Source organism: Aminobacter sp. DSM 101952, from assembly GCF_001424795.1.
In the GTDB taxonomy this organism is placed as follows: domain Bacteria; phylum Pseudomonadota; class Alphaproteobacteria; order Rhizobiales; family Rhizobiaceae; genus Aminobacter; species Aminobacter aganoensis.
This window is the reverse complement of sequence record NZ_LMCL01000030.1, coordinates 341208-396453: the sequence shown is the minus strand read 5'-3', so window position 1 is coordinate 396453 and position 55246 is coordinate 341208. Positions and strand designations below refer to the sequence as shown.

Below are 55246 nucleotides of genomic sequence, written 5' to 3'. Positions count from 1 at the left end.
GAGGACGACCAGCAGGGCCGCGCCGAAGGCGAACATCAGCCTTTGCGCCACCGCGGCAACGTCGCCGCGCTTCCAGGCAAGCAACGGCCCGAACGGAACGAGCGCCAGAAGCGGCAGCATCAGCGGTCCGAAGGTGAGGTTGAAGAACGGCTCGCCGACCGAGATCTTCTCGCCGAACAGCGCCTCGACCACCAGCGGGTAGAGCGTGCCGATCAGCACTGTGGCGGTGGCGGTGGTCAGGAACAGGTTGTTGAGCACCAGCGCGCCTTCGCGCGAGATGGGATGGAAGATGCCGCCCGCGGTCAACGACGAGGCGCGCAGCGCAAACAGCGCCAGCGAACCGCCGATGAAGACGGTCAGGATGCCCAGGATGAAGACGCCACGGCTCGGATCGCTGGCAAAGGCATGGACCGAGGTCAGCACGCCAGAACGCACCAGGAAGGTGCCGAGCAGCGACAGCGAGAAGGTCAGGATGGCGAGCAGCAGGGTCCAGATCTTCAGCGCCGAACGCTTTTCCATGACGATGGCCGAATGCAGCAGCGCGGTGCCGGCAAGCCAGGGCATGAAGGACGCGTTCTCGACCGGATCCCAGAACCAGAAGCCGCCCCAGCCGAGTTCGTAGTAGGCCCAGTAGGAACCCATTGAGATACCGCCGGTGAGGAACACCCAGGCGGCGAGCGTCCACGGACGCACCCAGCGCGCCCATGCGGCGTCGATGCGGCCCTCGATCAGTGCCGCGACGGCAAAGGAGAAGCAGACCGAAAAACCGACATAGCCGAGATAGAGCAGCGGCGGATGCACGGCGAGGCCGATGTCCTGAAGGATCGGGTTGAGGTCCTTGCCTTCGATCGGTGCCGGAACCAGGCGCGCGAAGGGGTTGGAGGTGATCAGGATGAAGAGCAGGAAGGCGGTGCCGATCCAGCCCTGGACGGCCAGCACATTGGCCTTCAGCGTGGCCGGGAGGTTGCCGCCAAAGGCCGCGACCAGGGCGCCGAAGAAGCTGAGGATCAGCACCCAAAGCAGCATCGAGCCTTCGTGATTGCCCCACGTGCCGGTGAACTTGTAGATCATCGGCTTGAGGGAGTGCGAATTCTCCCAGACATTGACCAGCGAAAAGTCGGACTGGACATAGGCGATGGTGAGCACCGTGAAGGACAGCCCGATCATCGCAAATCCGGTGACCGTCACCGGTCCGCCGACCGCCATCAGCCGGGCATCGCCCTTGTGTGCGCCGTAGAGCGGCACCAGCGACTGCACCAGCGACAAGACCAGCGCCAAAACCAGCGCGAAGTGACCCATTTCGACCATGTCAGCGCCGTCCGCGGTTCATTGCGTGGTTTCCTGCCAGACGCCCTTTTCCTTCAGGCTGTCGGCGACTTCCTTGGGCATGTAGTTTTCGTCGTGCTTGGCCAGCACGCTGTCGGCGACGAACACGCCGTCGGCACCGAACGTACCTTCGGTGATCACGCCCTGCCCTTCCCGAAACAGATCGGGCAGAATGCCAGTGTAGCGCACTTTGACCGTTTCCTCGGAATCGGTCACACCGAACGCGACCTCGGTGCCCTGGCCGCGCACGATGCTTCCGTTCTCGACGAGGCCGCCGAGACGAATGCGCTGCCCTGGTTCCAGGGTTGCCGCCTGCAGGTCGGCGGGCATGTAGAAATAGGATGCCTTCTGGCCAAGCGCATAGAAGGTCAGTGCTGTCGCCGCGCCGAGAAAGACCAGCGCACCAGCGATGACCGACAGGCGTTTCTGCTTGCGCGTCATGGGTTACTCCGTGACCTTCAATCCGAGCGAGCCAGCCAGTTCGGTGAGCTTGCGGCCGTCCTCGCTGTCGCGGCCGAGTGCGGTGTAGGCACGCCCCAGCGCGTCCTGGGCCAGGTCGGTCTTGCCGAGCACCTGATACGAACGCACCAGCCGCAGCCAGCCTTCCGGATCGCGCGGATTCTGGCGCAGTTTCTCGTCCAGCGTCGCCACCATGCCTTCGATCATCGCCGTGCGATCATCCGTCGACATGGAAGCGGCGGCATCAATGTCGCCCTGGTTCGGTCCGGGTGCTGCCGCCGTTGCGTCGGCGGGGGCGCCACGCGCCTCGGCCTGGGCAACGGCCTGTTCGGCGACCGAACGCCACGGCGAATCCGCCGGCACGCTTGCGGCCAGCTGACGCCAGGCAATGGCGGCCTCGGCAAACTTGCCTTCCTGCGCCAGGGCGACGCCGAGGAAATAATGTGCCTTTGGATTTGCCGGATCGAGCTTCAGCGCCGCCTCGAAGGCCACGCGCGCATCCGACGTGACGATGCCGTCCGACGCGCCGGCAATCGCCTCGCCAAGACCGGACTGGCGCGCCGCGGTGGAGCCTTCCAGGCGGATCGCGTTGCGATACGCGGTGACTGCGTCGTCGGCGCGGCCCATGCGCTGGTAGATGGGCGCCAGCACGTCCCATCCGCGGCCGTCGGAGGGGTTGGCGACCAGATGCGCCTCGGCCCGGGCGATCAACTCGTCGACTGAACTGTCGGCAGGTTTCTGCTCGAGACGCGCCTTCAAGGGCTGCGACGGGACATCGGGCGAACCTATCGAGGTGTAGATGCTCCAGCTCAGCACGGGAATCGCCAGCACGGCAACGACGCCGACCAGCCGCGGCGCGAACTGCGAAGCGCCCTTCATCTTTGCCCCGCCTTCCGCATCGAGCTTGATGATGCGGCGCGCGATTTCGGCGCGTGCCTGCTCGGCGTCGGCGGGCGCGATCAGCCCGCGCGCGGCATCCCTGTCGAGCTCGGCCAGCTGGTCGCGGTAGACTTCGAGGTCGTGGCTGGTGTCGGATTGGCCTTCGACCTGTCGCGTCAATGGCAACAGAACCGCAAGGCTCGCACCGAGTGTCAGAAGAGCGGCTATGACCCAGAACAGCATGGCACCTAAATAGCCAGCAGCCGCCGGGCTGCCAACATCCCCGTCCTGCGGCTTATTGACGGTCCGCGTCGTTGACAAAGCAACAACGCGTGAGAACTCAGGTCAGAGGCGTCCAGCTGCCATCCGCATTGCGGCAAGCGGTCCCGCGGGCGACCAGTGGCGTCCCTGTCGTGAACACGGTCTGCGAATACTGGCGGCAGTCCTGCGAGCCGACACGATATGGCTGTGCAGCGACGACCTCACCGGAACGACCGTCTCCCTTCCAGGCGACAGCTTGTCCGCCCTGACCATATTCCAGCGCGCGGTACTCGGCTTCAAGCGCCTTGCGCCGGTCGCTGCCGCTCAGCCCATTGCCGACCGTGCCGCCGATCAGGCCGCCATCCATCGCGTTGATGATGCGTGCCGCGACCTTGCCGTTGGAAGCACCGCTGTCGCCGCCGAGCGCCGGCACGATCCCACCGCCGCTGCTCAGGCCCGACGTCGTGCATCCAGAGACGGCAAGCAATCCCGCAACCAGTGCCACCCGAAGTCTCATGCTCATCACCGGTTCCGAATTTGCGTCCGCTTACAAGGGCTTGGCGCCGCGTTAGATTGCATCTTTGGCCGAAATGGGGCCGATTCGGCCAGCCATTTCTATTGCACGCCGCGCAACTCGATGACGGCCTTCAATCCGCCCATCGCCGATCGCTCCAATCGAAGCGTTCCGCCATACTCCTTGACCAGATCGGCGACGATGGCGAGGCCGAGGCCCGTGCCCGGTTTTGTTTCGTCGAGGCGCTTGCCGCGCTGCAGTGCTTCGCGCGCCTTGTCCTCCGGAATTCCCGGGCCGTCGTCCTCGATCCGGAGCAGGAAACGCGGCGGCTCCTCGCCGGCTGGCGGCACAGGCTCAACCGAAACCTTGACGGCACTGTGCGCCCATTTCATCGCGTTTTCGAGCAAATTGCCGACCACCTCCTCGAGATCCTCCCGTTCGCCGGCAAAGACCACTTCGGTTTCCGGCAGAGACAGGGTGATCCTGGTGCCGCGGGTCAGCTTTTCCATCACCCGTACCATGCGCTGCAACAGAGGCGTGACGGGGGTGCGGTAGACGACGCTCTCGCGCTGTGCCGCCACCCGCGCCCGCTGGAGGTAATGGTCGATCTGCTTTTGCATCGCCGTCGCATGGTCGGCGATGAGTTGCCCCTTGGTGCCGCCAAGCGCACGCCCCTCGTTGAGCATCACCGCAAGCGGCGTCTTCAGCGAGTGCGCCAGATTGCCGACCTGGGTGCGCGACCGCTCAACGATGCGGCGGTTGTTTTCGATCAGGGCATTGGTCTCGTTGGCGAGCGGCTGGATTTCGGCGGGAAAACGCCCGGTCAGGCGTTGCGCCGTGCCCTCGCGGACCATGGCGAGCGCGTTGCGGACCCGCGTCAGCGGCTGCAGGCCGAGAAGGATGGCAATGGCGTTGATAGCGATCATGCCCAGGCCGAACAGCGTCAGGTAGGTGAACAGGCGCCATTCGAAGCCGCTGATCTCGTCCTCGAGCTCGGTGCGGTTGCCCATGACGCGGAAGCGCGCGATGCGGTTTTGCGAATCCAGCACGAACTCGGTCTCGAAGACCTCGAGTTCCTCGCCGACGATGCCGTCGACCCGGTAGTGGCGTTGGAACTCGGCATCGAACGGCGCGTCATTGACGCTCGGCGACGCCACCGGCTCGGTCATCGACGACGAACGCAACTGCCCGACAAGCCCCTTGGAGACCGGCTCGACAGACCAGTACCAGCCCGATTCCGGCTCCGAGAACCTAAGGTCGCCGAGATCGGGACCTCCGGTCAGCGTGCCGCTGTCCGACACGCCGACGGAGCCGATGAGGTTAAAGAGGTGCGCCGACAGCAGGCTGTCGAAACCGCGCTCGCTGGTCTGGCGGTAGAGCGAACTGATGACCGTGAAGATCAGCGCAAAAGCCAGGATCGCCCACACGGTCGAAAACGCGATGACGCGGAATGCCAGCGAACGCGGGCCAAGGCCCAGCACGTAGCGCTTCCACCGCCCCAGTCGTTTGCGAAGCTGTTCCGCCTTACGCCTCCGGCTCGCGCATGCGGTAGCCCATGCCGCGGACGGTTTCGATCATGTCGATACCCATCTTCTTGCGGAGGCGACCGACGAAGACCTCGATCGTGTTGGAATCCCTGTCGAAATCCTGGTCGTAGAGATGCTCGACCAGTTCGGTGCGGGAGACCACCTCGCCCATGTGGTGCATGAGATAGGCGAGCAGGCGGAATTCGTGCGAGGTCAGCTTCAGCGGCACGCCATTGACGTCGGCCTTGGACGCCTTGGTGTCGAGCCTGACCGGCCCGCACGACAGTTCCGACGAGGCGTGGCCGGCGGCGCGGCGTATCAGCGCCCTCACCCGCGCCAGGACTTCCTCGATGTGGAACGGCTTGGTGACGTAGTCATCGGCACCGGCGTCGATGCCGGCAACCTTGTCGCTCCAGCGGTCGCGCGCCGTCAGCATCAGTACCGGCATCTTGCGGCCTTCACGGCGCCAGCGTTCGACGACGCTGATGCCGTCCATCTGCGGCAGGCCGATATCGAGCACGATCGCGTCGTAGGGCTCGGTATCGCCGAGAAAATGGCCCTCCTCGCCGTCAAAGGCCTTGTCGACGACATAGCCGGCGTCGGTCAGCGCCTCGGAGATCTGGCGGTTCAGGTCCTTGTCATCTTCGACGACGAGTATGCGCATGCGATTTTGCGACCAGTGGAACGATGGCAGAAGATATAGGCGATTCCGGGCGTGCGGGAAATCCGGGCTAGTTGGCCGGCACCACGACCTCGACGCGGCGTGGGCGCTGGCCATCCTTTGCAGGCACCAGCACCACGATCACGCAGACCGACTGTCCGCCCTGATTGGATTCGGACGCCCGTGCCAGGGTGCCGCCCTGCTGGTCGGCCACCTGCTGGCCGATCGAATAACAATCTGCGGCCGCCACCAGGATTTCCCCGCCTTCCGCCGTGCGCAGGGGCGCGGCGTTCGCCGACACGGCGAAAAGGCCGGCGGCGCAGAGCGCTGCAATCGTTGGCCGGAATATGGAGCGAAGCGTTTTCATGTCGTGGTTTCTAATACGCCAGTGCTGAACGTGGAATGAACGATGAATTCATGCAATCGACGCCATTGCAAGTCTGCTAGCCTTTGCCAATGCGTTGCTTGGCCGCCAGCCTGCCAAAGATCGCAACCAGTCCAGAAAGGGCGGTGATCGCCTGCAGGATGGTGTCGGTCAAGGCGGAGTTGTCGATGCCGTCGAGCGGCAAGCCGGCAAGCCCGGCTCCGCCCACCAGCATGGTCACCACCGAGGCCCAGATCGTTCGCGAGAGATACCAGGGTTTCAGGTTCAACATGTCTGCTCCTTTCAACTGCATGAGCGCCCGCCTCAGGCGAGCGAAAACCGTCCTGAGGTGGGCAGGCCCGGGCCGGCGGCAACGCTCAATTGGCGCACGGTAATGTCGAGCGCTGGCGGCGGGCTGCCGAAATCGGCGACGATATCCGCCGCTGCGTAGATCCAGGCCGCTGTCGACACGGTTGCCGACCGGCGCAGCCCGCCGCCCACAGCCGACACCTCGACGCGATATTCCTCCCGCTCCTCGCCGAGCGGAATGTCGCTGGCTTCCCAACTGTCGGCATCGATGCGTCCGCGCCTGGTCCACGTCAGCGAAAGATCGCCACCTTCGGCCCTCGCCCTGAGGTGAACGGGAGAAAGCGGCATCAGCGCGCGCTTGCCGCCTGTCTCCGTCGACGCAGCGAAACTGGCGCTGGAGAAATCCGCGCCAAGCGGGCCGACGCGCCAATTGAGTTGCAAGCCGGCTTCGCCGGCCAACAGACCCGCGGACACCACGCCTTCGTCGAGGACGACAAGGTCTGCGCCGAGCGCGGCGCCGGCGGATGCGGCATCGCCAGTCCCGAACTGCCCGCGCAACAATCCGCGCAATCGCCATATCTCGGGTGCAATTTCCTCCGCCGTCTCGAACTGCAGCACTTCCCATGCCCCGATGGCAGACCGCACAGCCACGAGGTTCGCGCCGTTGAGCAGTTGCAGCCGGCTGACACTCGCCAGTTCGCCTTCGTAAAGCTCGGCGGTCACGGTAGCCGCCCGATCGAGCCTGCCTTCCATCCCCGGCGCCAGCGCAGCGGTGAGCACGCCCATGTCGGCACGACGGCCGACCGAGCCGCGCAGCGCAAAACCGGTCTCCTCCGGCGATACGAACAGCGCCTGGCTTTTCCACGGCGTCTGCGTCACCGCTACACGAAATTGCAGATGCGGATTTGCCGTATTCCCATCCATCATCGGCAGGTCGAGGAACACGGCGTGAGGCTGTCCGGCAACCACCGGAGCGGTGGCTGCAACACCAGGATTCGATGACCGCCATGGCGTTGACACCGATCGCGCCATCTGCCGCGCGGCAACCTTGCGCACCAGCCCCTGTTCGATCTCGGTGACGAGGAATTCAGACGTGCTGCCGGAAGCTGGAAGCTTGATGATCGTGCCAGGCTCGACATCGGCCCGCGGCTCGGCAAGGGCGAAGCTGACAATCTCGCGCTCTTGCCAGGCCCTTCGCATCCAGTCATCGGCAAGCATGCGCGCCTGTCCTGCGTCCAGAACGCCGGGAAAAGACAGGAGATGCTGGCGGCTGCCCGTCGCAGCAAATCTCCTGCTCCTGACCGATGCCGATTGATAGTCGGCAACCGGGTCGCGGAATCCGAGTATCGCCTCCGCCGGCAGGTCGTGATCGGGGCTGCGTGCAATCTCGGTCACGGCGCTCTCGCCATCGAATGCCAAGTCAGTCAGCTCGATTGCGGTGGCGTTCGATGCCGTTGCGCGCCTGAATGCCAGTCCCTCCGGTCGCTGGCTGGCGGAAATGCCAAACATGTCGATAAGCGGTTCGAGCGCGCCCCGTGCCGAGGCCGGGTCGGCGATCACATAGCCGGTCACCGTTCCGTCGACGCCGTCCACATCGGCTGGAGGCAGTCCGTGATCGTGCAGGATGGCATTGACGAGATCGGCCACCGTCGGACTGCCGAATCGGCCGTTCAGCCAGTGGCCGCGATGCCAGCCGGCACCATCCGACCAGACCCGCGCCTGCAGCGGGAAGACCGGATAGGGACGCGCGTCCCACGCCCAGACATAGCTGCGCGCCACGTCGACCATGCGACCGCCATAGACCGGCGACAGCGGATTGTGCGCCCCTTCGAAGCCGGCGGCGGCCGGATCCCAATGCATGGCGTGTGCCTCGAGCAAGCGGCGCTGTGCAATATCCGACCGGCCGCCGTTGGAAAAATGGGGCGTTCCATTTTCGGACGATTTGACGTCCGGAAACATGTTGGGCTGGTTGGGGCCCTTGTCGATCGCTGGGCCTCCCAGTTCGGTGAACCAGATCGGCTTGCTGCGCGGCACCCAAGCCGTCGGGGTCGCCGCTTCCACGCCGCCGGGGCGATTGTGGTGCTGATTGCTCCACCAGCCGACCAGGTCCTTGTAGCGAAACACCCAAGGCTTGCCGTGGGCGCCATCGCTGATCGGCGTTCTCGATCGCGACAGCCTGGCCGCGAAGTCGGCATAATACCAGTCGAAGCCCTCGCCGCCGGCGATCATCGCACCCAGCGCCGCCGGATCGTAGGGCGAGGCAAATCCGTCTGGATTTCCGCCAGCATAGTCGGCGTCGCGCCAGTCCGACAGCGGCATGTAATTGTCGATGCCGACCGCGTCGATCGCCGGATGCGCCCAAAGCTGATCGAGATGGAAGTAGACGTCGCCACTGCCGTCGCCGGGCTGGTGGCCGTAATATTCGCTCCAGTCGGCGCCATAGGTGATACGGCACGCCGGTCCCAGCACCGCGCGAGCATCAGCAGCCAGGGTGCAAAGCTCCTCGACGAACGGAAACGCGTTGCCGCCATCGCGCAATGTCGTCAGGCCCCGCAACTCGGTGCCGATGAGGAACGCATCGACCCCACCCGCAACCGCTGCGAGGTGTGCGTAATGCAGGATGAAACGCCGGTAGCCCCAGTCGTTCGGGTTGCCCCAGTAGGCGATCGTGTCGGCGGCAGCGGCAAACTGGGTCCGCAGTGCGGCTCCCGCGAAGGCATCTACCTGGCTCCGCGCCGCCGCCGTGCGATCCACGGTGCCGGGGAGCAAAGGCGCCGGGGTGCAGGTGATGCGCCCGCGCCACGGATAGCTTGGCTGGCTGGCATGGCCATAAGGATCGGGCAGGATGTTGCCCTCGGCAATGTCCATCATCACGAACGGATAGAGCGTCACCTTCAGGCCGCGTGCCTTGATCTCGGCGATCGCCTCCCTGACGCTCTTGTCAGATGGCGTCCCGCCATAGGCCGGGCCGCCGTCGTGGCTCGACACCACCAAGGCTTGCGGACGGGTCACGCCGGAAACCAGCCAGTCCGACGACAGGCCGGATGGCGATGATTGCGTGACGCCGGGCCGGATCAGGCATTGCCCTGCCCGCAGATCGGTGCCGAACCAGGCGACGACAAGCGCCACGTTCTCCAAGTTTGGGCACAGCATCTGCAGTTCGTCGAGCGAAGCGGCAATGTCGGTGCCGGCGTAGAGCACGTGGCGATTGACCGCCTCGGTGTCGCCGGGCCGCCTCTGGCGCCGGACCAGGCTTGTCGACAGGCCATATTCGGTGGCCCCCGGTATCAGCGAGATCGCGCGGACTTGATTGCGCAATTGGCCGATCGGACGGATCACCTCGAACTGCATCTGGGGAATGCGGTTGCCGTATTCGCCGATGTCCAGGTTCTCGACCACGGCATAGGCCACGCCGCGATAGGCTGGCGCGTTGCCGGTGCCCTGCTTGGCCGCAATCAGCGGATCGACGACCTGGTTTTCAGCGCCAAGGTGGATGCGCAGTTCGATCGTGTTGCGGTCGATCTCGCGGCCGTCGGCCCAGACCCGGCGAACTCCGGCGATCTCGCCTTCGCAAAGCGCAAAGGCGGCATTGCCGTAATAGGCATACTCGGTAACCTTGGGGCCCATCTTGCCCTGGCGCCGCGTCGTACGCGTCTCCCGGAAGCGCGTCACCCAGATCAGCGTGCCTCCGACACGCGCCGTGCCGTAGATCCGCGGAAGCGAGGCGCCCTCTTCGGCTGTGAACGGCCGCGCTCCCGCAAGGCGCGGACCTTCGATGCGCCTCGTGCCGTCGATCAGCGCGCGGTCGACGACATAACCCGCCAGCGCGCCCGCGGCCGTGCCGATGGCGGTGCCGATCGGCCCGAGCATGCCGCCGAGAAATGCCCCGGCAGCCTGCAATAGAATGGTCGCCATCGGCGGTCTCCGCTAATCGGCTATGTCAGACATGGAAAGGCAAAGGCAGCGGCGATGCGGCGGCGCCACTGCGGCACCAGCCGTGTCAGCGTTACGCCGTGGTCCTGATAGGCATGCACGAAGTTATCCGGTTCGATCAGGATCGCCGCGTGCTTGGCTGGCAGATGCGGCCGCCACCGGAACACGATGAGATCGCCGGCAGCCATGGCCGAGATCGGCTTGTCCTCGAAATGCCGGCGCAACCCCTCGAGCAAGCGCTCCTGTTCGGTGGCTTCGGCCCAGTCGGGGGCATAAGGTCCCGGAGGCTCCAGTTCACGCCCGTAGATGTCACGCCACACGCCATGCACCAGTCCCAGGCAATCGCAGGCCACGCCTTTGCGGCTGCCCTGATGCCTGTAGGGCGTGCCGACCCATTCCAACGCCGCCGAAACGACAGACGCGGCAATACGGTCCCTGCCAGCATTCCCGCTCATGACACGACCGGCCCGCCATCGAAATTGCTGCCCTCCGTGACGTAGGCATAACCGGCATCATTGCCAGGCAGATGCGGAAACCCGCGGAAACTCAGCGCGTTGGAGAATTTCGCCTTGCAGGTCGCGAACGTCTTGTCGCAACCGGCGCGAACCGAGAAGCCATCTCCCGCCGACGCCGGGGAACCGGCATGCGACCCCATGACGAGCGTCACGCCCAAACCATCCCGACGATGGTCGACGATCCTTTCGCTGCGGCCGGCTCTGGTCCCGCTGGTCCAGGTCAACGTGCCGTGCCCGAACCATCCCGGCGCAAAACCATTCAATCCCGAAACGGTCAGCATGTCCGGCTCGGCAGCGGCCAAGACCGTCCCGCTGCCCGAAAACTGAGGCTGGTTCAGCGCCACGCCGCAGCGCTGGTCGCCTAGTTCGGCGTCGCATGAGCGGCTGACATAGCGCCCCCGCACCTGGTCGAGCGCGTGCGTGGCGCTCTCCAGTTCGGCAACGAAGCGCTGGTCGCTCCGGGTGATCTTACCCACGGTCGCCGTCCGCAGCAGTGCAAATTGCCCGGGGGCCATCCAGTTGACCAGGAACGTCTCGACGGTCGCGCTGTCGTACAGTCCGGCTGCGATGTCCTCGTCGCGGATCCGGTCCGAACTCAGTGCGCCCTCGACATCGACCGTGTCGACCGCAAGGCCGAGTGAGCTGCGCGCTTCGCTGGCGCTCAACCCGGATCCAGGCTCAAAGGTCGTGCCGTCGAATGCAAGCGGCCGATCGTGGTCGGTGTAACCGCTGACGACACCATCTTTCCTGGTAAGTCGCCAGCAATGGCAGACGCTGGTCACGGCTCGGCCGAGATGATCGGCCAGTTCCACGGGCATGGTCACAGGCGCACCTCCACCAGCGGGATCGACGGGATCTGCCCTGCCTTGAAAGCCGTCAGGCTCAGCGACAAACGCTCGACATCGAAGCGCACGGGCACATGGAATTCGAAACCTGCCGTGACGAGGGCGCCGGTGCCCGGGATGGATCCAGGCGAAAATACGACATCGCCGGTCGCGCCGTCGAACGAGAACACAGGCGAAAATCGTTCGATGCCCGCAACAGCGACACGAAGACTGGCCAGGACCGGTTTGGCGATAAGGCGCTTGTACGCATCGACGCCGGAACCGTAGGCTTTCACAAGGCCGAAGCGTGCCCTGGTTCCGTCCCCCGAACCAAGCAACTGGTCGAGCATGGTCGGCTGGTCTCCAGGCCGGCAAGACTTCATGTCGAAGGGATCGCGGAAACGAAATGCATGCAGCGATCCGCGCCGCGCCTCGAAAAACGACAGCACGTCGTGCAGATCGTCCAGCGACTTCACGCCGCTGCCGGCGTCATAGTGATGGCGCGACTGCGAAAGACGCAGGTTGCGCTTCTCCCGCCCCGAGGTCAGCGAAACGATCTCGTTGCGCCGCTCGGGTCCGCCCGTCGCGCCGAAAGACACGGCGAGCGGAAAGATCTCATCATGAAAACTGGCCAGTTCCGACACGATCCCTCCCTCAGAACGTTCTCGCGCCGCGCGAAACAGCCCGCGCCAGCATGCCTGTGATCTGTGCTTCGGATTTGCGGAACGATGCAGCGTCCTGCGCCGTGACGTTGAAGACGACGTTGACGGCGCCACCGCCGCCGGGTGCCGCGACGCCGAGGCTACCGTCAGCCCCCCGGCGCAGCGGCAGGATCGCCTCGGCACCAGCTTCGCCCATCAGTCCGATGTTCCTGCCGGCCGGAAAATAGGTCGGCGATGACACCACCCCGCCGGAGGCAAACGGCGTCACGCCGCCAGTCACCCCGCCTTTCGCGAAGGGAAGAACGTTTTGCAGGCCTTTCAACAAGTTCTCGAACAGAGACGCGCCCTGTGCCTGAAGCGGCTTCAGGCCGTGCCCCAACGCCATGCCAGCGAGATTCATTCCCAGGTTTCGCAGCACGTCCTCGAGTTCGCGGCCGCCGACGGTTGCCATCCTCAGCGCGCTGGTAAGATGGGCACCGAAACTGTCGGATAGCTTTTCCAGCGACTTCAACGTCTCCACGAACGAACTGTCGTCCGCCTCTATCCTGACCTCGACCTTCTCAGCCAACTTGGCTCTCCGTTTGATCCGGAAACCGGTTCATCAATTCAATCAGTTGCGCCTTGCCCGGCGCTCCGGTTCTGGCTGTCGCGATAGTGCTCATCGCCCGCTCCAGTTCGCGCGGCGTCATAGCCCAAAAATCTTTCGGCGATAGCCGCAGCAGGCCGAACCCCGTGGCCATCGCGCCGTCCCAGGGAAATTCGGCACCTGTGCCCGCTGCGGCGCCTAAGGGTTTCGACCATCCTCGGCTTTGGGCGCAGCACCGAAGGTCGTGGTCAGGAGGTCCGACACGATCGCGGCAAAGCCGGCGACGCCGCCTTCGGCCCGCATGCCGCCCACCTCGTCGTCGGAAAGCTGATGTCCGGCACCGCGCAAGCCGGCGCCGATGATACGGATCATGTCGGTGGCGGACAGCCTGCCGGAGGAAAAGCGCTGCACCAGCGCAGTCAAATCATCGGCGGCATAGCTCGCCTCGAGCTCGGCCAGGGCGCCCAGTGTCAGGCACAGCCGGTGGCTCTTGCCGTCCAGTTCGGCGGCAATCTCGCCGCGTCGCCTGTTCACCGTCATGGCGCCACCGTGAAGCCAACGACGCCGGCGGACTCCAGCGCTACCTCGAACGTCACCTCGCCGTCGTGGTTGCCGGTGTATTCCAGCGCGGTGATCTGGAACGGCCCGTCGACGACGCCGAAATCCGGCACGGTCAATTGCCACCTCACGATCTCACCGCCAAAGAAGCAGGTGCGGATCCTGGCATCGGACTGCTGATCCTTGAAGATGCCGGAGCCGCTCACCCCCGCCCGCTGCACGCCGCTCCCGGCCAGCAGTTCGCGCCAGCGCCCGGCCGACTCGGCATCGGTGATGTCGACCGTCTCGCTGTTGAAGGCGATGCGCTTTGAGCGCAGCCCTGCAACGGTGACGAAGCTGCCAAGACCGTTGGTGTCGATCTTGAGCAGAAGGTCCTTGCCCTTCTGTGCGACCATTCGTTGGTCTCCTGAAATGTCTTGAGAAAGATACTGGAGAGGCCGCGCGTCAGGCAGCCACCGGTTCGGTCACGGCGCGAAAGCGCAACAGGCCGTGCTGCACCGACAGCCGGTCGTCGAACCGGGCCTCGGAGAATTCGAGCCGCATGCTGACCAGATGCTGCGTGCCCAGATTGAGCGTCGCGTCGTCGAGCAGGCCACGCACCGCTTCCATGATGTCGAGCGCTTCGCGCTTGCCTTGCGACTTCGACCAGACATGGACCGAAAACAGCTGTTCGGTGCCGCTTTCGGTGTCGGTGCTCCAGTCGTAGACGCTCGTCCGCCCGAAGGTCAGGTAGGGAAATCCGACATTGGCGGGCGCCTGGTCGTGTATCTTCGGGCCGCCCAGGAGCGCCACCAGCGCGGCGTTGCCGCGGAGCGCCGCAAACACCGCCTTCTGCAACTCAGCGGCCGGGGCGGTCATCGTTTCGCTCCCTCTTGCTTATCGCTCGCGCCCGCAAGGACGGCACATCGGCCAGCCTTGCGGCAGGCATGGCGTCACGGTAGCCCTGTTCGGCGTTCTCCGCCAGTTCATGCGCCTTCCAGCGCAGCGCCCGCTTCAGCCCATCCAGCGTCAGCTTCATCGTCACCTTCATGCACCTTGCTCCCTTGTGCGGCAAACGAGGTAACGCTGTGTTTCGTCGGGGTCGTACACGGTCACGATGTCCAGCACGCGCGTGCCCCGGCGCAGGCGCATCCCGCTTTTCAAGCCGACCCGCCACCGCACCGTCACTCGATGCGTCGCCGTCTCCAGCGATTGGTCGGCGCCGAACAGGCTGTGCGCCGAAACCGGCTCGACCCGCGCAAACAGGGTCGCCAGTTCGACCCAGCTTTCCGCATGGCCGCCCATGCTATCCGGCGTCGTCATGCATTCTTCGAGTGCAAATTCGCTGCGCAACGCGCCGGGGTCGATGAAGCTCGCGCGCATCAGAGCCTCCGGGCCCGATAGCCGGACAGCAGCCGGTCATATCCACCGGGGTAGGACACAGGCTGTTCGTCGGGGCCGAAGCTGCTGCGGAACTCGTACCAGTGCGCCACGAGCAGGAGTATCGCCCGTTTGAGCAGATCGGGCACGTCGGTCCCCGCCTCGCCGAAACCGGTGCGAAAATCGATCTCGACGCCATTCATCGTGCGCAACCGCTGCGGTGCGCGCTCGAAGTGGATGCGCGCCGGCCGCGACAGCGTATCCAGTTGGTAGTCGCCGGGATTGACGACCGACGCCTCGCCCTCGCTGCCGAAGGTCGTCACCGAAATCACCTGGCGCACCGGGTGCCGCGTCAGCATCACGAAGTTGTCGGCCGGCCAGCGATCGAGCACCAGCCGCCAGGTCTGGTCGATCAGGGCCATACCCGTCGTACGCTCGACATCCTCGCGCGCGGCGCGGATCAGGCCGCTCATCAGCGCGTCCTCGCTGGTGTGCGACATGCGCAGATGTGACTTGGCGTCGACCAGCGTCACGGGCTCGACCGCCGGCGCGACGGTTCTGATCAGGGTCATTCATCACCTGTGTCTGGCATGGAAAGGGAGCGGCCCCGGAGCGGGGTGGGACACCGGGGCCGCAACGGCACTGAGCGGTCGACGGGAGGGATATCCCGGTCTGGCCGGCTTACGCGGTGCCGTATTTGAGCAGCTTGATCGCGCTGAAGTCCTGGACGCCGCCGCCGACGCGCTTGGTCGTGTAGAAAAGCACGTAGGGCTTGGCGGAATAGGGATCGCGCAGCACGCGCACGCCGGTGCGGTCGACGACCAGATAGCCGCGCCCGAAATCACCAAAGGCGATCGGCGTCGCGTTAGCCGCCGCATCCGGCATGTCTTCGGCCTCGACAAGCGGGAAGCCCATCAGCATGGCCCGCTGTCCGGGTGCCGAAGGCGGCTGCCAGAGATAGTTGCCGTCGGCATCCTTCAGCTTGCGGATCGATGCCTGGGTCTTGCGGTTCATCACCCAGCTGCCGTTCTGCCGGTACCCTGCCTTCAGCGTGTAGACGAGGTCGATCAGGATGTCCGAAGGGCTCGACGCGGGCAGCGCGCCCGATACGCCGGTCACCAGGTAGCCGATATCGCCCCAGGCCCAGCTCGCCTCGGCCACCTTGTTGTAGTCGAGGAAACCCTTGGGCCTGTTAACGCCGTTGCCATTGACGAATGCGGTGCCTTCCTGCTCGGCAAAGGCCGTCTCCACCTCGGAGGCGATCCACTGGTCGAGATCGACGACGCTGTCTTCGAGCAGCGACGCCGTGGCCGCCGGCATGGCGTAGAGCTCCATCGTTGGGAACTGCAGCTCGGTCAGGACAGGCGTCGCCGTCTGCGGCCGCGCAGCCGTCTCGGCAACCCAGCCGACGGCCGGTCCCGTGGTGGTGAACGGCTTTTTCAGCACGGCGGCCGAAACCTGCCTCACCGAGGCGATCGAACGCAGCGGCGACAATGTCGACAGCCGGCGGCCGATCTCGGTTTCCGTCTCGTTCGGCACCAGATAGCCGCCGTCCTGGCCGGAGCCATACGACATCGCCTTGGTGTCGAGGGCGCGCAGCTGGCGGTCGTCGCCGTTGCGCATGTAGGCATCGAATGCATCCTTGTGCTCGCTCGGCATCGACCGGCCATCGCGCCCAAGTGCCGGCCGCAGCCGCTTCAGCGACAGGCCGTCGAGTGTGCGCTTCTGTTCGTCGAGCGCACGCGAGATGCGATCGACCTTGTCGCTGGTCACCACGTCGGTGCCGAGCTTGCCTTCCAGCTGCGCCAGGCGCTCATCATTGCTGTCCTTGAAGGCTTCGAAAGTGGTCATGAACTCGCCGAAGGCATCCTTCAGGTCGAGGTTGTCGCCGGCAGCCGTCTTGATTTCGGGGGCGCGCGGCGCGTTGGTCTCGTTCATACGCTGCTTCCTTTTTGCTTGATCATGCGCGTGGCCTCGCGGATGCGTTCGGCGAGGCCGCTCTCAGGTCCCCATGCGGCGTCCCGCTTGCGCACGAGGCTGGCAAAACCCTCGGCGATGACCGCCCGGGCGTCGCTCCTGGTCAGCCCCGCATCCCGCGTGAGCCAGCCTTCGAATTGTCGAGTGGTGGGCAGCCGCCCCCTGCCCTTGACCGTGTCGATGCGCGCTTCGGGCAGCATCGGGAAGGTGACGATCGAGATCTCCCAAAGATCCGCCTCGAGGATATGGCGGACACCGCTCGCCTGTTCCTTTCGTGCCTTCACGGCGCGAAAACCGATCGACAGGCCGTCGAGCGCACCGCCGCGCAGCAGGTTGTGCACGTCGCGGGCCCGCGCCACATCCTTGGCCAGCCGGCCACGCACGAACAGACCGCGGCTGTCTTCCTTCAGCTCGGTCCAGGTGCCGATCGGCTGGTTGGGATCATGCTGAAACAGCATTCGGATGCCCGCCGCGCCGCGTGTCCGAAGCGATTTGGCGAAGGCGCCGCGCTCGACAACGTCCTTGCCGAGATCAACCCGCCCAAACAGGCTGGCATAGCCCGAGAAATTGCCGTCGACGGCGACTTCGTCGAGCACCAGGTCGACGAGCTTCCGCTCGCCGTGCCGCATTGCTGCCTCATGCACCATCAGCGCCGTTCCTCTTCCGTCGGTCGTCGAGCCACCGGCCGACGCGGTTGCCTTCAAAGGCGCGCATGACAAAGCCGAGCGCCCACCAAGCACACAGGCTTGCGGCTGCTGCTCCCATCATCGTCATCTCGGTCGGGCTGATCAGTTCTTCGATGCCCAGTTCGGCAGCGATCTTCAGGCCGACGGAGCCGCCGAACACCAGGCCGCAGACCACGCCCACGGCAAAGCGCGCGGCGGCCTCGCGCCGGCCTTGCGGCAGGATGTAGGCAAGCGAGATCGCCGAGCCGGCAATCGCGCCACCGCCCTTGGCCAGCCACAGCCAGCCTGGGTTGGACATGTCGGTCATCTCTCGGGTTCCAGGTTGAAGAATATTCAGCCGTGCGGCGGATAACCCACCGCCTCGCGCTTTTCGTCCTCGCTGAGGAAATCGGCGGCCCCGAGCCGGGTCCACAGGGCATCGCGCTCTCCGGCGAGCCCCTCGACCTGATCGGCGTCGTACCAAAGCCGCAGGCCGCTGCCGAAGGCCGGCGCCAGCCATGCCGACAGGTCCTTCGCCGTCCGTGCCACCAGCGGCAGCACCGTCAGGCGATAAAAGGCGCGGTTCGCCTCCTGGTAGTTCGCGTAGGTGTTGTCACCCGGGATGCCGAGCAGCATCGGCGGCACGCCGAAGGCGAGCGCGATGTCGCGGCTCGCCGAGTGCTTCGCCTCGATGAAATCCATGTCCTTCGGCGTCAGCCCCATCGCCTTCCAGTCGAGACCGCCCTCGAGCAGAAGCGGCCGGCCGGCGCGGGTCGCTCCGGAATAGCCCTCTTCCAGCTCGGCCTTCAGCCGGTCGAACTGGTCGTCGCTCAGGTTGCCGCCGTCCTTGGGCGCATAGACCAGCGCCCCGGATGGACGGGCCGAATTGTCGAGTAGCGCCTTGTTCCAGCGCCCGGCCGCGTTGTGCGTGTCGAGGGCGATCAGCGCCGCTTCGAGCGGCGGGAAGCCGTAATGATCGTCGAGCGGATGAAACAGCGTCAGATGTGCAGCGCCACCCTGGTCCGACAGGCCGAGCGCGATGCGTCGGCGTGCGCCACCTTCGCGATAGTCCAAGGCCGTCGGCCAACCGCTTGCGTCGCTTGCCACGGCGACCCGGTCGGGCCGCAGCAGATGCAGTTCGCGCGCACCGCCACCGGCCTCGACCATTTCGACATAGGCGTTTCCCGACAGCAGCAGGTGACCATAAAGCGCTTCCATGAAACTGCCGCCGGCCTGGCGCTCGTTCGGCCGCTCGAACAGGTCGAGCAAGGCGTGGTCGCCCAGTTCGGTGGCGCCCTCGTAGAGCAGCCAGGGTATTGCCGACGCCGTTTCCGAGATCAGGCGCACCGAACGATGCACGATCGGGTTGCGCATGAAACCTTCACGTGCCAGCCCGGCATAGTCGCGCCGTGTCCAGCGCGCCTCGCCCTGGGCATGGAGGGCGACAAACCCGGTGGGTGCGCCGCTCTTGCGTTCGGGCACGACGCTACCCTTCCCGGTCCGCCAGAACCAAGGCCAAGTCACAGCCATATCGTTTCCTGTTCAGAGAAAATCGCGGATTCGCGGTTCGGTCGACCAGTCCGGCATCAGTTCGCCGATCGCCCAGACCAGCGCATCGACGCGGTCGGGAGAGCGACCATTCGACAGCCCGTTCGGGCCGAAGTCGCACATTTCGTCTTCCAGGGCCGGAAAACGCCCGGCATGCAAGACCTTGCCTTGCGGATAGAGCGCCGCGATCGGTTCGGCGCGCAGCCATTTCGACCGCTTCGCCCGCACCGCCTTTACCGGTACCGCCGGATCGACGGTTCGGATCACCGCCGTCACCATCTCGCCGCCCTGGTTGGTCTCGGCGACGATGCAGTCAGCCTCCAGCCGATGAAACAGCCGTACTGCCGCGCCGGCCCAATCCTGCGGTTTCGCCGCCTGGACCGTGGCATCCGCCAGGACCACTGCCCGGCCGGCACCATCGAGCCCGACCGCGACGATGCCGCAGGCATCCGATGTCTTGCGCGAGCTCGCCGGCGGGTCGACCGCCACCACGATACGACGCAAGTCGGCGGCTTCCGCGACAAAGGCCACTTCGAGCATGTCGCGCGACCACAACGCGTCGGCGCGGTCCTCGATCAGTTCGCCATCCAGTTCCTGCCGTCCGAGCACACTGCCGCCATAGCGGCCGCGGATCGCGCCCAGAAAACCCGGCGCCAGGTTAGCGCTGTTGTCGTCCGACCGCATGCGAGTTACCGCAACACCAGGATCGGCGAGCAGACGCTTCAGCAGCGGTACGGGTCGCGGCGTCGTGGTGATGACCTGGCGCGGCCTGTCGCCGAGCCTCAGCCCGAACTGCAGCATGTCGAAACAGGCATCGGCATGTTTCCACTTCGCGAGCTCGTCGCACCATGCCGCCTCGAACTGAGGCCCACGCAGGCTGTCGGGATCTTCGGAAGAAAATATCTGCGCCACCGCGCCACTGTCCCAGACCAGCCTCTTGCGGCTCGGTTCGAAACGGGGCCTGTCATGGCGCGAAATCGTTGCGATGCCCGACGGCCCTTCGATCATCACCTCGCGCACGTCGGCAAGGGTTTCGCCGACCAGGGCTATCTGCGAATGCCGCCTCGATGCAAAGGGAGAAAAACCGCGCACCAGGCTGTTGACCCATTCCGCCCCGAGCCGGGTCTTGCCGGCGCCGCGTCCCCCCATCACCAGCCAGGTCGCCGGTTCGGCCTCGAGCAGGTATTGCTGGATCCGCGCCGACCTAAACCACTCCTTCGCGATCAACCTGCCTTGGCGCAGGGTCAGTCCCTGCTGCGCAAAGCACTCGCGCATAGTCTCTGGCAAGTTCGACGATGCGTTGGTCGATCCTTGCGAGCACGTCTGCCATTTCTGCATCTCTGTCCGTCTGGCTCACTTTCGCTGCCTCGCCTCCCCGCATCAATTCGGTAATCTTCTCGACCGTCCTGATGATCGAACCCACCATCTCCACCTGCGCCTTGTCGAAACCGTCCTCGTTCTCCAGGCGCAATGTCTCGACCTGAGCGACAAGTGAATCGGCCAGCCGTGCCAACCGCTCGGCGAAGTCGCCCGGGGCGGCAGCAATCCAGCCTTCCCGCGCCGACCGCCTTTCGATCGAAGCGACCGCATAGCCGCTTGCCACCGAGAGGAGTTCGACGTCCGCCGTCGCACCCTCATGGAGCGCGCGCAGCGCCCGCCATCGCTCGTCCGCTATCGCGACCAACGAAACCTCCAGCTTCATGATTGGGAAAACCGCCCGCCGTGTGCCCGTTTGGCTACACTTCTTTGACGATATCCGGACACTATCAAAGCACCGTCACGCTGTCAAGAATATATTCCTATCTCGATGCTTTTTCTCTTCCCAGGATGCTGTCCGTCACCCTCTTGTCGCGGCGTCGAAAATCGGGGACAAGTCAGTCATGGGCCGAGGGACGCGCGCCCTGAATTCGCCAGCAATCCCATTTTGATATAAGCTGCAGTCACGCGCCGGATCCGTCTCGAATGGAAAATCCCGTAGAACCACGCAAGAAAAGAGGCCGCCTGGCTGCCGGCCTGCTCGCCCTCGATGCCTGGCTCGACTCCTCGCTCTACGAACTGCGTTTCCGCGCGCAGCAATTCTGGGAAAACGCCACGATTTTCTTCCGCCGCTTCCGCGTCAAGGGCTGGCGCCGCGGCATCATCGAGGTCCTGAGCGAAGGGTTCACCATGGCCGCCGGCGGCTCGGTGGTGATGCTCGCGCTCGCCATGCCGGCCTTCCAGGAGACAACCGGCAACTGGCGCAACCAGGACGACTTCGCAGTCACCTTCCTCGACCGCTACGGCAACGAAATCGGCCAGCGCGGCATCATCCAGCGCGACTCGGTTCCCGTCGACGAAATGCCCGACCACGTCATCAAGGCCGTGCTGGCGACCGAAGATCGGCGCTTCTTCGACCATTACGGCATCGATTTCCTCGGCCTGATCCGCGCCATGTCGGAAAACGTGCGCGCCAACTCGGTCGTCCAGGGCGGATCGAGCCTCACCCAGCAGCTCGCCAAGAACCTGTTCCTCACCAACGAGCGCACGGTCGAGCGCAAGGTCAAGGAAGCGTTCCTGTCGCTCTGGCTCGAATCGAACCTGTCGAAGAAAGAGATCCTGCAGCTCTACCTCGACCGCGCCTATATGGGCGGCGGCACGTTCGGCATCGCGGCCGCAGCCGATTTCTATTTCGACAAGCAGGTCAAGGACCTCAACCTCGCCGAGGCGGCGATGCTGGCCGGCCTGTTCAAGGCCCCGACCAAATACGCCCCGCACATCAACCTTCCGGCCGCCCGCGCCCGTGCCAACGTCGTTCTCAGCAACCTCGTGCAGGCAGGGTTCATGACCGAGGGCCAGGTGCTGTCGGCGCGGCTGCGTCCCGCAGACATCGTCGACCGCGGCGACCGCAAGAGCCCCGACTATTTCCTCGACTGGGCCTTCGACGAGGTCAAGAAGATCGCGGCCAAATCGGGCATCCATTCGCTCGTCGCGCGTACCACGATAGACATGAACATCCAGAAGGCGGCGGAAGAATCCGTCGAATTCCATCTCCGCCAGTTCGGCAAGGAGTACCACGTCACCGAAGGTGCAGTCGTGGTGATCGAGACCAACGGCGCCGTGCGCGCCATCGTCGGCGGCCGCGACTACGGCGCCAGCCAGTTCAACCGCGCCACACGGGCGCAGCGCCAGACCGGTTCGTCCTTCAAGCCCTATGTCTACGCCACCGCTATGGAAAACGGCTTCACGCCGGAATCGGTCATCTCGGACGGCCCGATCAGCTGGGGCGCCTGGTCGCCCAAGAACTACACGCGCGGCTATTCCGGCCGCATGTCGCTGACGACCGCGCTGGTCAAGTCGATCAACACCGTGCCGGTGCGCCTCGCCAAGGATCATTTGTCGATACCGCCGATCAAGGCGATGACCGAGGCGATGGGCGTCGAGTCTCCCGTCAGCTCGCACAAGACCATGGTGCTCGGCACGTCGGGCCTGACGGTCATGGACCAGGCGACCGGCTACAGCGTGCTTGCCCAGGACGGCATCGTCGGCACCCGCCACGGCATCACCCAGCTGGTCACGCATTCCGGCCAGCTCATCTACGACTACAGCAAGGACGCCCCGCCGCCCCACCGGGTGCTGTCCGAGCAGGCGGTGGCGTCGATGAACTCGATTATGGTGCAGATCCCCGAGGTCGGCACGGCCCGCCGGGCCGCACTTCCCAACATCCGCTCCGCCGGCAAGACCGGAACCACCCAGTCCTATCGCGACGCCTGGTATGTCGGCTACACCGGCAACTATACGGCCGCCGTCTGGCTCGGAAACGACGACTTCTCGCCGACCAACAACATGACCGGCGGTTCGCTGCCGGCCATGGTCTGGCAGCGTTTCATGGCCTACGCCCACCAGAACATCGACCTGAAGCCCATCCCCGGCATCAAGAACCCCTTCGTCGATCCGGCGACCATCGCCAAGGCCGAGGAAGCGGCCAAGAGTGGAACCCAGCAGCCGGCAGCCGACACCGTCGACAGGCCTCCGGTCCTGTCGAGCACGACGACGCGGGCATTGCGTGCGATCGCGGACGTCTTCCGTCAGGCGCCCGCCATCTCCCCGCCGGCCGAACCCGAGACGCTTTCAGCGCTGTGATTGCTTGAAATTGACGGGTCAGCGATCATTCCCGCACCGGCTGCAGCCCTTCCCGGCTTGCCTTCGGGTCGCATGGCGGGATATTCCTCCGCCAACTCCATCCTGCGGCGGCTCATGCTGAAACAATCGCTCCTGATAGTTATCGCCCTCGCGGTTGCGGTCGGCGGCGGTGCCGCCAGCGTGGCGATGGTGCTCGATTCGCAGGAAGGCATCGGCGCCGTCGCGGTCGGCCCATGGACCGCCTTTCCCGACATAGGCACCCCTGACGCAGATCCCTATTCGAAAGCCCGTGTCGCGCGCGATGGCATGCTTGCGCTGGGCCGCGCCGAGGGCCTCAGTTTCGTCGCGGACCGGGACTCGGGCGGGGTCACCTTGAGAAGCGAATGCAGCTATCGCGTCGAGGGATCGTTGCCGGTTGCCAGGTTCTGGACCTTCTACGCAACCGACAAGGCGCAGATGACGCTCAAGTCGGGGATGCGCCGTGATCCGTCGATGCATTCTCTTGAAATTCTGCACCAACCCGACAATTCCATCGAGATTGCGGTCGGCGCGCGGCCGCACCCCGGCAACTGGCTGCCGGTATCGGGCGCCGGCGAAATGAACCTGGTGCTGACCCTCTACGACACGCCCGTCGCCAGCAGCACCGGCCTGTCGGGCATCGAGATGCCACGCATCGTCAGGGTCCAGTGCAATGCGTAGGCTGTTCCACGCCCTCGCCATCGGGCTGGTCGGCGCCGGCATCGCCCATATCGCCATTCTGCTGCTGGTTCCCAGCTTTTCCGAACGGGATGCCTGGTCGCGCCTGGCCATGGTCGCCGGTCCCAACAAGGTTGTCCGCCTCGACCAGGAAATTGGCGGCGCACCGGTGGTGAAATCGCTCGATCCGTCTTTCTACGAAGCCGCCTGCCGCTTCGATCTGGGCGAAGGCGTCGTCCGCATCGACAACGCCGGCAGGGTCCCCTACTGGTCGGCTTCGGTCTATGATCGCAGCGGCCAGAACATCTACAGCTTCAACGATCGCACCGCGACTGACGGCAATCTCGACTTCGTCGTGCTCACGCCGGCGCAGATGATCGACCTGCGCAAGGAGCTGCCGCCTGAGTTCGAAAAATCGATCTTCGTGGAAACGCCGATCGACGAAGGCATTGTCGTCGTGCGCGCATTTGTTCCCGACGACAGCTGGAAACCGATCGTGTCGCGCTTCCTCGACGGCGTCAGTTGTGAAATCCAGTAGACGCGCAGCCCGTCGGAAGCGTCAACCACGTTGCCTGTGACCGGTTCGGCTCCGCGTCAATGCCGCGGCAACGGATCCTTGCGGCGATTGCTGCCTTCCGCCCGGTGTCCAGGCGGCGAAGCCGTGTCGACGGTGCGCTCATAGCGCACGCCGGGGAAGATGATGATGGATGCCGATGTATCCGCCGTATGTTGGGACCGGCGGGTGGCCGCTGGACGCGGCATGAATGAAACTATGCTGCCCATGGTTCGCGATTCCCTCTCGGTTGAACCGGAGTAAGCACGCAACGCCTCCATCTCGATAAGGCCAGTAGAGGGTTAACAGCCGGTTACTTCATTGCATTTGCTTCAATTGAGGACTGCCGTTTCGCTTTCGACAGTGCATTCATACCCATGCGGCGTGAGCGGTCTGTGAATGCAGCAGCATTGCCACGTCACGGATGCCCGGCTGAAAACGGGCAATTCGGACCTTGCGTCACGATTTGACTATAAGCCTTTGTTAATACACGACTTCCTTAACGCCAAAGTTAACAGTCCGCTAACAAATCTTCGCTAAGTTTATGTTCACCTTCGGGAGCACGGATGCAGCAGCGTTCGCATCCCAGGGCAGTGCAAGGTTGTGTCAGGCGTATCCGTTCGTGTCAGCATCGGACTTCAGGCAAATCGCCATCGGTCGCGAAACCGGAAAGCCCGAGCGGCTCTTCCGGGCAGCGGTTTCCGCCTTCTGCGCGCTGCCCCGCCCCTCGCGCCGCGAAATCGCACAACTTGAAGACCTCACCCTTCCACTTTTCGACAAGGTGTCGGTGGAGGCGCGCCGCTATGTCTCCGCTGCGCTTTCGGAAACCGAATATGCGCCGCCCGGCCTCGTTCGCCGCCTGAGCGACGAAAGCGTCGATATTGCCGCGCCGCTGCTGATCCGTTCGCCCATGTTGTCGGATGTCGCACTCATCGCGTTGATCGGGCGCCACGGCCTGCCGCATGCGCGCGCGATTGCCCGTCGCCCCAGCCTCAACAAGACGATCGCCGACCTGATCCGCGTGCTCGAACGGCCACGACTGGTGTACCCCGAGATGACGGAACAGGATCAAGCATCGGCCACTGCGGCAACCGCTCCGACGACAATCGAGGCGGCACAGGACGCGTCGAACATCCCAGCCCCGGGCGAACTGGCCGAGAACGTACGCCGCCGCCTTCGCTCGATGATGGCCCCTAACACAGCGCACCAATCGGCGCCGGGCGAAGGACAGACGCGTGGGCCGGCCTACGAACGGCTCAAGTCGACTGCCCTTACCGGCAACGGCACCTTCTTCCAGACCGCCCTCGCCGACGCGCTGGAGATCGACTTCCAGACGGCCCGTGCGATCACGGAAAAGTCGGGCTACTCCTCGCTTATCGATGCGCTCAGGGCGCTCGACCTGTCGGAAGAACAGGCCTTCCTGCTGGCGGCGACGACGTTTCCCAGCCAGTTCGCCCATGCCGAAGCCGTCAGGCTTTTCCTTGAGCGCTATCGTCTGTTGCATCGCGACGTAGCGCTCGACCGGGTGCGCGACTGGAAGGCAGCCGCAGTTGGCGCCAGCATCCGCGGCAATGCCGAGAGACTTCAGCCGAAGTCAGGGGCAGCCGGATCAAAGAGCGACCAGCTCAGGGCGTCGTAAGCGACACCAGATCCTTGATCTCGGTCTGGCCCGGCTCGATCTCGACCACCCAAATGTCCGGATCGAACCGCCGCTCGCGCTCGAGCCGCTTGTCGATCGCCGCTCCGTCGTCGTCGCTTTCAAGCAGGCTGAACTGGCGCTCATCAGGCCGCGCCATGTCGTAGCTGGTCTGCGGCGCGGGTCCGTACAGGCTGGTGCGGCCGAAACGATCGCGGGTCAGGATGAAGACGGCGCCGGCTTCTAGTGCGCCCCGGCTGAGGATCGCGCCAAAGCCGCCTTCGCCGAAAATCCGGCGCAGCAGGGCAGATACCCAGAAATCAGTGGTTACGCGCATTGCCCGGCCCGATCGCAATTTCGATCCGGCCTCTATAGCGGCTAGTTCGGAAGGCGCACAGGCCAAACGATACCGGTCAGGCTCAGTTGGTCAGGCCGATCTCACGCATCTTGACGTAGACGGCGGGGTCGGGCTCGCCCGTTTCAGGCAGGCCGAACAAAGCCTGGAACTCGCGGATGGCCGCCTTGGTCCTGGCGCCTGGAACGCCATCGATGTCGATGCCGTCGTTGCCGAAGGCCTTCAGTCCGGCCTGGATCTTCATGATGCGCGCGCTGGGATCGGCGTTGACCGCAGGTTCGGCGCGCACAGGTGCAGGCGTGGCCGCGCCGGTGCGCGGGCTCGACGCCGGCGTCGCCTGCGCACGCGGCGTCGGTGTCGGCGCAATTCCGGCGGTGGTTTCGGAAGCGCCAAGCTGTTCAAGCAGCGCGCCGTCGACATCGCCCGTGGCCGTCAGTCCTACCTTCTTCTGATAAGCCTGGATGGCACTGCGCGTCGCCGGTCCGTTCAGCCCGTCGACCGCGCCGTCATAAAAGGCAAGATCCTTCAGGATGCTCTGTATCTGTTCGATCTGCGGGTCGCCGCTGGGGCGCACGACTTCGGCCTGCGGCCGCTCGATCTTGATCGTGGTTTCTGCCTCGCTCTCGCCCATGTCGGGGAACTCGACTGCCTCGCGAGTGGAGAAGAAGGCACCCTTGTGCGCATATGGCTGATACCACAACGCATTCGCGGAGACGTAGAACAGCGCCACCAGAAAGGCGGTCGAACCGCCGACCAGCATCGGATTGCGAGCAATCATCCCGCCGAGCGCCACCGCGCCATCCTGCAGCGGGCTGCGCTCTTCGACGACCCGCTTAGCTTGCTTTGCGGAGCGGGCCATTGCGCATCTCCCTGATCCTGTCCGCCGGCAGTCGCATCACTTCGCCCTTCGTAGGCTCCGGACGGAATGCCGGTCCTTCTATCGGCAGGCTGATGGTAACCGTGGTCCCCTCGCCCGGCGCGCTCTCGATCGACATCGTGCCGTCGTGCAACGCGACCAGTCCCTTGACCAGCGAGAGCCCAAGGCCCGTGCCTTCGAAACGTCGGGTGTAATCGTTCTGGATCTGCGTGAATGGCGTGCCCAGCCGCGACAAATCTTCCTGGGCAATGCCGATGCCGGTGTCCGACACCCAGAAATGCAGCCGCGAGCCAAGACGCTTGGCACCGATCTCGACCCGACCACCGTCGGGGGTGAACTTTGCCGCATTGGACAGAAGGTTGATCAGCATCTGCTGCACCGCGCGACGGTCGGCCTTGACCTCGCCCGTGCCGGCTGCAACTTCGACAGCCAGATCAAGCGCCTTGGCCTCGATCTGCAGCGCCATCATCGAAGCGCACATGTCCACCGCCTCGCGGAACCTGAACGGCTCCGGATTGATCGCATAGCAGCCCGACTCGATCTTGGTGACATCGAGGATCGAGTTCACCACATCGAGCAGGTGCTGGCCGGACTCGCGGACGATGCCGACATATTCCTTCTGGCGTGGCTCCTGGAACTTGCCGAACATCTCGTGCAGCAGCATGTCGGAAAAGCCGATGATCGCGTTGAGCGGCGTCCTGAGTTCATGGCTCACCGCTGCCAGGAAATTGCTCTTGGCGAGTTCCGCGCTCTTCACGGCGTCCGTGGCCTTGGCCAGTTCGCTGCGCAGTTCGGCGACGGTGTCGTTGTTGCGGACGATCGCAATGAACTCGACACCGGTCCTGATGAATTCGAGTGCGAAGGGCCGGAAGTTGTCGCCCGCGTCGTTCTCGGTCTGCCTGGGCAGGCGCAGAAGCAGCTCGACCTGACGCGATTCGGCTCCATCGCGCATGTCTGCCAGCGCGCAGAGATAACCGACACGGTCGGCGACGTGGATGCGGTCGAACAGGGCAGTGCCCAGGAGCAGCTCCGGCTGCAGGCGCAACAACGTCCGCGCCTGCTCGGAGACATCGACGACATCGCCATTCTGCGCGACGCGCAGCACGACAGCCTTGAGAACCTGCTCCAGCGGAGCGGCCGGCACAGCCGCCTGTTCGGCGCCATGGCTGGCAAATTGCACCGCACGAACGACGAAGGTCGTCAGCCAGGCGACAGGCAGCAACCAATGCCATGCCGATGCAGTCGCATTTTCGGCAAATGGCATGACGCCGAGCAAACCTTGCAGCAACAGTGCAGCAACGGCGGCGATCGCGCCGAACGTGGCCGCCTTCCGCGTCCGCCAGACCCACAGCGCCTCGAGCGGAAGGGCTGCTGCAAGAAGCGCAGCCGGCGAGGTCAGGCCGCCTGCGGCAGCAATGATGGCGCCAGCCGTTGCGGCGCCGACGCCAAGCGACGCGACACCGATCAAAGCGCCCCTGCCAGTCGCGGCAACCAACAGCGCCGCCAGCCAGCTCAGGCTGAAGGCGGCAAAGATGACGGCAAAGGTCGGAGCCGCGCCAAGATTGGCCGACACGAGAACCACACCAGCACCGGCAACGAGGAAAGGTGCCGCCAGCATCAGGCCGACGAGGCGCCGTTGGCGCGACCGTTCGGAACCATCGATGGACGGATGGACCAGCCGGTCACAGCCGCCGGCGACCGCGCCGGAAAACTCACCGTATCTGGTCATGACAAAACTCAACGCTACGCACTCTTCCGTGGCTCGCTTTGCGGCTCTTCTCTGGTTGGTCTCCAAACTCGCACCGAGCCTTTAATGAAGGAATAAAGCCAGCCGACCGAAACCCCGGCTCATGGCGAATATCGGGATCGCGGCGCCGACATTCGACAACAGTTCTCGCCATGGTAAATGGAGGGTTATTTGCCTACTTCGGCTGCCCGAATCTGCGCGAAATGCGCGATCTCGCAGTTTCGCAATTTAAATCAATTGCTTACGAGTTTCGTGAGAGATTGCCTCTGCGCACCGGCCCGCAAGCCGGGCCAGTCGGTTAAACTTTGGTGAAAAGCCTTCGCGAAATGCCACCTTTTGCAGCAAGCGCTCCTTTGCTCGTTCATGCCATTGTCGGCCTAGCAAGATACGTGGCCGCATAAATTCGGCCGCGACAGACCACACGAGGCTTCCCATGGGCTTTCTCTTCAGAACCGCTTTCTGGTTCTCACTCGTCCTGCTCCTCCTGCCGCTCGGCACGGGTCCCGACGGCGAGAACAGCGTGAGCCCGCTGCAGGCCATTTTTGCCGCGCGCGAGGCCGTTGGCGACCTCGCCGGCATCTGCGAACGCAAGCCCGATGTTTGCGAAACCGGCAAGGCGGCGATGCAGACCATCGGTGTCAGGGCGCGCGAGAGCGCCCGTATCGCCTATGAGGCGCTCGACCAGCAGTTCGGGCAGCCCGACACGGCGACCCAGACCGGCAGCGTTCCCGCAACGGACGACGAACCGGCCGTCGAGGCCCCGGCACACTGATTGCGACTTTCGGGCAGATACCAATGCCCCGCCGCAGATCGCCCGCCTCCGGCACCTGCGGCGTATTTCCTTTTTTTCGTGACGGGCCGCAGCGCTGGCACTATATCCAGATCACCATGACGACCTCGATAGACACCATCCGCGACGACTTCTCCTTCCTTGACGAGTGGGAGGACCGCTACCGCTATGTCATCGAGTTGGGCGAGGCACTTCCCAGCTTCCCGGAGAGCGCGCAAACCGACACCAACAAGGTGCAGGGTTGCGTCAGCCAGGTCTGGCTCGTTACCCACAAGGACGAAGGCGCCGATCCGGTCATCCGCTTCGAGGGCTATTCCGACGCCCATATCGTCCGCGGGCTCGTCGCCATCATGCTCGCCCTGTTTTCGGGTCATCGCGCCAGCGAGATCATGGCGACCGATGCCGAAGCCACGCTCAAGTCGCTGGGCCTCAACGAGCACCTTTCGCCGCAACGCGCCAATGGCTTGCGCTCGATGGTCAAGCGCATCAAGCGCGACGCCGAAGCTGCCCTGCATCAGGTCGCCTGAGTTCCGCTCATGCGCGGACGATAATCCTCGGCCCCCCAATGCAGGACCTTGCGGCCAGCGGAAGCGGGGGGAGGATTGTAGTGCCTGGCCAGCACGCCAAGTGCCGACTTGAGCATGACCTTGGCCGACCGCACCGGCCAGCCGCGCTCGGTTTCGACACGTTCCAGCCCCTTAAGGAAGCAGCAGACGTCGATCAGGACGCCGGAGAGTTCCGGCCCGACCGCATCGATGGCCCTGTCGACGCGCTGCCGTGCGGCGAGCGCCGCATCCGTCAGTTCAGCCACGCCGCCGCCGGCACTGCGCTTGCCACAAGAGACGCTTGCCACCCAGTTGGCGCCCATGCGCGGCATGATCTGGCCGCGCGTATAGTCGGAACGCAGCCGCTCGCCAGCCACGAACTCGCTATTGTTCAGGAACGGCTGGCCCGCCTTGCTCTTGCGTCGGGCGAGTTGGCCGAGTGGCGACTCCGAAAGGTTGATCAGCGCGGCTTGTCGCCCGGTAGCGGTGTCGACCATCGCCGTGTCGAGGTCGCGGTGCTGGCTCTGGAACGGATCGGTCGGGCTCTCCTGTCGGCGCGCGGCGGCTTGTCCGTCCGGCGTCAGCCGCAACGTGCGGCCAGCGCAAACGACAAGCCCTTGCCGGGATAGCACCGCAAGCACGTCGGCGCCGACAGCGATCCTGTCACTCCTGTCGTTCTCCAGCACCATCTTGCCGCCGGTCGCGGCCGGTTCGCATTCCGCAGCGCCCTTGGCCAGCAGTGCGAGCACGCGCTTCAGGGCCTTCTCGTCATCGATGCTCATGTCATCCCTCCAGCCGGTCGCGAAATGCGGCGATCGCCACCCGCTCCGCCAGCGCCACGATCCGGTCGAACTCGGCGTCGTCGCGCAGGTCCTCGACAGTATGGCAGGCGTAAAGCACCGTTGTCCGGTCGCGCCCGAAACCACGGCCGACCTCGCGCATGCTGAGGCGAAACACGACATGGGCAACATACATGGCAATCTGCCGGAGCCGGCTGATGTCGTTGCCGGTTCGGCCAACGCGGCGAATCTCCCTGCTCGGCACGCCGAACAGCGCCGCCATGAGGTCGATCATCGCATCGCAACGCTCCACCACCTGGTCATGACGCCGGCCGGCGATCAGCTCTTCAGCGGATCGCTCTTCCCTGGCGGCAGCGGCGCGCGCCTCCTTCTGCCGTTTGACCAATGTTGCCGACGTGGATCCCACCGAACTCTTCCCCTCTCAAGATAGGAATAAGTTCTTATATCCGTCGTGCCGCAGGGTGTGAACAAAAAAAGAACATTCGAAGGAAGGGGAAAACTTCAACACGCTGTAATCATTGTTCTATTTATTCCGACCCGATGAATTCTTGGCGCAGTTTCTCCCCACCCCTCGAGGTGGCTGCATCATCGCACGATCACAGTCACATCAGGCAGGATCGCGATGCGGGATTTTTCGAATGAGATTACAGCCTTCAAGCAGAACAAGCTGTCCGAGTTCACCGACGCCCGGCAACGGGCAGCGCTGCAAATCTGTTGCGGGATCGAGCTTTCACATGCGTTGTCCGCCGAGCCGACATCGACGTTGGCCCTGCTGAAGCGCCTCGAACGGGCGATCGAGCGCGAACGGCTCAGGGGCGTCAACCGCCACTGGAGCTACGATCTCAACCGCCACATCGCGCTGAAGCAGGTGCGCGACCGGCTGAAAGGTGTCTTCCCCGACCAGCCTGGACGTCTGTCGCTCAGGCCGCGCCGGCGTCGGCCCAAAAGCAATACGGCGCCCGAAGGCGCCGCTCGCTGAACGTCTGTCAAAGGGAGTATTACTTGCCCTTGCGCTTGCGGCCCAGGCCCATTTTCTTGGCCAGTTGCGAGCGAGCTGCTGCATAGTTGGGCGCGACCATCGGATAGCTGGCGTCGAGGCCCCACTTCTCGCGATACTGGTCGGGCGTCATGTTGTAGTGCGTCATCAGGTGACGCTTGAGCGATTTGAACTTCTTACCGTCTTCCAGGCAGATGATGTAGTCGTCATGTACCGAGCGCTTCGGATTGACGGCTGGCTTCTGCTTGTCGGCGGGCGGTGTGTCGGCGACGTTGCCGACGCGGCCGAGGGCGGCGTGAACGTCGGCGATAAGCCCCGGAAGTTCTCCCACCGGGACCGGATTGTTGCTGACATAAGCGGCCACCACGTCGGCGGTCAGCTCGATCAGCGTTTCGCTATTTGATGCAGGCGTTTCGGAAGTATCCATATGCTTCAGGCCCCAATGTGACTGGTTGTTTTTTGCCCGATATTGCGACCGGGATGCGGCGCGATCTTGTATCGTAATTTGCCATTACGAGTCGCGTTCCATCACTTTAATGAGCCTGCAGCGATAACAAGTCAATTCACTATTCTTTGCAACTTCAAGAACAATGCATTCATCACTTCTCTAACAAATGAGCGTTTTTGACAGGGCAATGTCATCACACGAGATTAAGTTACACAACGCTAAAAGCTTCTCATCGGGGTCATTGTCGGCGTTAGGTGGCGATATCGCGGTTGTTCTTGTCCCCCGCCACAGTTTCAGGAGAATCGTCGCCGGGTTTCCCCTGCCACGGCGAAATCCGGCCGAATAAGTCGCGTTGGCAAGAAAATCGACCGAAATCGGCGCCGCCAGCACCAATAACGCTGCTTCGACCAGCCTCGCAGTGCCGTGGAAAGTTCGCCGACATACGTGGCAAGAACGAATGACGTGAGCCATGAATCAGGTGTCAGATATCGCGCAGGTGCAGCAGTCCCGGAGTGCCGCTCAAGGCAAGCAACGCACCCGTCGCGATCAGGCCTCCAGCAAGATAATCACCAGCACGGCCGTTCACGACAGGTCTTCTTCAGTCTCTTGTTTGGGAATGGAAGCCGCCGCCTGTCGGCAGTATCGCTCGTTCAATACGGCGTGATGTACTTGCCGTAGACCCAACCGGTGGCAAATTGCCCGTTCTGGGCCGGATCATGCCAGACCTGGCACCAGCGATAGCGCACACGCTGTGCCTGCTTCCATTCCGGCAAATGCGTAATGTCGAACAGATCGAGCCCGCCAGTGCATTTTCCCGTCATCTGCAGCACGGTGCCATTGGGATAGGCAGCCTGCTTCTGCGACCCGCTGGACGGATACTTGCGGATGTTCAGCGTGTCGCCGAACGGCACATCGCTCACCTGCCAGGCAGCAAAGGCAGATGCCTGGACCTGACCGGCGAACACCGCAACGGTCGAGGCGACAGCGAGGGCGGCGGCAGTCTTCAACAACGTACTCATTTCTCTCCTCCGGGCTCGCCGGTCATTCGGAACGTTGACGCACAATGCAACTCAGCCCTTGAACCCGCCCTGATCGCCGTGTTCATTCGCCATTCAAGATTCACGCCCTGCGAGACCCAATGACCCGACCTGCCATTTTCGCCGACATCGCCCCGCCGTCGACCGAGCGTCGCCCCGTTTCCGACACCCGGCACGGCATCACCCGCATCGACGAATATGCCTGGCTGCGCGCCGACAACTGGCAGGAGGTCTTCCGCGACCCGAGCCTGCTCGATCCGGTAATCCGCACGCATCTCGAAGCAGAGAACAGCTACCAGGCCGAACTGATGGCCGGCACGGCAGACCTGCGCAAGAAACTGTTCGATGAAATGAAGGGACGCATCAAGGAAGACGATTCTTCGGTGCCGATGAAGGACGGCCCCTTCGCCTACGGCTCATCCTACAAGAAAGGCGGCGAGCAGCCGCGCTATTTCCGCCTGCCGAGCGACGGCGGCGCGGAAGAGATCATCCTCGACGGCGACAAGGAAGCCGAGGGTCACGCCTACTTCCGTCTCGGTGGCATCGACCACTCCTCCGATCATGGCCGCCTGATATGGGCGTTCGATGACAAGGGATCGGAGTTCTACACCTTGCGCGTCCGCGACCTGGCAAGCGGTGCCGAGCTCGCCGACATCGTCGGCGATACTGGCGGCTCGGGCGAGTGGGATGCGGCCAATGCCGGCTTCTTCTACACCCGCCTCGACCCCAACCACCGGCCCTCGAAGGTGTTCTACCATGCGCTCGGCAGCGACGTTTCGGCCGACCGCCTGATCTACGAGGAGACCGATCCCGGCTTCTTCATGAGCGTCGGCGGCACCCGCAGCAATGACTGGATCATGATCTCGATCAGCGACCATGAGACCTCGGAGTACCGGCTGCTTCCCGCCAGCAATCCCCTCGCCTCGCTGGCTCTCGTTGCGGCGCGCGAAACCGGCCTGCAATACGACCTCGAGGAAGGCGGCGACATCTTCTTCGTACTGACCAATGCCGACGGCGCCAAGGACTTCAAGATCATGACCACGCCCGCGGCAAATCCGGAGCGCGCCAACTGGAAGGAACTGGTCGCGCACGAGCCAGGCCGGCTGATCCTGTCGGTCATCGGCTTCAGGGATTTCATGGTTCGCCTGGAACGCAAGGAAGGCCTGCCGCGCATCGTCGTGCATGAGCGCGCAACCGGCGCGGAGCACGTCATCTCCTTCCCGGAAGAAGCGTTTTCGCTCGGCCTGTCGGGATCTTATGAATACGACACCGAAACCATGCGGTTTTCCTATTCGTCGATGACGACACCGACGCAGCTGTTCGACTACAACATGCGCACGCGCGACCGCGTCCTGCTCAAGACGCAGGAGGTTCCCTCCGGCCACAATGCCGAGGACTACGTCACGCGGCGGCTGATGGCGCCGGCGCCCGATGGCGAACTGGTGCCGATCTCGCTGATCCACCATCGCGACACCCCGCTGGACGGCACGGCACCATGCCTGCTCTATGGCTATGGCTCCTACGGCATGACCATTCCGGCCTCGTTCAACACCAACTGCCTGTCGCTGGTCGATCGCGGTTTCGTCTATGCCATCGCCCACATCCGTGGCGGCAAGGACAAGGGCTACGCCTGGTATGACGATGGCAAGCGCGCAGCGAAGACCAACACTTTCACCGATTTCATCGCCTGCGCCCACCATCTTGTCGCCGAGCGCTACACGGCGCATGACCGCATCGTCGCCCAGGGCGGCTCGGCCGGCGGCATGCTGATGGGCGCCATCGCCAACATGGCGCCGGAAGCCTTTGCCGGCATCATCGCCGAAGTGCCGTTCGTCGATGTCTTGACCACGATGCTCGACGACACCCTGCCGCTGACGCCGCCCGAGTGGCCGGAATGGGGCAACCCGATCGCCTCGGAAGACGACTACAAGACCATTGCCGCCTATTCGCCCTATGACAATGTGGCGGCGCTCGACTATCCGCCAATCCTGGCCGTGGCCGGACTGACCGATCCGCGCGTCACCTACTGGGAGCCGGCCAAATGGGCCGCGCGCCTGCGCGAACGCAAGTCGGGTAGCAGTCCGGTGCTGTTCAAGATCAACATGGATTCGGGCCACGCCGGCGCCTCGGGCCGCTTCTCCAGGCTGGAGGAGATCGCCTTCAACTACGCCTTCGCATTGAAGGTTGCCGGGCGCGCTTGACCGCCGCAGACCGGCGGCCATTGGCCGCCGGTTTCCTCAACCAGCCGGCTTGGGCTGTGGCGCGGGGTAGCCGTTGGGATGGGGCGGCGTTGCCTTGAGGTAGGCGGCAATCGCCTCGCGGTCTTCGGCGCTCAGCCTTGCCATGTTCTTCTGCACCTCGACCATGGTGCCGCCGACAGAATCGAACTCCGGCGTAAAGCCGGTTTCGAGGTAGCTGGCGATGTCGCTCTCCGACCAGCCGCTGATCCCGCTGCCTTCCGGCGTGATGTTGGGCACGATGCCTTGGCCCTCGGCGGCCGCGGCCCCGGCAAGCCACTGGGTCCTGTCGGCCCCGCCGGCAGGGCTGCGCGGCGTGTGGCATTCGCCACAATGCCCCGCCCCCTCCACGAGGTCACGACCGCGCAGGACCTTGTCCGGCGTGCCGTCGGCAAAGGCGACCACGGGCTGGTCGCTCAGGTAGAGCAGCTTCCACAGCCCAACGCCCGACCGGATGCTGACGGGAAATGGCAGCGTGTGGCCTGGCGCACTGCCCGCGACAGACGGCAGCGTTTTCATGAAGGCGTAGAGATCAGCGACCTCCGCGGGCTTCATGCGGGCATAGGAGGCGTAGGGAAACGCCGGGTAGAGGTGCTGTCCCTCGCGCGACACGCCCTTGAGCATGGCATTGGCGAAGTCTTCCAGCGACCATGCGCCGATGCCGTCGTTCGGGTCGGTGGAAATGTTCGGCGCCACGAAGGTACCGAACCCTGTCTTCAGTTCAACGCCGCCGGCAAGCAGAAGCCGGGCTTCGCCCTCGGATTTCGGCTTGGCGTGGCAGGAGGCACAACCGCCGGCGTCGAAGATGCGCTGTCCCCGTGCCGCGTCGCCGGTTCCCAGGGCAGCCACGGCATCAGGGCTCAGCCGTTCCGGCAGCGCCAGCCACCAGAGAGCCGCGGCTCCGGCGCCGCCCAGCGCCAGAGCCGCCACTGCGAACTTCTTGAAAGCACCCATGCGAAGGGATCAGCCCTTCTTGACGCGGAACGCCTCATGGCAGGTGCCGCACGTCTGCCCGATGGTGCCAACCTGCGCCTTCAAGGCATCCAGGTCCTGGGCCGGGGCAGCGACTGCGGAAGCCGTCACCGCCTTGAACTTGTCGACTTCAGCCTGGAACCCGGCGGCGTCCTCCCAGATCTTGGGCGAAGCGGTGGTGTCGCCCTGGTCGCTTCCGGCAGGGAAGGATGCGGCAACGTCGATCTTCTGGACATTGTCATTGAGTGCCGTCAGAGCCGCCAGGACAGCGGCAGCGTCGAAAGCAGATTCGCCCTTGACCATCTTGACGAGTGTTCCGACTTGCCTTGCGTTCTCCTTCATTACCGCCTGACGGTCGGTAATCACATCGGCGAATGCCGCAGTGGTAGCGAGTGCGATCGCTGCGACGGCGAGTACAAACTTTCTCATCAGGTCTCCTCTCGGTTGCAATAAGCTGCCTAGCGCGAACGGCGAAACTGGCCCAATTCGTCCCGGAATTCTCTTCACGCTTGCGTGACTGTTAGTCTTTTTCAAACATTGCCACGCAAATGCAAAAACCCCGGCCATGGCCGGGGTTCCTGGAAAAGTCGCGTTGTTGCCGCGCGCTGCATCGGGAGATGCGGCCGGCCACGATGGATGGGGCTCAGGCCTTTTCGTAGAGCTCGAGCACGTAGTCCCAGTTGATCAGGCTGTCGACGAACGCCTCGAGATACTTCGGACGGGCGTTGCGGTAGTCGATGTAATAGGAGTGCTCCCAGACGTCGACGCCGAGGATCGGGGTTGCGCCGTGAACCAGCGGGTTCTCGCCGTTCGGGGTCTTGGAGATGGCGAGCTTGCCATCCTTGACCGACAGCCAGGCCCAGCCCGAGCCGAACTGCGTCGTGCCGGCGGCAATGAAATCGGCCTTGAACTTGTCGTAGCCGCCCAGGTCGGCATCGATTGCCTTCTGCAGCGCACCCGGCAGCTTGTTGCCGCCGCCGCCCTTCTTCATCCACTTCCAGAAGTGGACGTGGTTGTAGTGCTGGGCCGCGTTGTTGAACAGGCCGGCGTTCTTGCCGAACGACTGCTTCACAACCTCTTCCAGCGACAGCTTGTCCATGCCCGCTTCCGCAGCCAGCTTGTTGCCGTTGTCGACATAGGCCTTGTGGTGCTTGTCGTGATGATACTCAAGCGTCTCCTTCGACATGAAGGGCTGCAGCGCCTCGTAGTCGTAGGGCAATTCGGGCAATTCAAAAGCCATGGATCATACTCCCTTGCTGGCAATTTCGCGGCATGACTATGCCGTCTACAGATAGGTCGTCATCATCGTGTGACAACAGACGAGAGACGCTGTTTTTCTTCGCTACACTCAAGCCTTGCCGGTCGAGTGCGCCCACTCCCAATATAGCTCGCGAGACTTTTTTGCTACCGGTCCCGGCTGCAGAATTCGATCCTCGATGCGGGTGACCGGAACAACCTTGGAATGGTTGCCGGTGGAAAAGATTTCATCGGCCTCCAGGAACTCGCGCACCGAAAGCGTCTTCTCGACGACTGACATGCCGCTTTCGGCAAGAAGCGAGATCGTGCGGCTTCGGGTGATCCCGGAAAGGAACGTTCCATTGGCAGCCGGGGTATACACCTGCCCATTCTTGACCAGGAAGATGTTGGACGAAGCGGTTTCGGCAACGTTGCCCAGCATGTCGAGCACCAGGGCGTTGTCGAACCCGCGCATCTTGGCTTCGAGAATGGCCCTGCCATTGTTTGGATACAGGCAGCCGGCCTTGGCATTGGTGGGCATGGTTTCGAGGGTTGGCCGGCGGAACGGCGACAATCCGATCGAAAAGCCGGTGGGCGGAAGCATCGGTGATTCGTAGAGGCACAGGCAGAACCGGGTCGATGCCGGGTCGGCCGGCACACCCATGTAGCCCCCGTGCTCGGCCCAATACATTGGGCGGATATAGACCGCCGTCTTGCCGTCAAACTTCTTGAGCCCGTCCCAGGTCAGCCCAACGATCTGCTCGGGACTCATGGTCGGCTTCATGCCCAATGCGATGGCCGAGGAATTGACCCGGCGCGAATGCGCCTCGAGGTCGGGGGCGACGCCTTCGAACCAGCGGCCGCCATCGAAGACGGTCGAGCCGAGCCACATGGCATGGCTTCGCGGGCCAATGATCGCAACGTTGCCCTCGTGCCAGTCGCCATCGACAAAGCTCCAGGTCGTGGATTGTGCAGCCGCCGCGAGCGTCATGGTGTTTCCCATCCATCTTGTTGATCGCCGGTATGGAAGAGGCTTTGGCTCGCCCCGTCAATCGGCAGCACGGCGAAATGTTGGAGCCAGCCGATAGTTGCGCTTGCGCTCGGCGCCAAGCCGTTGGAAAACCACAGGCATGCGCCACGCCGCCTACATATTCGACGCCTATGGCACGCTGTTCGACGTCCATGCGGCCGTGCGCCGCCATTCGGCCGACATCGGCCCCGAAGGCCAGCTTCTGTCCGAGATCTGGCGGGCCAAGCAGCTCGAATATTCCTGGGTGCGGACGCTCATGGGCGCATATGCCGACTTCTGGCAACTGACCGAGCAGGCGCTCGACTTTGCCTTCCGCAAGGTGCCTTCGATCGATCCCGCGATACGCAGCAAGCTGCTCGAGGCCTATTGGCGTCTCGACTGCTATCCCGAGGTTCCGGGGGTGCTGCGCAACCTGAAAGAAAACGGCGCCCGGCTCGCCATTCTCTCCAACGGCTCTCCAGCCATGCTGGAAGCAGCCGTGCGTTCGGCCGGGCTGGACCTTATCCTCGACGAAGTGTTTTCGGTCGACAGCGTCCGCCGTTTCAAGACGGACCAGTCGGTGTACGACCTCGTCGCCAGCAGTTGGCGGCTTTATCCGGAAGCGATGTCGTTTCAGTCGTCCAATCGGTGGGACATTGCAGGGGCGGCGAAATTCGGCTGCCGCACCGTCTGGATCAACCGCAGCGACCAGCCGGACGAGTATCGCGATCTGCCGCCCTCGCTCATCCTGCCGTCGCTGGAAGGTTTAGTTACAATTGGTTAGCTATCCTTGGGTCAGTATTGTTGCCATAACGCAACAGTGATTGGCCTGTCACAGCTTCGCCATGCTTTGTCCACCCTAAGGTCTGAATTTGACCCGCCTATCTCCGCGAGCGTTAAGGGGCGACGCAGTTCGTTTCCTCTCAATTCACCATTTCTTTCGAACTGGAACTCTAGATCGCAGTCATGTCCACATTCACAGAATCACGTCCGCTCAGCCGTCGCGGCTTCTTGAACCTGGCGGCAGCGGGCGCCGCGTCGGCAGCGCTTTCTGCCTGCTCTACCGTTGGCGGAGGTGGTCAGATCGTCGATGCGCGCCCGATCGCGCCGCCGCCGGTCAGCGTAGATCCCGCCTTCGGCGACTTTGCCAACATGTATGCCCCCGTCACAGACGAGGGTTATGAAATCCCCGGCATCCCGCTCAAGAAGGTGAAGCCGCAGTTCCTGCGCCAGATCGTCCGCGATCCCACCGGCGAGCGGCCCGGCACCGTGGTCGTCGACACCTCGACGCACTTCCTCTATCTCGTCCGCGAAAACGGCGAAGCGATGCGCTATGGCGTCGGCCTCGGCCGCGCCGGATTTGCCTGGCAGGGCCGTGCTGTCATCCAGTGGAAGCGCAAGTGGCCCAAGTGGACCCCGCCGGACGAAATGATCGGCCGCCAGCCCGAACTCGAAAAATACAGCGTCAGGAATGGCGGCATGGCACCGGGCCTCAACAACCCGCTCGGCGCGCGTGCCCTCTACATCTTCCAGAACAATGAGGACACGCTCTATCGCGTCCACGGTTCGCCGGAATGGTGGACGATCGGCAAGTCGGTTTCGTCGGGCTGCGTGCGCCTGATGAACCAGGACATCATCGATCTCTACGATCGCGTCCCCGGCAAGACACCGATCCTGGTCACCAGCGGTCTCGGCACGGCCTGACCCTGAGCTTGGTCACCAACGAAAAACGGCGCGTCGATGACGCGCCGTTTTTCGTATTGCTGTGGCTTTCCTGTTCAGAAGCCTTTCTTCAGGCTCCCGAGAATTCCGCGCACCAGCGCGCGGCCGACCGACGATCCCACGGAGCGCACGACCGACTTCAGTGCCGCTTCGGTCACAGTCTGCCGGTTTGAGGTTCGCGGCCTCGGCGCGTTGCCGGTGTTGCGGCCGCCCGAAGCCGGCGGCGCATCATTGCCAAAGCCCGGAATGGTCCAACCGCCGCCACCGCCACCGGTGTTCGCCTGCTGTGCCTGCTCCTGTGCCTTCTGTGCTTCGAGCGCCTTCTTCTGCAGCATTTCGAACGCCGATTCGCGGTCGACCGTCTGATCGTACTGCCCGGCGACCGGACTCTCGTTAATCAGCTTCTGGCGCTCCTGCGGCGTGATCGGGCCAAGCCGCGAAGCCGGCGGGCGTATCAGCGTCCGCTGCACCATCGACGGAACGCCCTTGGCTTCGAGCGTCGAGACCAGCGCCTCGCCGGTTCCGAGCTGGGTGATGGCCTTGGCGCAATCGAAATCGGGATTGGGGCGGAAGGTATCGGCTGCCGTCTTGACCGCCTTCTGCTCGCGCGGGGTGTATGCCCGCAGGGCATGCTGGACGCGGTTGCCGAGCTGGGCCAGCACGGTTTCCGGGACGTCGAGCGGGTTCTGGGTGACGAAATAGACGCCGACGCCCTTGGAGCGGATCAGGCGCACGACCTGCTCGACCCGGTCGACGACGATCTTCGGCGCCTCGTCGAACAGCAGATGCGCCTCGTCGAAGAAGAACACCAGCTTGGGCTTGTCCGGGTCGCCGACCTCGGGCAGCACCTCGAACAGCTCCGACAGCAGCCAGAGCAGGAACGTCGCGTAAAGCCTGGGGTTCATCATCAGCTTGTCGGCGGCGAGCACATTGATGGCGCCGCGACCGTCGCGCGTGGTGCGCATGATGTCGGCAATCTTCAGCGCGGGCTCTCCAAAGAAGTTGTTGCCGCCCTGCTGCTCCAGCACCAGAAGCGAGCGCTGGATGGCGCCCACCGACGGCTTGGTGACATTGCCGTAGCGCGCGCCGATCTCGTCGGCCCGCTCGGCGACATTGGCCAGCAATGCCTGCAGGTCCTTCATGTCGAGGAGCAGCATTCCTTCTTCGTCAGCGATGCGGAAGGCGATGTTGAGCACGCCTTCCTGCGCCTCGCTGAGGTTCATCAGCCGCGACAGCAGCAGCGGTCCCATTTCCGAGATGGTCGCGCGGATCGGATGGCCCTGTTCTCCGAACAGATCCCAGAAGATGACCGGGAATTCCTGGAAGTCGTATGGGTCGAGCTTGATCGCCTCGGCACGGGCAGTGAGAAAATCCTTGGCCTCACCCATCATCGCGATGCCGGACAGGTCGCCCTTGATGTCGGCGCAGAACACCGGCACGCCGGCATTCGAGAAGCCCTCGGCGAGTATCTGCAGCGTCACCGTCTTGCCGGTACCGGTGGCGCCAGTGACAAGACCGTGGCGGTTGCCGTATTTCAACAGCAGTTCCTCGGGCCTTTGAAAACTGTCGTCGGGCTTGCGGCTGGCACCAATGAAAATGCTGTCGTCCTGCGCCATGGGCGTTGTCTCCGGCAATGCTATTTCCCGACCGCGACGCGGCCACCTGCAAGGTATAGTGGCCGCCCGCCCGAGCGACAATGGCTTGGTTCGGGCGATCGCTCATGTTATACATGAGTTATAACATGGAGACTGGACCATGAATGTGACGGTTCGCAAGATCGGAAATTCGGAAGGCGTGATCCTGCCGAAGGAGGTGCTCGACCGCCATAATCTGCGGGCTGGAGATACGCTGGAGATTGTCGAGACCAAGGACGGTTTGACACTGAAGCCAACCGACGACGTGTTCGAGCGGCAAATGGAAGCCGCCAGCAAATTCATGGACAAGTACAAGGTAGCGCTTCAGAAGCTGGCCGAATGAGCGCACTCTTCCTGTCCCGGCGTGTTGTCGAAGCGATGCACGCCGAGCAGCTCAGACGCCATGGCGGCGCCCAAGGGCTTCGCGACGAAAATGCGCTTGAGTCGGCCTTGGCACGGGCAGAGAACAAGGCCGCCTACGGCGAGCCCACGATCATCGAACTCGCCGCGGCATATCTCTTCGGCATTGCCCGCAACCATGCCTTCGTCGATGGCAACAAACGGACGGCCATCGTAGCTGCCGGCACCTTCCTCGCCGTCAATGGCTACGAATTGACCGCCGACGATGGCGCGCTCTACCTGTTTGTCATGGGTATCGCCGCAGGCGAAATCGATGAAGCAGGTGCGGCCGCGTTCTTCCGCGACCACACGGTTGCCGTCGAAGGCTAGACCTGGATTTCGACGATTTCCCAGTCGCGGCCGTTGACGGTGGCGACTTCGCCGACCGCCTTGCCGAACATGGCCTGGGCCATGGGCGAGACATGCGAAATGCTGCCCTTGGCCGCGTTGGCCTCGTCCTCGCCGACGATGCGCCAGGCGTGACGCTTGCCGTCATCGTCCTCGATGCTCACCTTCATGCCAAAACGGACGACCGATGTGTCGGGTTCGGGCACCGAAACCTCGGCGTTTTCGCGCCGTGCCTGCCAATAGCGCAGGTCGCGCGATACAGTCGCGATCCGTTCGCGGTCGGCATCGGCCTCGGCCTTTGCCAGATCCTCGCGCAGGTTCGCGAGTTGGGCTTCGATATGGACGAGGCCTTGTTCGGTCACGAGATTTCGCGACGAACTGACCGGCCGCTCGCCGATATCGGCAATGACGTTTTCGCTGTCATCTTCGCGGGTGAAAGCTCTGCTCATGAATTGAACCTAGGTGTTCATAGCTCCGATAACAAGCCAGCCAAACTGACCGACCATTTATGCTTCAGGCAAACGCAGAAGTGGGGCGAAGCGATGCGACTTCGATCCCGTTCCAGTTCTTCAGCACCGGCCTCGCCGCCTTGGCCAGGGTCGAGGACAACGCCTCGTCGCCAGCCAAAAGCCTGGCAAGGACCGCCGCGATCATAGCCTCGGCAGCCCTGCCCGCGCCGTCGTCGCATTTGAGCGCGATGCCGAGCCCAAGTTCCGGCACAGCCGCGCAGAAAACGCCTTCGGCGCCGACCTTGACGAAGATTCGTCCTGGTGCAGCCTGCATCAACTCCGTGTCTGCCCTGTCGGTTCCAGCGACCTGGAAAGGTTCTGCCATGCAGGCCGACATCAGCCGCCGCGCAGCCTTGGCCCTTTCCGCATCCAGGCCATTGCCGGTGACCATGCGCGCAAAGCCCCGCGCCAGGTTCTGCAACGGCACGGCAAAGGTCGGGATGGAGCAGCCGTCGGTTCCCCGGTTCGTTTCATTGTGGGGCGCACCGGTGACGGCTTCCATCGTCTCGCGGATCATTTGCTGGAAGCGGTGCTCCGGCCTGACGTAGCCGAGATGGGCGATGCCGAGGTGACGGCAGGTACAGACAAAGGCCGAGTGCTTGCCCGAACAATTGTTGTGCAAGGCGCTCGGCGATGCGCCGCTGCGCGCGAGCGCTATCGTGGCCGCATGGTTGGAAGGCCAGTGAGCTCCGCACTCCAGCGCGTCCGGCCCGAGGCCGGCCCTGGCAAGCATTGCATTCGCCAGTTCGGCATGAGCCGGCTCGCCCGAATGCGAGGCGCAGGCGAGGGCCAGTTCCCGATCGCCGAAGCCATAGGCATCGGCCGCACCGCTTTCGACGAAGGGCAACGCCTGGATCGCCTTGACCGCCGAGCGCGGAAATACCGGCTGGTCGGCATCGCCGGCGGCAAAAACGGTCTTGCCATCGCCATCGACAACGATGACTGCGCCACGATGTGCGCTTTCAACGAGGTCGCCGCGCAGCACCTCGACCAGAACCGGATTCGTCATTGTTTGCGTGCCTTCTTGCGAATCGAGGTTGGGCCACGTCCGCCACCAGTCAGCCAGGCGTCATGACCTGTCCCCCGATAACCCACCGGCGAGAAATCCGCCATCCACGGCGAGCGTGTGGCCATTGATGTAGCTGGCTTCCGGCGACAGCAAGAAAGCGGCGGCGGCGGCAATCTCATCCGGCTCGGCACCGCGGCCTTGCGGCACATGATGCCGTGCGATGCCGCCATTGCCTGCAATATCCGCAGGCCCAGCGGCGATGGCGTTCACGCGCACCCCGCGGCCGGCATATTCCAGCGCCAGCACTTCCGACATGAGCTTGAGCCCTGCCTGCGACGCGGCGACGGCCAATTGCCCGTGATGGGCCCGAAGCCCGGCCACCGTGCCGATGCTGACGATCGAGAGCGAGGCGCCCATCCGCTCGAGCGCTGCCCGTGCCGCGATGAAGGGGGCAACGAGGTTGACGTCGAGCGCCTCCCGCAGCATTTCGGCGCTGGTGTCCTCGATGGCAGCACTGCGGGCGAAACCCGCCATCGAGACAAGCCCGCCAACGAGGCCAAGCCTGTCGACCACTTGGTCGAACGCCTCGGCGATGTCGTCCTCGTCGGTCGGGTCGGCTTCGATGAAGACGACGTCGTCGTTGTCGATCTGGTCCTCGGCCGCTTCGAGAGCGCCGCCGTCGTCATCGATCACCGCCACCGGCCATCCGTCCGCTATCAGGCGCTCGGCCACTGCAAGGCCGACGCCCGACGCGCCGCCGATGACCACGGCGGAATGCCTCATCTGATGCGATCCAGGATCGAGACATAGTTGGCGACAGCCGCGCCGCCCATGTTGAAGATGCCACCGAGCTTGGCATCCTTGACCTGGATGCCGCCCGCCTCGCCGGCAAGCTGCATGGCGGTCAACACGTGCATCGACACGCCGGTGGCGCCGATCGGATGGCCCTTTGACTTGAGGCCACCGGAGGGGTTGACCGGCAGGCGGCCGCCCTTGGCGGTGATGCCCTCCATGGCGAGGCGGGCGCCCTCGCCGCGCGGCGCAAGGCCCATCGCTTCATATTCGATCAGTTCAGCGATGGTGAAGCAGTCATGCGTCTCGACGAAGGACAGGTCGTCGAGCGCAACGCCCGCCGATCTCAGCGCCTGGTTCCATGCCAACTCGCACCCTTCGAACTGGAGGATGTCGCGCTTGGACATCGGCAGGAAGTCCTGCACATGCTCGTTGGCACGGAAGGCGATCGCACGGCGCATCCTCAGCGCGGTCCTGCTGTCGGTCAAGACGAGCGCCGCAGCCCCATCCGACACCAGCGAGCAGTCGGTCCGCTTCAGCGGGCCGGCGACAAACGGGTTCTTCTCGCTTTCCTGGCGGCAGAAGTCGAAGCCGAAATCCTTGCGCATTTGGGCGTAGGGATTGTCGACGCCGTTCTTGTGGTTCTTGGCGGCGATCATCGCCAGCGCGTCCGACTGGTCGCCATAACGCTGGAAATAGGCCTGGGCGATCTTGCCGAACACGCCGGCAAACCCCGCCGGGGTGTCGCCATCCTCAGGCAGGTAGGAGGCGCGGAGCAGGTTTTTACCTATTTCCGGCCCCGGCGTCGTGGTCATCTGCTCGGCACCGACCACCAGCACGATGCGCTGTCCGGCGTTGACTGCGCGAATGCCCTGGCGCACCGCAGCCGAACCCGTCGCGCAGGCATTCTCGACACGCGTCGCCGGCTTGAAACGCAGGCGGTCGTCGGCCTGCAGGACCAGGCTCGCAGTAAAATCCTGGGCGGAAAAACCGGCGTTGAAATGGCCGAGCACGATTTCGTCGACATCGTCGGGCCCGATGCCGGCATGCGCCAGCGCCTCGGTGGCAACCTGCGTGATCAGGCTTTCCAGCGTCTCGCCTTCCAGCTTGCCGAAGCGCGAATGCGCCCAGCCCACGATGCATGCGGTCATCTTCGTCTCCATCGCCATTGGCATGTTGCGCCATTTGCCGGGCGATTCCAACGCCCTTCAATTCCGTTCAAATATGAACAATTACCGGCCACTTTCAATGGCGCATTCGAGACGAAATGCGCCGTGTTTTTTATTGATTGATGCGTCAATTAAAAATACCCTGAACATTGGAGGAGCTTGCATGCCCAAGGTCGGAATGGAGCCGTTGCGCCGCAAGGCGCTGATCGACGCGACGATCTCGGCGATCGGCGAACGCGGCAGCCTTGACGTGACCATGTCGGAAATCGCCGGCCGTGCTGGCGTGTCTTCCGCCCTCGCCCACCACTATTTCGGCGCCAAGGAAGACCTGCTCGCCGCCACCATGCGACATCTCCTGTCCGAACTGCTGATCGACACGACTGCGGCACTCCGCGTTGCCGAGACCCCGCGTGTGCGCGTTTCGGCCGTCATCTCGGTCAATTTCTCCGAAAAGCAGTTCCGCGCCGAGACCATCGCCGCCTGGCTTGCCTTCTATGTCGAGGCGCAGAAGTCGCCGGCCCTGCGCCGCCTGCTGCGGATCTACGCCCACCGCCTGCAATCGAACCTGATGAGCGGCCTGACACGGCTGCTGCCCCGCACGGACGCCGAGCACGTCGCCGAGGCGACAGCCGCGCTGATCGACGGGCTCTACATTCGCCGGGCCCTGCGCGACGGCATCCCCAACGCTGCGTCTGCGATCGCACTGGTCGAGGACTATCTGGAAACCAAGCTCTCGCAGGCGGTCCGCGCACGATGACCAGGAAGCCAAACATTCTCATCGTCATGGTCGACCAACTGGCCGGAACCTTCTTCCCCGACGGTCCCGCCGGCTTCCTGCATGCCCCGCACCTCAAGGCGTTGGCGGCACGGGCGGCACGGTTCAGGAACAACTACACCGCCTCGCCGCTCTGCGCGCCAGGCCGCGCCGCCTTCATGAGCGGACAGCTGCCGTCGCGCACCGGGGTCTACGACAACGCCGCCGAATTCACGTCATCGGTCCCGACCTTCGCCCACCATTTGCGCGCCGCCGGCTATCACACCGTGCTGTCGGGCAAGATGCATTTCGTCGGGCCGGACCAGATGCACGGCTTCGAGGAGCGGCTGACGACGGACATCTACCCCGCCGATTTCGGCTGGACGCCCGACTATCGCAAGCCGGGCGAGCGCATCGACTGGTGGTACCACAATCTCGGCTCGGTCACCGGCGCCGGCACGGCAGAGATTTCCAACCAGATGGAGTATGACGACGAGGTTGCCTTCCTGGCCACCCAGAAGCTCTACGACTTCGCCCGCGTCTCCGATCAGGCCGAGCCTCGCCCGTGGTGCCTCACCGTCTCCTTCACCCACCCGCACGACCCCTATGTCGCGCGCCGCCAGTACTGGGACCTCTATGAGGAATGCCCTGCCCTCGAACCCGAGGTCGGCTTCATCCCAGAAGACAAGCAGGACCCGCATTCGCAGCGGCTGTACCTTGCCAGCGACTACGCCAGCTTCGACATCACGCCCGAGCAGGTGCGCCGCTCGCGCCGAGGCTACTTCGCCAACATCTCCTACATCGACGACAAGGTCGGCGAACTCCTGTCGGTGCTCGAGCGCACCAACATGCTCGACGACACCGTCATCCTGTTCTGTTCCGACCACGGCGACATGCTCGGCGAGCGCGGCCTGTGGTTCAAGATGTGCTTCTACGAGGGCTCCGCGCGGGTGCCCCTCATGGTCGCCGGCAAGGGGATCGCGGCTGGATTGATCGAGGCGCCGACGTCCAATCTCGACGTTCTGCCGACGCTGTGTGACCTCGCCGGCATCGACCTCTCGGCCATTGCACCCTGGACCGACGGGCAGTCGCTGCTGCCGCTGGCGCGCGGCGAACAGCGTACCGCTCCGGTGCTGATGGAATACGCAGCCGAAGGCTCCTACGCACCGCTGGTCGCCATCCGAGACGGCCGCTTCAAGTTCGTCCACTGCGAGATCGACCCGCTGCAACTGTTTGATCTGGAATCGGATCCCCGTGAACTCGACAACCTCGCCGCAGATCCCGCTCACGCCGATCTTGTGGCCGGCTTCATGGCCAAGGTCCGCGCTCGCTGGGACATGGCGGCGTTCGACGCTGCCGTGCGCGAAAGCCAGGCGCGCCGCTGGGTGATCTATCCCGCGCTGCGCAACGGCGCCTACTACCCGTGGGATTTCCAGCCGCTGCAAAAAGCATCCGAACGCTACATGCGCAACCACATGGACCTGAACGTGCTCGAAGAGAGCAAGCGTTTTCCGAGAGGCGAGTGATGACCACCACAGTTCCGAGCCTGGACAGGCTGCGCCAGGCCTATGCCGAAACATCGCGCGCGACGCAGCTGACGCCGCTGCTCGAATCCGCTGCGCTCGCCCGCGAGACGGGTGCTGCGCGCGTCTTCGTCAAGGCGGAGTCGCTGCAATGGGCCGGCTCCTTCAAGGCGCGCGGCGCCTATTGGCGGCTGAAGCAACTCACGCCAGACGAAGCGCAGCGCGGCGTGGTCGCCTACTCCTCCGGCAACTTCGCCCAGGGCCTTGCCGCCGCCGGCCAGGCGCTGGGCATTCCCGTCACCATCGTCATGCCCATCGACGCTCCCGCAGCCAAGCGCGAGGCGACCAAGGGCTACGGCGCCCGCGTCGTGCTGACCGACCATGGTGAGCGCGCCCGAGAAGAAGTCGCCGCCGCCAAGGCACGAGAGATCTCGGAGACCGAAGGCCTCGCCTTGCTCCATCCGTTCGACGATCCGGAGATCGTCGCCGGCCAGGCCGGTGCAGGCCTCGAAGCACTCGACCAGTTGGCGGCAAAGGGCGTTGCCGCCGACGTCGTGCTCTGCCCGGTCGGCGGCGGCGGGCTCATCGGCGGCGTGGCGCTGGCCTTCCACTACCTCTCGCCATCGACGCAGGTGTTCGCGGTGGAACCGCAAGGATTCAACGGCATGGGCTCGTCGCTGGCCCATGGCGCGATCGAAACCATGCCGCTGGGTCCGAAGTCGATCTGCGACGGCCTGATGGCACGCAAGCCCGGCGAAGCGCCCTATGCCGCGGCCACGACGACCAATGTGCGCGGGTTGACGGTCGAGGACGCAGCCGTCCGCGGCGCGATGAAGGTGGCCTTCGAGCGCCTGAAGCTCGTGCTCGAACCATCGGGTGCCTCGTCGCTCGCGGCGCTTCTGGGAGGAAAGGTCGACGTGGCCGGCAAGACCGTGCTCGTCGTCGCAACCGGCGGCAATGTCTCGCTCGCCGATTTCATGGTCCATGTGAACAATGCTTGAAGCAGATTTCGTAATCGTCGGCTCCGGCTCAGCCGGCTCGGCCATGGCCTATCGCCTGTCGGAGGACGGCAAAAACTCGGTGATCGTCATCGAATATGGCGGCACCGACTTCGGCCCGCTGATCCAGATGCCGTCGGCGCTATCGATCCCACTCAACATGAGCCGCTACGACTGGGGCTATTCGAGCGAACCCGAACCGCATCTCGGCGGCCGCGTGCTCGCCACCCCGCGCGGCAAGGTGCTCGGCGGCTCGTCGTCGATCAATGGCATGGTCTATGTCCGCGGCCATGCCCACGACTTCGACCATTGGGCCGAACAGGGTGCCACCGGCTGGGGTTATGCCGACGTGCTGCCCTACTTCAAGCGCATGGAGCATTCGAACGGCGGCGAGGACGGCTGGCGTGGCACTTCGGGTCCGCTCAACGTGCAGCGCGGCCCGCGCAAGAACCCGCTCTACCAGGCCTTCGTCGAGGCGGGCCATCAGGCCGGCTTCGAACTGACCGACGACTACAACGGCTCCAAGCAGGAAGGCTTCGGCGCCATGGAACAGACCATCCATGGCGGGCGCCGCTGGTCGGTCGCCAACGCCTATCTGCGGCCGGCGCTGAAGCGCGGAAATGTCCGTGTCGTCAATGGCTTTGCCCGGCGCGTGGTGATCGAGAATCAACGCGCCGTCGGCGTCGAGATCGAAGCCCGCAAGAAGATCCAGGTCGTCAAGGCGCGACGTGAGGTGATCGTCGCTGCGTCCTCGATCAACTCGCCCAAGCTGCTGATGCTGTCGGGCATCGGCCCCGCCGAACACCTGAAGCAGCACGGCATATCAGTCGTGGCCGACCGGCGCGGCGTCGGCCAGAACCTGCAAGACCATATGGAGCTCTACATCCAGCAGGAGGCGACCCAGCCGATCACCCTGCATTCGGTCTTCAACCCGTTCTCCAAGGCGCTGATCGGTGCCGAGTGGCTGCTGTTCAAGACCGGCCTCGGCGCCACCAATCATTTCGAGGCGGCAGCCTTCGTCCGCTCAAAAGCCGGCGTCGACTATCCCGACATCCAGTTCCACTTCCTGCCCGCCGCCGTGCGTTACGACGGCAAGGCAGCCGCCAAGTCGCATGGCTTCCAGGCGCATGTCGGGCCGATGCGCTCGAAGTCGCGCGGCGCGATCACGCTGCGGTCGAGCGACCCGTGGGCCAAGCCGGAGATACGTTTCAATTACATGTCGCATCCCGACGACTGGGAGGATTTCCGCCACTGCATCCGCCTCACCCGCGAGATCTTCGGCCAGTCCGCCTTCGATCCGTTCCGCGGCAGCGAGATTTCGCCCGGCAGCCACGTGCAGTCCGCCGACGAGCTCGACGCATTCATCCGCGAGCATTCGGAGAGCGCCTACCACCCCTGCGGCACCTGCCGCATGGGCCGCGCCGACGACCCGACAAGCGTGGTCGATCCGGAATGCCGGGTGATCGGCGTCGAGGGCCTGCGCGTCGCCGACTCCTCGATCTTCCCGCGCGTGACCAACGGCAACCTCAACGGCCCGTCGATCATGACCGGCGAGAAAGCCGCCGACCACATTCTGGGCCGGACGCCGCTCGCGCCGTCGAACCAGGAGCCGTGGATCAATCCGCGCTGGCAGGTCTCCGACAGATAGAGCATCATCCGGCCAACCCGTCCGGACACTGAAATACAACTGGAGCAAACGCATGCGCGCCCAGCCAAAAGCCTCACATTATGTCAACGGCCGCTACATCGACGACGATCGCGGAGCCCTGATCCCCGTCATCTATCCGGCGACGGGCGAAGCTATCGCCGAGTTGCGGTCGGCAACACAAAACATCGTCGAGTTGGCGATCGAGGCCGCGCGCGAGGCGCAGCCGGCCTGGGCGCGGCTGAAGCCCATCGAGCGCGGCCGCATCCTGCGCCGTGCCTCGGACATCCTGCGCGCCCGCAACGAGGAGCTGTCGCGGCTGGAAACCCTCGACACCGGCAAGGCGATCCAGGAGACGCTGGTGGCGGACGCGGCTTCGGCCGCCGACTGCCTCGAATTCTTCGCCGGCGCGATTGCCGCCTTCAACGGCGACTATGTCGATCTCGGCGGCCCCTTTGCCTACACCAAGCGCGAGGCGCTCGGCGTCTGCGTCGGCATCGGTGCCTGGAATTATCCGATCCAGATCGCCGGCTGGAAGTCGGCCCCCGCGCTCGCCATGGGCAACGCCATGGTGTTCAAGCCCTCGGAAAACACGCCGCTGTCGGCGCTGGCGCTGGCCGAGATCTACACCGAGGCCGGCCTGCCGGACGGGCTGTTCAACGTCGTCCAGGGTTACGGCGACGTGGGGGCGGCACTCGCCTCGCATCCGGTGGTCGACAAGATCTCGCTCACCGGGTCGGTGCCCACCGGCAAGAAGGTGCTGTCGCTCGCCGGCTCGCACATGAAGCACGCGACGATGGAGCTCGGCGGCAAGTCGCCGATCATCGTCTTCGACGACGCCGACCTCGAAAATGCCGTCGGCGGCGCCATGCTGGGCAACTTCTACTCGACCGGCCAGGTCTGTTCCAACGGTACCCGCGTCTTCGTCCAGAATGGCCTGCACGACCGCTTCGTCGAGCGCTTGGTCGAACGCACCAAGTCGATCCGCATCGGCGATCCGCTCGACCCCGAGACGCAGATGGGCCCGCTGGTCAGCAAGGCCCAGCACGACAAGGTCCTGGACTACATTTCCATTGGCATGAACGAAGGCGCAGAATTGCGTTGCGGTGGTGGGGTGCCGTCGCTGCAGGGCTTCGAAGGCGGCTCCTTCGTCGAGCCGACTGTCTTCACCGGCGTGACCGACAACATGCGCATCGCCCGCGAGGAGATATTTGGCCCGGTGATGAGCGTGCTCTCCTTCGACGGCGAGGACGAGGTCATCGCGCGGGCCAACGACACCGAGTTCGGCCTCGCCGCCGGCGTGTTCACCAAGGACATTGCGCGCGGCCATCGCGTCATCGGCGAGCTCAAGGCCGGCACCTGCTGGATCAACGCCTACAATCTGACGCCGGTCGAAATCCCCTTCGGCGGCGCCAGGCAGTCCGGCATCGGCCGCGAGAACTCGATCGCCGCGCTTCAGCATTACTCCCAGCTCAAGACGGTTTATGTCGAGACAGGAGACGTCGCCAGCCCCTATTGACTGCGAACAGCCTGAAGAGAAAAGCCGGCCAATTGGCCGGCTTTTTCGTTGGTTCGGAGTTAGTGCGCGACGTCCTCAGTCTTGTCGAGATACTGGGTCAGCGCGGTCACAAGATGGTAGAAGATGCTGGCCGGCACTTCCTTGGCCAGCGAGCGACCGCGCTCGTCGATCTGGTCGATCCACAAGCCCTCCGGCGCGGGGTCGATGTGCCAGCGGAACAGCCGCCCGACACGCGCCTCGATCTCCGGCTTGAGGTCCGGACCGCCAGTTCCGTCGAGCGCGACAGCTGCCTTGACGGCTTCTGTCTGCGGCCAGCTGCGCGAGATGCGGTCGAGTGGCAGGCCGTGCCGCGAGACGGCACCGTAGGCCAGCCCCGTTGCACGGTTGAGCCCGTTGGCCACCGCCGAGGCATAGAGCTTGCGCCCGAAGGCAACGAGGTCCTTCTGGCCGCTCTTGTCGGCGAAGTCGACCAGCAACGACGCCCACTCGAAATGATGTCCCGGCTCGGTCCATTGCCCTTTATCGTCGGGCGCTGGATGCCAGTCGCGGTCGAAGAATTCGCCCAGCGTCCAGCTGTCAACCTCGAAGAAATGACTGCGGAACAGGTCGATGATGCGGGCGGCACGGCGCAGGTAGGTCCGGTCGCCCGTCACCGCGTGCCAGGCCAGAAACGCCTCCAGGAGGTGCATGTGCGGATTGGACCGCCGCACGCCCTCGACACCGGGGCTTTCCATGAAGCCGGTCATGCGCTCGTCCTCGAGATGCTTGTCGAGGAAGGCGAAGGTCTCTTCGGCAAGGCCCAGCGCTTCGCCATTGCCGACGCGATGCGCATGCGCCAGCGCCAACAGCACGCAGGCGTGGTCGTAGGCATCCTCGACCGGGTCGACGACGCTGCCATCCGGGTTCAGCGCCCGGACCCAGCCGCCACGATCGGTGCGGCCCTTGTCGGCCATGAAACGGATGCCGTGCTCGATCAGCCGGTCGGCATTGCCGTCCCAGCCGCGCTGCTTGGCAACCGCAAAGGCATAGACCTGGCGCGCCATGGTGCGCATGCGCTTGGGTTTGGCGAGCGGCCGCGCATCGAATCCCAGCGCCTCGTGGAAACCGCCGAACTGCTCGTCCACACCTGCCGTGGACCACAGCGGCAATGTCTCTTCCATCAACCAGTGCTGCACCCGCCGGCGCCAGGCGCCATTGGCGAGAACACGGCCATGCGCCGGCGTGAACTTGGTCTCCAGACGCCCGCTCTTTTCGAGCTGCTCGACGATCTTCTTGACGTTCTGGCTGTGGCTGACCGGCGCCACGAACGTCGCGTCCGAGGTCGAGACGATGGCGACGTCCTTGAGGCCGATGGCGGACAGCAGCCGCCCCTCGCCACGCAGGTAGGAGTTCTCGCAGTCGATGGCGACGACGTCGCCGACGATGACGTTGCCATCCTTGTCGGAATGGCTGACGTCGAGCAGCGACTGCCACGAACCCAGGTCGTTCCAGCGGAAACTCGCTGGAAGCATGGCAATGCCGTCGACACGCTCCATGATGGCATAGTCGATCGAATTGGACGGAATGGCCTGGTAGAGCTCCAGGGGCATGTAGACGCCCGAGAGGTCCCTGGTAGCCACCTTGAATGCAGACTCTGCCTTCTGCCAGATTTCCGGCTGGTGCTTCATGAAGGCGTCGCGCATGGCGCTTGCCTTGAACAGGAAGATGCCGGCGTTCCAGAAGAAATTGCCGGCGGCGAGATAGCCCTCAGCCGTCTTGAGATCCGGCTTCTCGACAAAGCGCGTCACATCGGAAATGCCGCCAGTCTCGGCCCCGGCCTCGATATAGCCGTAACCCGTCTCAGGCGCGGTTGGGCGGATGCCGAACACCACCATGCGGTCGGCCTCGGCCGCGGGCACGCCGCATTCGACGGTTTCCCAGAACTGGCGCTGCGTCGAAATCTCGTGATCCGACGGCACCACCAGCACGATGCCGTCGCCATAGGCCTTGATCGTCTGCAGTGCGGCGATCGCCACAGCCGCGGCCGTGTTGCGGCCGGTCGGCTCGAAGATCGCGCCGCCGCCTGCGAGATCGATCGTGGCCAGATCGGCGCGCACGCGTTCGGCATGGCGCTCCGACGCGATTAGGTAGATCGGTGTTTCGCCCTCGTCGCGTGCCGCCAGCCGCTTCAGCGTCTTGACCAGCATCGAGCCGTCGCCCGACAGATCGTGGAACTGCTTGGGGTTGTCCTCGCGCGACAGCGGCC

60 protein-coding genes (2 of these 60 only partly in view) are annotated in these 55246 nt (G+C 64.3%); 17 read left to right on the top strand and 43 right to left on the bottom strand.

Translation table 11 applies throughout. From position 1 onward, the window contains the following. The 26 genes from ASC75_RS18380 to ASC75_RS18255 all read right to left on the bottom strand — a co-directional run. On the bottom strand, window positions 1-1308 hold the 5' portion of the coding sequence (locus ASC75_RS18380) for a heme lyase CcmF/NrfE family subunit (RefSeq protein ID WP_055978407.1). It extends 687 nt beyond the left edge of the window; 1308 of the gene's 1995 nt are visible here — the first part of the coding sequence; the start codon lies at window positions 1306-1308; its stop codon lies off the left edge, out of view. An 18-nt stretch (window positions 1309-1326) separates the two neighbouring features. Then, window positions 1327-1767, bottom strand: a complete 441-nt coding sequence (gene ccmE, locus ASC75_RS18375; protein WP_055978406.1) for a cytochrome c maturation protein CcmE — start codon at window positions 1765-1767, stop codon at window positions 1327-1329. A gap of 3 nt (window positions 1768-1770) precedes the next feature. Beyond that, window positions 1771-2907, bottom strand: coding sequence for a c-type cytochrome biogenesis protein CcmI (gene ccmI, locus ASC75_RS18370; protein ID WP_055978405.1), 1137 nt, complete (start codon window positions 2905-2907; stop codon window positions 1771-1773). Window positions 2908-3004: 97 nt separating this feature from the next. Then, window positions 3005-3448, bottom strand: coding sequence for a hypothetical protein (locus tag ASC75_RS18365; protein WP_244487869.1), 444 nt, complete (start codon window positions 3446-3448; stop codon window positions 3005-3007). A 92-nt stretch (window positions 3449-3540) separates the two neighbouring features. Then, window positions 3541-4917 carry an ATP-binding protein gene (locus ASC75_RS18360; RefSeq protein ID WP_244487874.1) on the bottom strand — a complete coding sequence of 459 codons (1377 nt, stop codon included), beginning with the start codon at window positions 4915-4917 and terminating at the stop codon, window positions 3541-3543. 46 nt (window positions 4918-4963) lie between these two features. Beyond that, window positions 4964-5629, bottom strand: coding sequence for a response regulator transcription factor (locus tag ASC75_RS18355; protein ID WP_055978403.1), 666 nt, complete (start codon window positions 5627-5629; stop codon window positions 4964-4966). 67 nt (window positions 5630-5696) lie between these two features. Further along, the gene (locus ASC75_RS18350) at window positions 5697-5993 is read right to left on the bottom strand and encodes a hypothetical protein (RefSeq protein WP_055978402.1); all 297 of its coding nucleotides are present in this window, start codon (window positions 5991-5993) and stop codon (window positions 5697-5699) included. Between the two features lie 76 nt (window positions 5994-6069). Then, complete coding sequence (locus ASC75_RS18345; RefSeq protein WP_055978469.1) at window positions 6070-6282, bottom strand: hypothetical protein; 213 nt, start codon at window positions 6280-6282, stop codon at window positions 6070-6072. Between the two features lie 32 nt (window positions 6283-6314). Then, complete coding sequence (locus tag ASC75_RS18340) at window positions 6315-10214, bottom strand: glycoside hydrolase TIM-barrel-like domain-containing protein (RefSeq protein ID WP_055978401.1); 3900 nt, start codon at window positions 10212-10214, stop codon at window positions 6315-6317. Between the two features lie 20 nt (window positions 10215-10234). Further along, window positions 10235-10687 (bottom strand): NlpC/P60 family protein, encoded by a 453-nt coding sequence (locus ASC75_RS18335; protein ID WP_055978400.1) that lies wholly within the window; start codon window positions 10685-10687, stop codon window positions 10235-10237. Next, window positions 10684-11565, bottom strand: a complete 882-nt coding sequence (locus ASC75_RS18330) for a DUF2163 domain-containing protein (protein ID WP_055978468.1) — start codon at window positions 11563-11565, stop codon at window positions 10684-10686. The genes ASC75_RS18335 and ASC75_RS18330 overlap by 4 nt, the downstream gene beginning before the upstream one ends. A gap of 2 nt (window positions 11566-11567) precedes the next feature. After that, the gene (locus tag ASC75_RS18325) at window positions 11568-12206 is read right to left on the bottom strand and encodes a DUF2460 domain-containing protein (protein ID WP_055978467.1); all 639 of its coding nucleotides are present in this window, start codon (window positions 12204-12206) and stop codon (window positions 11568-11570) included. Window positions 12207-12225: 19 nt separating this feature from the next. Continuing rightward, on the bottom strand, window positions 12226-12801 hold the full coding sequence (locus ASC75_RS18320; protein WP_055978399.1) for a phage tail tape measure protein: 576 nt from the start codon (window positions 12799-12801) through the stop codon (window positions 12226-12228). After that, window positions 12794-12973, bottom strand: coding sequence for a phage tail assembly chaperone (locus ASC75_RS18315; protein WP_055978398.1), 180 nt, complete (start codon window positions 12971-12973; stop codon window positions 12794-12796). The genes ASC75_RS18320 and ASC75_RS18315 overlap by 8 nt, the downstream gene beginning before the upstream one ends. Window positions 12974-13017: 44 nt before the next feature. Next, window positions 13018-13359, bottom strand: coding sequence for a gene transfer agent family protein (locus ASC75_RS18310; RefSeq protein WP_055978397.1), 342 nt, complete (start codon window positions 13357-13359; stop codon window positions 13018-13020). Beyond that, window positions 13356-13772, bottom strand: coding sequence for a phage major tail protein, TP901-1 family (locus ASC75_RS18305; protein WP_055978396.1), 417 nt, complete (start codon window positions 13770-13772; stop codon window positions 13356-13358). Before ASC75_RS18305 ends, ASC75_RS18310 begins: the two co-directional genes overlap by 4 nt. A 49-nt stretch (window positions 13773-13821) precedes the next feature. Further along, on the bottom strand, window positions 13822-14235 hold the full coding sequence (locus tag ASC75_RS18300; protein WP_055978395.1) for a DUF3168 domain-containing protein: 414 nt from the start codon (window positions 14233-14235) through the stop codon (window positions 13822-13824). After that, window positions 14216-14407 carry a hypothetical protein gene (locus ASC75_RS18295; RefSeq protein WP_055978394.1) on the bottom strand — a complete coding sequence of 64 codons (192 nt, stop codon included), beginning with the start codon at window positions 14405-14407 and terminating at the stop codon, window positions 14216-14218. Before ASC75_RS18295 ends, ASC75_RS18300 begins: the two co-directional genes overlap by 20 nt. Then, window positions 14404-14739 carry a phage head closure protein gene (locus ASC75_RS18290; RefSeq protein WP_055978393.1) on the bottom strand — a complete coding sequence of 112 codons (336 nt, stop codon included), beginning with the start codon at window positions 14737-14739 and terminating at the stop codon, window positions 14404-14406. The genes ASC75_RS18295 and ASC75_RS18290 overlap by 4 nt, the downstream gene beginning before the upstream one ends. Then, the gene (locus tag ASC75_RS18285) at window positions 14739-15308 is read right to left on the bottom strand and encodes a head-tail connector protein (RefSeq protein ID WP_055978392.1); all 570 of its coding nucleotides are present in this window, start codon (window positions 15306-15308) and stop codon (window positions 14739-14741) included. The genes ASC75_RS18290 and ASC75_RS18285 overlap by 1 nt, the downstream gene beginning before the upstream one ends. Before the next feature lie 109 nt (window positions 15309-15417). Next, entirely contained in the window at window positions 15418-16674 is a 1257-nt protein-coding gene (locus ASC75_RS18280) for a phage major capsid protein (RefSeq protein WP_055978391.1), read from the bottom strand. Further along, on the bottom strand, window positions 16671-17342 hold the full coding sequence (locus ASC75_RS18275) for an HK97 family phage prohead protease (protein ID WP_055978390.1): 672 nt from the start codon (window positions 17340-17342) through the stop codon (window positions 16671-16673). The genes ASC75_RS18280 and ASC75_RS18275 overlap by 4 nt, the downstream gene beginning before the upstream one ends. Window positions 17343-17349: 7 nt before the next feature. Continuing rightward, window positions 17350-17706: a DUF6107 family protein gene (locus ASC75_RS18270; RefSeq protein WP_055978389.1), complete on the bottom strand. Its 357-nt coding sequence runs from the start codon at window positions 17704-17706 to the stop codon at window positions 17350-17352. Between the two features lie 26 nt (window positions 17707-17732). Then, window positions 17733-18908 (bottom strand): phage portal protein, encoded by a 1176-nt coding sequence (locus tag ASC75_RS18265; protein WP_082496651.1) that lies wholly within the window; start codon window positions 18906-18908, stop codon window positions 17733-17735. A gap of 12 nt (window positions 18909-18920) precedes the next feature. After that, on the bottom strand, window positions 18921-20201 hold the full coding sequence (locus ASC75_RS18260) for a terminase family protein (protein ID WP_055978387.1): 1281 nt from the start codon (window positions 20199-20201) through the stop codon (window positions 18921-18923). After that, window positions 20131-20628, bottom strand: coding sequence for a hypothetical protein (locus ASC75_RS18255; RefSeq protein WP_055978386.1), 498 nt, complete (start codon window positions 20626-20628; stop codon window positions 20131-20133). The genes ASC75_RS18260 and ASC75_RS18255 overlap by 71 nt, the downstream gene beginning before the upstream one ends. 260 nt (window positions 20629-20888) lie before the next feature. On the opposite strand from ASC75_RS18255, the gene ASC75_RS18250 reads away from it, so the two are divergent. From ASC75_RS18250 to ASC75_RS18235, 4 genes are all read left to right on the top strand, one after another. Continuing rightward, the gene (locus ASC75_RS18250; protein ID WP_055978385.1) at window positions 20889-23045 is read left to right on the top strand and encodes a PBP1A family penicillin-binding protein; all 2157 of its coding nucleotides are present in this window, start codon (window positions 20889-20891) and stop codon (window positions 23043-23045) included. Between the two features lie 114 nt (window positions 23046-23159). Continuing rightward, window positions 23160-23744 carry a DUF1214 domain-containing protein gene (locus ASC75_RS18245; RefSeq protein WP_055978466.1) on the top strand — a complete coding sequence of 195 codons (585 nt, stop codon included), beginning with the start codon at window positions 23160-23162 and terminating at the stop codon, window positions 23742-23744. Next, the gene (locus ASC75_RS18240) at window positions 23737-24279 is read left to right on the top strand and encodes a DUF1254 domain-containing protein (protein WP_055978384.1); all 543 of its coding nucleotides are present in this window, start codon (window positions 23737-23739) and stop codon (window positions 24277-24279) included. Before ASC75_RS18245 ends, ASC75_RS18240 begins: the two co-directional genes overlap by 8 nt. Before the next feature lie 637 nt (window positions 24280-24916). Next, the gene (locus ASC75_RS18235) at window positions 24917-25933 is read left to right on the top strand and encodes a hypothetical protein (protein WP_055978465.1); all 1017 of its coding nucleotides are present in this window, start codon (window positions 24917-24919) and stop codon (window positions 25931-25933) included. Here the strand turns inward: ASC75_RS18235 and ASC75_RS18230 are convergent. From ASC75_RS18230 to ASC75_RS18220, 3 genes are all read right to left on the bottom strand, one after another. Then, window positions 25920-26267, bottom strand: a complete 348-nt coding sequence (locus ASC75_RS18230; protein WP_055978383.1) for a DUF1491 family protein — start codon at window positions 26265-26267, stop codon at window positions 25920-25922. The genes ASC75_RS18235 and ASC75_RS18230 overlap by 14 nt on opposite strands. Before the next feature lie 82 nt (window positions 26268-26349). Next, entirely contained in the window at window positions 26350-27144 is a 795-nt protein-coding gene (locus ASC75_RS18225) for a peptidoglycan-binding protein (RefSeq protein ID WP_055978382.1), read from the bottom strand. Next, on the bottom strand, window positions 27119-28891 hold the full coding sequence (locus ASC75_RS18220; RefSeq protein WP_156381310.1) for a HAMP domain-containing sensor histidine kinase: 1773 nt from the start codon (window positions 28889-28891) through the stop codon (window positions 27119-27121). The genes ASC75_RS18225 and ASC75_RS18220 overlap by 26 nt, the downstream gene beginning before the upstream one ends. A 451-nt stretch (window positions 28892-29342) precedes the next feature. Between ASC75_RS18220 and ASC75_RS18215 the strand changes: the two genes are divergently transcribed. Both ASC75_RS18215 and ASC75_RS18210 read left to right on the top strand, forming a co-directional pair. Then, window positions 29343-29681 carry a DUF5330 domain-containing protein gene (locus ASC75_RS18215; protein ID WP_055978381.1) on the top strand — a complete coding sequence of 113 codons (339 nt, stop codon included), beginning with the start codon at window positions 29343-29345 and terminating at the stop codon, window positions 29679-29681. Between the two features lie 116 nt (window positions 29682-29797). After that, on the top strand, window positions 29798-30226 hold the full coding sequence (locus tag ASC75_RS18210) for a SufE family protein (RefSeq protein ID WP_055978463.1): 429 nt from the start codon (window positions 29798-29800) through the stop codon (window positions 30224-30226). Here ASC75_RS18210 and ASC75_RS18205 read toward each other — a convergent pair. Both ASC75_RS18205 and ASC75_RS18200 read right to left on the bottom strand, forming a co-directional pair. After that, window positions 30214-31026: a DUF6456 domain-containing protein gene (locus tag ASC75_RS18205; protein ID WP_055978380.1), complete on the bottom strand. Its 813-nt coding sequence runs from the start codon at window positions 31024-31026 to the stop codon at window positions 30214-30216. The two genes, ASC75_RS18210 and ASC75_RS18205, sit on opposite strands and share 13 nt — an antisense overlap. A 1-nt stretch (window position 31027) precedes the next feature. Continuing rightward, window positions 31028-31450 (bottom strand): helix-turn-helix domain-containing protein, encoded by a 423-nt coding sequence (locus tag ASC75_RS18200; protein ID WP_244487868.1) that lies wholly within the window; start codon window positions 31448-31450, stop codon window positions 31028-31030. Between the two features lie 216 nt (window positions 31451-31666). Between ASC75_RS18200 and ASC75_RS18195 the strand changes: the two genes are divergently transcribed. Then, entirely contained in the window at window positions 31667-32023 is a 357-nt protein-coding gene (locus ASC75_RS18195) for a cytoplasmic protein (protein WP_244487867.1), read from the top strand. Window positions 32024-32042: 19 nt separating this feature from the next. Here ASC75_RS18195 and ASC75_RS18190 read toward each other — a convergent pair whose 3' ends face one another. Together ASC75_RS18190 and ASC75_RS18185 are read right to left on the bottom strand one after the other, a co-directional pair. Further along, the gene (locus tag ASC75_RS18190; protein ID WP_055978379.1) at window positions 32043-32468 is read right to left on the bottom strand and encodes a MucR family transcriptional regulator; all 426 of its coding nucleotides are present in this window, start codon (window positions 32466-32468) and stop codon (window positions 32043-32045) included. A gap of 671 nt (window positions 32469-33139) precedes the next feature. Next, window positions 33140-33508, bottom strand: a complete 369-nt coding sequence (locus ASC75_RS18185; protein WP_055978378.1) for an SH3 domain-containing protein — start codon at window positions 33506-33508, stop codon at window positions 33140-33142. 119 nt (window positions 33509-33627) lie between these two features. Here ASC75_RS18185 and ASC75_RS18180 point away from each other — a divergent pair, with 119 nt between their 5' ends. After that, window positions 33628-35727 (top strand): S9 family peptidase, encoded by a 2100-nt coding sequence (locus tag ASC75_RS18180; RefSeq protein ID WP_055978377.1) that lies wholly within the window; start codon window positions 33628-33630, stop codon window positions 35725-35727. 36 nt (window positions 35728-35763) lie between these two features. On the opposite strand, the gene ASC75_RS18175 is transcribed toward ASC75_RS18180, so the two are convergent. The 4 genes from ASC75_RS18175 to ASC75_RS18160 all read right to left on the bottom strand — a co-directional run bounded on the left by ASC75_RS18175 (window position 35764) and on the right by ASC75_RS18160 (window position 38962). Then, on the bottom strand, window positions 35764-36717 hold the full coding sequence (locus ASC75_RS18175) for a cytochrome c (RefSeq protein WP_055978376.1): 954 nt from the start codon (window positions 36715-36717) through the stop codon (window positions 35764-35766). 9 nt (window positions 36718-36726) lie between these two features. Further along, window positions 36727-37164, bottom strand: coding sequence for a cytochrome c (locus ASC75_RS18170; RefSeq protein ID WP_055978375.1), 438 nt, complete (start codon window positions 37162-37164; stop codon window positions 36727-36729). Window positions 37165-37378: 214 nt separating this feature from the next. Next, the gene (locus ASC75_RS18165; RefSeq protein ID WP_055978374.1) at window positions 37379-37975 is read right to left on the bottom strand and encodes a superoxide dismutase; all 597 of its coding nucleotides are present in this window, start codon (window positions 37973-37975) and stop codon (window positions 37379-37381) included. A gap of 108 nt (window positions 37976-38083) precedes the next feature. Further along, a complete protein-coding gene (locus tag ASC75_RS18160; protein WP_055978461.1) occupies window positions 38084-38962 on the bottom strand; it encodes a branched-chain amino acid aminotransferase in 879 nt (292 codons plus the stop codon). Between the two features lie 139 nt (window positions 38963-39101). Here ASC75_RS18160 and ASC75_RS18155 point away from each other — a divergent pair, with 139 nt between their 5' ends. Together ASC75_RS18155 and ASC75_RS18150 are read left to right on the top strand one after the other, a co-directional pair. After that, window positions 39102-39764, top strand: a complete 663-nt coding sequence (locus ASC75_RS18155; protein ID WP_055978373.1) for a haloacid dehalogenase type II — start codon at window positions 39102-39104, stop codon at window positions 39762-39764. Between the two features lie 182 nt (window positions 39765-39946). Continuing rightward, complete coding sequence (locus ASC75_RS18150) at window positions 39947-40684, top strand: L,D-transpeptidase (RefSeq protein ID WP_055978372.1); 738 nt, start codon at window positions 39947-39949, stop codon at window positions 40682-40684. Between the two features lie 74 nt (window positions 40685-40758). Here ASC75_RS18150 and ASC75_RS18145 read toward each other — a convergent pair whose 3' ends face one another. Continuing rightward, window positions 40759-42318, bottom strand: coding sequence for a helicase HerA-like C-terminal domain-containing protein (locus tag ASC75_RS18145; RefSeq protein ID WP_055978371.1), 1560 nt, complete (start codon window positions 42316-42318; stop codon window positions 40759-40761). Window positions 42319-42457: 139 nt separating this feature from the next. Between ASC75_RS18145 and ASC75_RS18140 the strand changes: the two genes are divergently transcribed. Beyond that, window positions 42458-42679 (top strand): AbrB/MazE/SpoVT family DNA-binding domain-containing protein, encoded by a 222-nt coding sequence (locus tag ASC75_RS18140; RefSeq protein WP_055978370.1) that lies wholly within the window; start codon window positions 42458-42460, stop codon window positions 42677-42679. Beyond that, window positions 42676-43065 (top strand): type II toxin-antitoxin system death-on-curing family toxin, encoded by a 390-nt coding sequence (locus tag ASC75_RS18135; RefSeq protein ID WP_055978369.1) that lies wholly within the window; start codon window positions 42676-42678, stop codon window positions 43063-43065. Before ASC75_RS18140 ends, ASC75_RS18135 begins: the two co-directional genes overlap by 4 nt. On the opposite strand, the gene greA is transcribed toward ASC75_RS18135, so the two are convergent. The 4 genes from greA to ASC75_RS18115 all read right to left on the bottom strand — a co-directional run bounded on the left by greA (window position 43062) and on the right by ASC75_RS18115 (window position 46544). Next, window positions 43062-43532 carry a transcription elongation factor GreA gene (greA, locus tag ASC75_RS18130; RefSeq protein ID WP_055978368.1) on the bottom strand — a complete coding sequence of 157 codons (471 nt, stop codon included), beginning with the start codon at window positions 43530-43532 and terminating at the stop codon, window positions 43062-43064. The genes ASC75_RS18135 and greA overlap by 4 nt on opposite strands. A gap of 64 nt (window positions 43533-43596) precedes the next feature. Continuing rightward, window positions 43597-44601, bottom strand: a complete 1005-nt coding sequence (locus tag ASC75_RS18125; protein WP_055978367.1) for an asparaginase — start codon at window positions 44599-44601, stop codon at window positions 43597-43599. A gap of 60 nt (window positions 44602-44661) precedes the next feature. Next, window positions 44662-45384: an SDR family oxidoreductase gene (locus tag ASC75_RS18120; protein WP_055978366.1), complete on the bottom strand. Its 723-nt coding sequence runs from the start codon at window positions 45382-45384 to the stop codon at window positions 44662-44664. After that, complete coding sequence (locus ASC75_RS18115) at window positions 45381-46544, bottom strand: acetyl-CoA acetyltransferase (RefSeq protein WP_055978460.1); 1164 nt, start codon at window positions 46542-46544, stop codon at window positions 45381-45383. Before ASC75_RS18115 ends, ASC75_RS18120 begins: the two co-directional genes overlap by 4 nt. A gap of 181 nt (window positions 46545-46725) precedes the next feature. Here ASC75_RS18115 and betI point away from each other — a divergent pair, with 181 nt between their 5' ends. Genes betI through betB form a run of 5 tightly spaced genes read left to right on the top strand, consistent with a single transcriptional unit; the run spans window position 46726 to window position 53001 of the window. Next, complete coding sequence (betI, locus tag ASC75_RS18110) at window positions 46726-47319, top strand: transcriptional regulator BetI (RefSeq protein WP_055978365.1); 594 nt, start codon at window positions 46726-46728, stop codon at window positions 47317-47319. Continuing rightward, window positions 47316-48842: a choline-sulfatase gene (betC, locus tag ASC75_RS18105; RefSeq protein WP_055978364.1), complete on the top strand. Its 1527-nt coding sequence runs from the start codon at window positions 47316-47318 to the stop codon at window positions 48840-48842. The genes betI and betC overlap by 4 nt, the downstream gene beginning before the upstream one ends. Beyond that, the gene (locus tag ASC75_RS18100; RefSeq protein WP_055978363.1) at window positions 48842-49840 is read left to right on the top strand and encodes a threonine/serine dehydratase; all 999 of its coding nucleotides are present in this window, start codon (window positions 48842-48844) and stop codon (window positions 49838-49840) included. The genes betC and ASC75_RS18100 overlap by 1 nt, the downstream gene beginning before the upstream one ends. After that, entirely contained in the window at window positions 49833-51485 is a 1653-nt protein-coding gene (gene betA, locus ASC75_RS18095) for a choline dehydrogenase (RefSeq protein ID WP_055978362.1), read from the top strand. Before ASC75_RS18100 ends, betA begins: the two co-directional genes overlap by 8 nt. A gap of 52 nt (window positions 51486-51537) precedes the next feature. Next, the gene (gene betB / locus ASC75_RS18090; protein ID WP_055978361.1) at window positions 51538-53001 is read left to right on the top strand and encodes a betaine-aldehyde dehydrogenase; all 1464 of its coding nucleotides are present in this window, start codon (window positions 51538-51540) and stop codon (window positions 52999-53001) included. 59 nt (window positions 53002-53060) lie between these two features. Here betB and ASC75_RS18085 read toward each other — a convergent pair whose 3' ends face one another. Then, window positions 53061-55246: the 3' portion of a mannose-1-phosphate guanylyltransferase/mannose-6-phosphate isomerase gene (locus ASC75_RS18085; protein WP_055978459.1), read on the bottom strand. Its footprint extends 55 nt past the window's final position; 2186 of the gene's 2241 nt are visible here — the last part of the coding sequence; the start codon falls outside the window, past its right edge — the gene reads right to left on this strand; the stop codon is at window positions 53061-53063.

Coding starts and splice junctions, on each gene's coding strand:
- ccmE (WP_055978406.1), bottom strand. CDS start 1,767: ATGACGCGCAAGCAGAAACGCCTGTCGGTCATCGCTGGTGCGCTGGTC.
- ccmI (WP_055978405.1), bottom strand. CDS start 2,907: ATGCTGTTCTGGGTCATAGCCGCTCTTCTGACACTCGGTGCGAGCCTT.
- ASC75_RS18365 (WP_244487869.1), bottom strand. CDS start 3,448: ATGAGCATGAGACTTCGGGTGGCACTGGTTGCGGGATTGCTTGCCGTC.
- ASC75_RS18355 (WP_055978403.1), bottom strand. CDS start 5,629: ATGCGCATACTCGTCGTCGAAGATGACAAGGACCTGAACCGCCAGATC.
- ASC75_RS18350 (WP_055978402.1), bottom strand. CDS start 5,993: ATGAAAACGCTTCGCTCCATATTCCGGCCAACGATTGCAGCGCTCTGC.
- ASC75_RS18345 (WP_055978469.1), bottom strand. CDS start 6,282: ATGTTGAACCTGAAACCCTGGTATCTCTCGCGAACGATCTGGGCCTCG.
- ASC75_RS18340 (WP_055978401.1), bottom strand. CDS start 10,214: ATGGCGACCATTCTATTGCAGGCTGCCGGGGCATTTCTCGGCGGCATG.
- ASC75_RS18335 (WP_055978400.1), bottom strand. CDS start 10,687: ATGAGCGGGAATGCTGGCAGGGACCGTATTGCCGCGTCTGTCGTTTCG.
- ASC75_RS18330 (WP_055978468.1), bottom strand. CDS start 11,565: ATGCCCGTGGAACTGGCCGATCATCTCGGCCGAGCCGTGACCAGCGTC.
- ASC75_RS18315 (WP_055978398.1), bottom strand. CDS start 12,973: ATGGCCACGGGGTTCGGCCTGCTGCGGCTATCGCCGAAAGATTTTTGG.
- ASC75_RS18310 (WP_055978397.1), bottom strand. CDS start 13,359: ATGACGGTGAACAGGCGACGCGGCGAGATTGCCGCCGAACTGGACGGC.
- ASC75_RS18305 (WP_055978396.1), bottom strand. CDS start 13,772: ATGGTCGCACAGAAGGGCAAGGACCTTCTGCTCAAGATCGACACCAAC.
- ASC75_RS18300 (WP_055978395.1), bottom strand. CDS start 14,235: ATGACCGCCCCGGCCGCTGAGTTGCAGAAGGCGGTGTTTGCGGCGCTC.
- ASC75_RS18295 (WP_055978394.1), bottom strand. CDS start 14,407: ATGAAGGTGACGATGAAGCTGACGCTGGATGGGCTGAAGCGGGCGCTG.
- ASC75_RS18290 (WP_055978393.1), bottom strand. CDS start 14,739: ATGCGCGCGAGCTTCATCGACCCCGGCGCGTTGCGCAGCGAATTTGCA.
- ASC75_RS18285 (WP_055978392.1), bottom strand. CDS start 15,308: ATGACCCTGATCAGAACCGTCGCGCCGGCGGTCGAGCCCGTGACGCTG.
- ASC75_RS18280 (WP_055978391.1), bottom strand. CDS start 16,674: ATGAACGAGACCAACGCGCCGCGCGCCCCCGAAATCAAGACGGCTGCC.
- ASC75_RS18275 (WP_055978390.1), bottom strand. CDS start 17,342: ATGCGGCACGGCGAGCGGAAGCTCGTCGACCTGGTGCTCGACGAAGTC.
- ASC75_RS18270 (WP_055978389.1), bottom strand. CDS start 17,706: ATGACCGACATGTCCAACCCAGGCTGGCTGTGGCTGGCCAAGGGCGGT.
- ASC75_RS18265 (WP_082496651.1), bottom strand. CDS start 18,908: ATGGCTGTGACTTGGCCTTGGTTCTGGCGGACCGGGAAGGGTAGCGTC.
- ASC75_RS18260 (WP_055978387.1), bottom strand. CDS start 20,201: ATGCGCGAGTGCTTTGCGCAGCAGGGACTGACCCTGCGCCAAGGCAGG.
- ASC75_RS18255 (WP_055978386.1), bottom strand. CDS start 20,628: ATGAAGCTGGAGGTTTCGTTGGTCGCGATAGCGGACGAGCGATGGCGG.
- ASC75_RS18250 (WP_055978385.1), top strand. CDS start 20,889: ATGGAAAATCCCGTAGAACCACGCAAGAAAAGAGGCCGCCTGGCTGCC.
- ASC75_RS18245 (WP_055978466.1), top strand. CDS start 23,160: ATGCTGAAACAATCGCTCCTGATAGTTATCGCCCTCGCGGTTGCGGTC.
- ASC75_RS18240 (WP_055978384.1), top strand. CDS start 23,737: ATGCGTAGGCTGTTCCACGCCCTCGCCATCGGGCTGGTCGGCGCCGGC.
- ASC75_RS18230 (WP_055978383.1), bottom strand. CDS start 26,267: ATGCGCGTAACCACTGATTTCTGGGTATCTGCCCTGCTGCGCCGGATT.
- ASC75_RS18225 (WP_055978382.1), bottom strand. CDS start 27,144: ATGGCCCGCTCCGCAAAGCAAGCTAAGCGGGTCGTCGAAGAGCGCAGC.
- ASC75_RS18220 (WP_156381310.1), bottom strand. CDS start 28,891: ATGACCAGATACGGTGAGTTTTCCGGCGCGGTCGCCGGCGGCTGTGAC.
- ASC75_RS18215 (WP_055978381.1), top strand. CDS start 29,343: ATGGGCTTTCTCTTCAGAACCGCTTTCTGGTTCTCACTCGTCCTGCTC.
- ASC75_RS18210 (WP_055978463.1), top strand. CDS start 29,798: ATGACGACCTCGATAGACACCATCCGCGACGACTTCTCCTTCCTTGAC.
- ASC75_RS18205 (WP_055978380.1), bottom strand. CDS start 31,026: ATGAGCATCGATGACGAGAAGGCCCTGAAGCGCGTGCTCGCACTGCTG.
- ASC75_RS18195 (WP_244487867.1), top strand. CDS start 31,667: ATGCGGGATTTTTCGAATGAGATTACAGCCTTCAAGCAGAACAAGCTG.
- ASC75_RS18190 (WP_055978379.1), bottom strand. CDS start 32,468: ATGGATACTTCCGAAACGCCTGCATCAAATAGCGAAACGCTGATCGAG.
- ASC75_RS18185 (WP_055978378.1), bottom strand. CDS start 33,508: ATGAGTACGTTGTTGAAGACTGCCGCCGCCCTCGCTGTCGCCTCGACC.
- ASC75_RS18180 (WP_055978377.1), top strand. CDS start 33,628: ATGACCCGACCTGCCATTTTCGCCGACATCGCCCCGCCGTCGACCGAG.
- ASC75_RS18175 (WP_055978376.1), bottom strand. CDS start 36,717: ATGGGTGCTTTCAAGAAGTTCGCAGTGGCGGCTCTGGCGCTGGGCGGC.
- ASC75_RS18170 (WP_055978375.1), bottom strand. CDS start 37,164: ATGAGAAAGTTTGTACTCGCCGTCGCAGCGATCGCACTCGCTACCACT.
- ASC75_RS18165 (WP_055978374.1), bottom strand. CDS start 37,975: ATGGCTTTTGAATTGCCCGAATTGCCCTACGACTACGAGGCGCTGCAG.
- ASC75_RS18160 (WP_055978461.1), bottom strand. CDS start 38,962: ATGACGCTCGCGGCGGCTGCACAATCCACGACCTGGAGCTTTGTCGAT.
- ASC75_RS18155 (WP_055978373.1), top strand. CDS start 39,102: ATGCGCCACGCCGCCTACATATTCGACGCCTATGGCACGCTGTTCGAC.
- ASC75_RS18150 (WP_055978372.1), top strand. CDS start 39,947: ATGTCCACATTCACAGAATCACGTCCGCTCAGCCGTCGCGGCTTCTTG.
- ASC75_RS18145 (WP_055978371.1), bottom strand. CDS start 42,318: ATGGCGCAGGACGACAGCATTTTCATTGGTGCCAGCCGCAAGCCCGAC.
- ASC75_RS18140 (WP_055978370.1), top strand. CDS start 42,458: ATGAATGTGACGGTTCGCAAGATCGGAAATTCGGAAGGCGTGATCCTG.
- ASC75_RS18135 (WP_055978369.1), top strand. CDS start 42,676: ATGAGCGCACTCTTCCTGTCCCGGCGTGTTGTCGAAGCGATGCACGCC.
- greA (WP_055978368.1), bottom strand. CDS start 43,532: ATGAGCAGAGCTTTCACCCGCGAAGATGACAGCGAAAACGTCATTGCC.
- ASC75_RS18125 (WP_055978367.1), bottom strand. CDS start 44,601: ATGACGAATCCGGTTCTGGTCGAGGTGCTGCGCGGCGACCTCGTTGAA.
- ASC75_RS18120 (WP_055978366.1), bottom strand. CDS start 45,384: ATGAGGCATTCCGCCGTGGTCATCGGCGGCGCGTCGGGCGTCGGCCTT.
- ASC75_RS18115 (WP_055978460.1), bottom strand. CDS start 46,544: ATGACCGCATGCATCGTGGGCTGGGCGCATTCGCGCTTCGGCAAGCTG.
- betI (WP_055978365.1), top strand. CDS start 46,726: ATGCCCAAGGTCGGAATGGAGCCGTTGCGCCGCAAGGCGCTGATCGAC.
- betC (WP_055978364.1), top strand. CDS start 47,316: ATGACCAGGAAGCCAAACATTCTCATCGTCATGGTCGACCAACTGGCC.
- ASC75_RS18100 (WP_055978363.1), top strand. CDS start 48,842: ATGACCACCACAGTTCCGAGCCTGGACAGGCTGCGCCAGGCCTATGCC.
- betA (WP_055978362.1), top strand. CDS start 49,833: ATGCTTGAAGCAGATTTCGTAATCGTCGGCTCCGGCTCAGCCGGCTCG.
- betB (WP_055978361.1), top strand. CDS start 51,538: ATGCGCGCCCAGCCAAAAGCCTCACATTATGTCAACGGCCGCTACATC.